Raw genomic sequence first — 56,991 nt, 5'->3', positions numbered from 1 at the left:
GGCGCGTCCGCTCTGGAAGGAAAAATCATTTCGCCGCAGCGTACTGCCGATGGCATGGTACACCCGCGCCGCCAGCAGAATGCCGGCCCGCGAGGCCGCCGGAAGATAGGCCAGGCCGGACTCACCGCTCTGATAGTAGCGGTCGGCAAGCTGCAGCAGATCGGACAGTGCCGACCGGACGGCGGCATCGGTGCCGGTGTCGGGCTGCAGCAAGGACGCGGGCGCGAGCTCGCCGACCAGCGTGGCGGGCAGATAGCGCCGGTCGAGCGCCGCATCGGCACCGACATCCCGGCAGATATTGGTCAACTGCATGGCAATGCCCAGATCGATGGCGTGCGCGTCGGCTGCGGCCTCTTTCGCATCCAGGATCCGGCACATCATCAGGCCGACGGTTCCGGCGACCTGGTAACAGTAATGGATGAGCGCGTCGGTGTCGGAAATGCGTACTGTGCCGAGATCGGATTCGACGCCGTCAATCAGTTCGATGAAGATGCCCGGTTCGATGCCGCACTCTGCAAACAGACGGATGCCGTCCGACACGATTGGATCCGAACTCCGGCCCGCGCGCATGTCCTGCTTCATCCGCGCCAAGGCCTGCCGCGCATCAGTGCCGGATACGGCCTCATCGGCGATGTCATCCACATAGCGGCAGAGCATGTACAGGCGCGTGGCGCGTTCGGCATGGCGCTCGCCCAGGAACCGGCGGGCCCAGTGGAAGCTCCGGCCCTTCGCGGACAACACCGCATCGGCCGCCCGGGAATGGCTGTCAGACATCGGCGGCCGGTGCAATCAGGGCGTCGACCGCTTTCGCGGAGCAGAGCACGCCAGGCACGCCGGCGCCGGGATGGGTACCGGCACCGACCAGATAGAGATTGCGTATTCCTTCGGCTCTGTTGTGGAATCGAAACCATGCCGACTGGCGGAAAATCGGCGCGATGGAAAAACCGGCGCCGTGTTCGCTCAGATAGTCTTCCTTGAAATCCTCCGGCGTCATCGCGAACTCGGCGGTGATCGACAGCTCGAGCCCGGGCAGCAGGGTTTCGCCCAGGGCTGCGACGATCCGGTTGCGCAGCTGCGGTCCGGCAGCGTCCCAGTCAGTCTTTCCGAGCAGATTCGGCACCGGACACAGCACATAGAAACTGTCGCAGCCGGGCGGCGCGAAACTCGGATCGGTGGCCGTGGGCCGATGCAGATAAAGGGAGAAATCCTCCGAAAGCGTTTTGTGATCGAAGATGTCCGCGAGCAGCTCGCGGTAGCGCTCCCCCATCCAGATGGTGTGATGCACCACCTCCGGATAGGTCCGGGTGGTGCCGAAATACAGGACATACAGACCCATGGAATATTCGGCCGCGGCCAGCTTGGCACGCACCGGCAGTGACCGCTTGCGGTGCGGAATCATCCGGTTGTAAAGAAACGCCGGATCGGCATTGGACACAATCAGATCCGCCGCCATCACCGTACCATCCGCGAGAATGACGGCGTCGGCCCGCTTTCCGGAAACCTGCACTGTAGATACGGTGGTGTCGAGCAGGATGCGGACGCCCTTGCGCCGCATCAGGTCTTCAAGCGCGCGGGTGATGGCCCCCGTTCCGCCCATGGCGAAATGCACGCCATAGGCGCGTTCCAGATAATGGATCAGACCGTAGATGCTGGTGGTGTCGAACGGATTGCCGCCGACCAGCAGGGGCTGTATTGAAAACGCACGGCGCAGCTTCGGACTGCACAGGAAGCGGGACACCATCTGCCATACCGTCTCGTGCGAGCGCAGGCGGAGCAGGCTTGGAATCTGACGGAGCATGGTCCATAGCCGGTGGAACGGCTGGGCGGACAGTTGGGTGAAGCCGACATCGAAGATGCGCTGGGAATGGCGCAGCAGGGCCAGGTAACCCCCGACATCCCGGGGCTCGATGCGGTGGATCTCAGCCAGCGTCTGTTCAAGCGTACCGCCGTAATCGAACCGGCTGCCGTCACGGAACGCGAAGCGGTACCAGGGCGTCAACGGCACCAGCCGGACATGATCGGAGAACTTCTCGTTGAACAGCGCGAACAGTTCTTCGAAAAGGAAGGGTGCGGTGATGACCGTCGGCCCGGCGTCATGGCGGAATCCCTCGCGTTCGAACACACGGGCGCGGCCGCCGATGTGATTGCAACGGTCGATCAGAGTGACTTCATAACCTTTGGCACGCAGGCGCAGCGCCGCGGCAATGCCACCGAACCCGGCACCGACGACGATGGCGTGCATCAGCAGGCTTCAAGGACGGATACGGCATCATCCAGTTTGGCGCGCATCCCGGCACAGTAGGCGAGCAGCATGCGCCCCGCGCCGCAGGGCAGATTCACCGCATCTGCTTCGCATTGATCCAGATGGCGGGCGGCCAAGGCAACCGCCATCGACAGGGCACGGGCCTGCAGACCGTGGTTCTGCATGATCAGGACAAGGTTGAGTCCGGGTGCGCTGGCGATTCCGCCAAATCCGGTTTGCGCGGGACGCGCCGCATCGATGGCTATATCCTGGATGTCATCCAGCGCCTGATAGCTGATTGCGAAATTTTCACAGGCTGCCGTCGCCAGCGGAATGCTTTGCGCATTGCCGGAAAGCAGCAGGGAGAGTTCGATCGGTAGCGCAAGCAGCGCGCCCGACTTGGACTTGGCGATGGCCAGGTACTGTTCGACGGCATCCTCGCCGTCAGGCCGCTCGGCAAGATCGGCGCATTGTCCATGCACGGCACGGGCAACACGCCGGTGTGTCAGGGCCAGGGCTTCAGGGAGTAAGGGATGATTGCCGATACCGCCAAGGGCGGCATAGGCAGCGGACAGGAATAGGTCGCCGCAGCACAGCGCCGTGTTCTTTCCGAATTGGTTCCAGATCGCCGGGACGCCGCGCCGGTAAAGGTCGCCGTCCTGCAGATCATCGTGGATGAGTGAAGCATTGTGCAGCAGTTCGGCACAGGCGGCGATGCCGATGGCCTCGCTTTCGGACAGACCCAGAGCCAATGCCGAGCAGAGGCCGAGCCGCGCCCTTACTTTCTGGCCGCCCGCCCGAAGATGGTATTCGGCAGACGTGGAAACGCCGGGGTCGGCATCGGTGACCCATTCCGCGTGCATCCCGGTCAGCAGCCGCATCCGGGCATCGACGCTCTCAAGCATCTGGGCGAGCTTTGCCGATGGGGCTTCCGGGAAATTCAATAGGGTTCCGGGCATGGCGCATTTCCGGCTAGAGTGGGTTACTGCCACGAACCGCCGCTTTCCCTGCCTCGAAAGACAGGGAAAGCGTGGTCGTGATTACCAGCTGTTAATGTTTTTCAGATTCACTGACTGCGACCGACCAGATGATCAGGCCGAAGGCAATCTTGTTCAGAACGTCAGCGAAGTTGTAGGTGATGTTGAGCGCATTGGCGGTATCTGCCGGGCTGCCACCATTGAGGTAACCCAGGAAATAGCCGAGCGGATAAACGGCCCAACCCACGGTCACGATCCAACGCATCAGTTTGAAACCGGCCTGTACGGAAGCCGGCGCGCTGCTGGCGTTGACCTTGCTGGCTTCACCCATGAAGATTTCATACAGGATAAAGGCCCAACCGGCCATACCGATGATGAAGGCGGGCATGGCCTCCATGTAGCCGGCTTCACCCACATAGCCACCGACCAACATCACCAAGGTGCCGATCATCAGGCGCCAGAAAATACCGGAAGACACCTTGGTGACCGCAGAGAGGATCAGATAGAACTCGACCATCAGCAAGGGCACGGTAATCAGCCAGTCGATGTAGCGGAACACGGTCGGGGTGGACCCCGTGGTGACCCAGACATCACGCATGTAGAAGTAATGGACGGCGGCGACCAGCGTGACCAGTCCCGATACTGTCAGGGATGTTTTCCATTTTGCCGAGACACGGTCGCGCTCCAGGAAGAAGAATACCGTGGAGGCGATGAGCGCCATCGAGATCAGCCAGAACGAAATTCCGACGAAATCATTACTATTCAGAACGGACGACTCTCCGGCCGAGGCCTGTGTTGCGCCGAAAACGAGAGCCAGTGAAAACGCCGATTTGGCGATTGATTTTATTAAATTGTTTTTATGTAACATTGCGTTTATCTCCTAAAGGTTTAAATCTGTGAACGACAGCACCCCGATTATAGTACTTGCCCCTTGGATGACTACTGCAAACCGACCAAAAACCTGCAATCTAGAAGCTGCATAGTTAGGTCACGGTACGAAATTAATGGACTAATGTAAATACTCTAAAAATAACTTTTTTTTAACTATTAATGATAATTTAACTATTCCGTCCCCCTCAGGTTCTTATAAACCGCGGGTACGGGCTTATTATCGATGGCATATGATTCTGCCATGCTGGTTTTGACCTGCCAGGTATTTCCAGCCCATGCGGGCCTCAATCGATAATGCTATGGCAGGCAAACAACTCACGCGGAGGCAACATGATTCGGTTTCCGGGCTCAAACTTCAGGACTCTGGCGGTACTGCTGGCGATGCTTTTACCGATGCATGCACAATCGGCCTGCACCTGGAACGAGCCCGGCCGGATCTGGGACTACACCGGCAGCATCGACGGCAAATACCCGATACGGATGTCGCTGGTATTCGGCGCCGGTGAACTCAACGGCGTGTATGTGTACGCCAGCCAGTTGCGCGATATCCGCATCCGCGGCCAGATCGGCAAAGACGGCAACGTACGGATTGACGAGTACGGCAGTGATGGCCGTATCAGCGCCCGCTTCACCGGCGCCTTCCCGGAACGCGATCCGCAGGGCCGTTACGGCGACAGCGTGCTGGCCTGCGAAGTGCTGGTCGGCATCTGGCAGATGCTGGACGGCAAACGTGCGCCGGTACCCTTTTACCTATCGGCCGAAGGGGCCATTTCCGGCAAGCTCAGCAACCGTTACGGCGCCATCGGCGCGACCAGCAATCAGGCCGTGCACGCCCCGGCGGAACACTTCTGGCGCGCACTCAAGGCCGGAGATCGCAATGCGGTGGCGGCGGAAATCCGTTACCCGATCAAGGTCACGCTGAACGGAAAGATCAAAACCCTGCGTAACGCCGCCGAGCTGTTGGCGGTTTACGATGCGGTGTTCACCCCGGACTACCGCAAGGCCATCGCCGCAGCGATTCCGCGCAATATGTTCGTGCGCGATGAAGGCGCCATGCTCGGCAACGGCCAGGTCTGGTTCGGTGCCAATGGCAAAGTCATCGCCCTCAATAATTTCTGAACCCTGGTGAGTACACTCTCCTTCCGCTGGGCCCGCCTGCACGAACTGACCGCGCTGGAGTGGCACGCCGTGCTGGCCGCACGCGAAGCGGTATTCATCGTCGAACAGAACTGCCCGTATCAGGATGCCGATGCGCTCGATGCGCATTCCTGGCACCTGATCGGCACCTGCGATGGCCAACTCGCCGCTTATCTGCGCGCGGTCGATCCGGGCCGCAAATCAGTGCATGCCGGCACGTTCTATGCCGAACCCTCAATCGGGCGCGTGCTGACCGCGACGGCCTTCCGCGGCAAGGGCTTCGGCCAACAACTGATGCATGAAGGCATCACGGGCTGTGAAAGGTATTTCCCCGGCCAAGGCATCCGCATCAGCGCGCAGTCCTATCTGCTGAACTTCTACCGGGTGCTCGGCTTTGTTGAAGTCGGCGATGAATACGATGAGGACGGTATTCCGCATTTCGAGATGCGGCGCGACTGAGTGCTAATCGGCCAGAAACCAGCCGGTAATCGCCAGCCGGTCGGCGCCGGCCCAGGGCGTCACCAGACTGACCGTGTGCGATTGCGGTACGCGGAACAGTGACAGCGTATTCCAGTACGGCACGAAGCTGTCCACCAACCGATCGGCCTCATCATGGAACTGCAGCAGGCCGCCCCAATCGCTGTCCCAGTTTTTACTGAGATTGATGACGAACGCGCACACCCGGTTCTCGCTGTCTTCGCGGTCCTGGTGTCGGGTGAGGAACTGGCCGGGGCGGTAACGCGTGCCTTGGGCGATGACGCGGTTCACGGTCGGCTCGCCGGTCAGTCGGCGCGCGAACAGCAGAAACTCGGGCGAGTTCAGGAATTCGAGCACCGTATGCAGCGGATTCGGTGCCCAGCCCTCTTTCATGGCGCGCACGATCATGTAGCTGTCGTAGGAAAACTGGAATTCGGTTTTCGCGCGTGTGTAGGCTTTCTGCAGCAGGGCCTGTCGGACGGCTTCATCCATGGCGGCATAGGTCGCGGCATCGATGGTATGCGAATTGCCGCCGGAGCGCTCGGCCAAAGCAAAGGGAATGTCATCACGCAGACAGCTGTGCAGGGCTTCGGCGGCATCGAGCTGCAGAAAATCCGGAATCTGCACGCGCGTATGCTGCACCAGCAGCTGGCGGTAACGGTTCAGATCGATGGCATTGTTGAGCATGGCCTCAGTACCCGGCGGCCTGGCCGTCTTTACGGCTTTCGGTGGCGCCGACGTAACCACCCTCCGGATTGACCTTGATGGCTTGATAGCCGCCGTATGGACCGTCGGCGTAACGCACGCTATGCCCCTTACGCATCAGGGCGCGGATGGTGGTGTAGGCAAATCCGGTTTCCAGATCGACCTCGCCACCATCGGCCATCGCCACGGCCTGACCGGCCGGATCGGTCGAACCCTCATGCTGGATGCGCGGCGCATCACCGGCTTCCTGCAGGTTCATGCCGAAATCAACCAGATTGATCACGATCTGGGCGTGGCCCTGTGGCTGCATGGCGCCACCCATCAGCCCGAAACTAATCCAGGGCTTTCCGTCCTTGGTGATGAAGGCCGGAATGATGGTGTGGAACGGACGCTTGTTGGGCGCGAAGCTGTTGGCATGGCCGGGTTTGAGCACGAACTGCTCGCCGCGGTCCTGGAAAATGAAACCCAGGCCAGGCGGCGCCATGCCGCTGCCCATGCCGCGGTAATTGGATTGGATGAGCGAGACCATCATGCCGTCGGCATCGGCGGTGGTCAGATAGATGGTGTCGCCTTCATTCAGTTCGGGAATGATGCCCGGCTCGGCCGCTTTCATGGCCTTGTCCATCGAAATCAATTTGCCGCGCTCGCGCGCATAGTCCTTGGAGATCAGGCGGGCCACCGGGGTCTTGTAGAAATCCGGATCGGCATAAGACGCGGCACGATCGGCAAACGCCAGTTTCTTGGCCTCGACAAACAGGTGGATGTGTTCGGTGCTGCCGAAGCCGTAAGCTTTCAGATCATACGGCTCGAGCAGATTCAGAATCTGCAACGCAGCGATGCCCTGTCCGTTCGGCGGCAGCTCCCAGACATCGTAACCGCGGTAGTTGGTGCTGACCGGCGCGACCCACTCACCCTGATGCGCAGCCAGGTCTTCATAGCGCAGGAAGCCGTCGTTAGCCTTGAAGTAGGTGTCAATGCTGCGGGCGATGGCCCCCTTGTAGAACGCATCGCGTCCTTCACGGCCGATGATTTCCAGGGTGCTGGCCAGATTCGGATTGCGCCAGCGTTCGCCGGTGCGTGGTGCGCGTTTGCCGTCCACGGTGAATTGTTCGGAGAAACCCGGCCACTTCGACAGGGTTGGCACACTGCGGGCCCAGTAGTAGGCGATGGTTTCATGCACGGGGTGGCCCTCGCGTGCATAGGCGATGGTCGGTGCCAGATTTTGCGCCATGCTACGCTTGCCGAAGCGGGCATGTAATGCGAACCAGGCGTCCACCGTGCCTGGCACGGTCACCGGAAGCGGGCCGTGTGAAGGGATGTCGGTCAGTCCGCGGCGCTGGAACTCGGCCAGGCTGAGCGCTTCCGGCGACCGGCCCGAGCCGTTATAACCGTGAAGCTTCCGGGTTTTCGGATCCCAGACGATGGCGAACAGGTCGCCGCCGATGCCATTGCCGGTCGGCTCCATCAGCCCAAGCGCGGCATTGGCGGCAATGGCGGCGTCCATCGCACTGCCCCCCTCGCGCATGGTCTGCAAGGCAATCTGGGTCGCCAGCGGGTGCGAGGTCGCGGCCATCGCCTTCGGCGCATACACTTCACTGCGCATGGCAAAGCTCGGCCCGGTGATGCGATCGGCGGCATGCAGACCGGAAGCGGCCAGAACACCCAGCAAGCCTAATTTTTGGCACAATGTCATAACGTCTCCGGTGGTGGCCATGGCCCAGATCAATCCGATTTTCAGCGTTCCATACGCCTTCGAGCAACTGCCTGATTGTGACAGTTTAAATCAGGCCCTGCGCGAATTGTTCCTGCGCCGTGAAGCCCAGGGCCCGCGATTCGCCAACCCGAATCCGTACACGCCACGGAACAAGGAGCTGTTCGAAAGCAATTTCGATCTGTTCAATTGGCCGGAGGCCTGCATTGCCGAGCTGCGTGAATTCTGCCTGTCGCGAATCGCGCAGACCGTCGCCGAACTCAACCGCTACGATGCGGCGCGCATGGCCCGCTTGCAAATCGTCACCGACGCTTGGTTTCACGTCACCCGGCGCGGCGGCTTTTTCGGCGTGCACAATCATCCGATGGCGTCCTGGTCGGCGGTGTACTGCGTCAGCGCCGGCGAAAGCGATGCCGATCAGCCCGAGTCGGGCCGGCTGAGCTTCATCAATCCGATGACCCAGATGTATCTAGATGCCGGCAACTCACATTTGGGTTTTCCCTACCAATTCGGCAATTACGCCTTCGACCTCAAGCCGGGCATGCTGGTGATTTTTCCGTCCTGGGTGCAACATCAGGTCATGCCGTTTTATGGTGAGGGTGAGCGCATCACCGTCGCCATGAACTGCACGATGCATTTCAAATGATCGACACCGCGCTGGTCAGCGGCGTCCTGCTGCCGGCTTCGCTGGGCATCATCATGCTCGGCCTGGGTATGACTCTGCATCCGTCCGATTTCGCGCGTATTCTGCGCCAGCCCAAGGCGGTGCTGATCGGTCTTGGCGTGCAGATGCTGCTGCTGACCGCGATCTGCTTCGGTCTGTGTCTGCTGCTGAAGCTGCCGCCGGAACTGGCGGTGGGCATGATGCTGTTGGCGGCGGCACCGGGCGGTGCCAGCGCCAACATCTATTCGCATCTGGCCGGCGGCGATGTGGCGCTGAATATCACCCTGACCGCGGTCAATTCACTGCTGTGTCTGCTCAGCCTGCCGCTGATCGTCGGATTCTCGCTGGCCTATTTCATGGCGGCCGATCAAGCGGTGCCACCGCCCTTCGGAAAAATCATCGAAGTCGGTCTGATCATTCTGGTGCCGGTCGCCATCGGCATGGGCATCCGGCGCACCTGGCCGCAGTTGTCCGACCGCGTCGAGAAACCCCTGCGTCTGTTTTCGGTGCTGCTGCTTGCGCTGTTGGTGGTGCTGACCATGGTGCAGCAATGGCGCTTGCTGGCCGAATATGCGGCGATCATCGGACTGGCCTGCGTGCTGTTCAATGTGCTTTCCCTGCTGATCGGATACGCGGTACCGCTCGCGCTGAAGCTTCCGCGCCGGCAGGCCATCGCGATTGCCATGGAAATCGGCATCCATAACGGGACCCTGGCGCTGTTCATCGCATTCACCGTTCTGGAAAACAGCGTGATGGCGGTTCCCGCGGCGTTTTATTCGATCAGTATGTTCATTACTGCCGGGCTATTTGCGGCCTGGCTCAATCGCCCTGCCCGGGCGGCATGAGCACGGTCTGGCATCTGTATCTGCTGGAATGCCGCACCGGCAAGGGCACCAGCCTGTATGCCGGCATCACCACCAATCTGGACCGGCGTTACGCCGAACACACCGCCGGCACCGGTGCCCGTTACACACGCGCGCATCCGCCGATCCGTCTGTTGGCCTCGCGCGTTTATCCGGACCGCTCCAGTGCCTCCAAAGCCGAAGCGGCGCTGAAGAAGCTGCCGCGGGCCGATAAACCGGTTTTTTTCAGTACGCCTTACAAATCCTGCGGCCGATGACCTGGCCCACCCCTTGGGACCCGATGCTATGACCCACAAAAAAAACCCGCCGCGGCGGGTTTTTTTTATCCGCGTTGTCCCACTCAGTGAATCAAGCCACTCTTGCGTAGGCCGTCGGCGTTGGCCTTCAGGATTTCGCGGATGGCCGCCTGGCTGCTTTGCGGATTGAAGGTCTGGCTCTTCGAAGACCACACCAGCTTGCCGGTGGCGACATCGAACACGCGGGTATCGGCCTGGGCAATCACTTTGTTGGTCTTGGTGATCGACTCGCCTTCGTAGGCCGCTTTCCAACCGTTATCCCAATAGCCATACAGACCGGTGTCGGATTGCTGGCGATAGACATCGGCGGCCTTGTAATCCAACTGCGGGGTCAGGCCGTCGAAGTGCAGTACCAGCACGTAATCGATGGCATTGCGCTTGAGCTGGAAGCGGGTGGCTTCGGAGTCGGTCAGCATTTCACGCTCGGGCAGCACATCCACACCCAAGACCGCGTCTTTCACCAAAGCCGCCATTTCGGTTTCCACTTCGCGGCGCTTGGCGGCGTCTTTATCGCGGAACACCACCAGCACTTTCTTGCCGGGCGTCAGGGTCACCGACGGGTCGGACCAGCTCGATTGCAACTGGGTGCCTTTGGTCGGGCCGGAGGAGGCGCAGGCGGCCAGGGTCAGGGCCGAAGCCAAGAGCAGAATGCCGGAGAGACGCATGGGAAGTTCCTGATTCATGGGGGATTCGGCCCATTATAGCGCCAAGCCCAGCGCAGGCGGCGGCGCTTGGGGCAGAAGCCCGGCGGGCCGTCCTGTTATAATTTAGAGTCTTTATTCACCGGCTCGGCCATGTCTTCGACCTCCCCGCTCTCTCCCGGCATCGACCGGGACTATACCCTCGACCACAAATACAGCCGCCAGCAGGGCCGCATTTACCTGTCCGGCGTGCAGGCGCTGGTGCGCCTGCCGCTGATGCAGCAGATGCGCGACCGCGCCGCCGGGGTCAATAGTGCCGGTTTCATTTCCGGCTACCGTGGCTCGCCGCTGGGCGGCTTCGATCTGGAATTGTGGAAAGCCAAGAAGCATCTGGCCGATTCCAACATCGTGTTCACGCCCGGCTTGAACGAAGACCTGGGCGCGACCATGGTCTGGGGCACGCAGCAAACCAATTTGTTCGAGGGCGCCAAATACGACGGCGTGTTTTCCATGTGGTACGGCAAGGGCCCGGGTGTGGACCGTTGCGGTGACGTGTTCAAGCACGGCAATGCCGCCGGCACCTCGCCGATGGGCGGCGTGCTGGCGCTGGCCGCCGACGACCACGCCTGTCGCAGCTCGACCCTGCCGCACGGTTCGGAACTGGAGTTCGTGTCGGCGATGATGCCGGTGCTGAACCCGGCCGGCGTGCAGGATATTCTCGACATGGGCCTGCTCGGCTGGGCCATGAGTCGCTTCACCGGGCGCTGGGTCGGTTTCAAGACCATCGCCGAAACCGTGGAGTCCTCGGCTTCGGTCAATGTCGACCCGCACCAGCTCGACATCATCATTCCCGAAGATTTTGCGCTGCCCGCCGGCGGTCTGAACATCCGCTGGCCGGATCCGCCGCTGGATCAGGAAATGCGCTTGCACCAATACGCCGTCGCCGCAGCGCAGGCCTTCGCACGCGCCAATAAAATCGACAAAACCGTGTTCGACTCGCCGAAATCGCGCTTGGGCATCGTCACCACCGGCAAATCCTATCTCGATGTGCTGCAGGCCTTGGAATACCTCGGCATCGGTGAGCAGGAAGCGGCCGAGATCGGCATTCGCGTTTACAAAGTGGGCATGACCTGGCCACTGGAGCCGGTCGGCATTCGTGCCTTTGCTGAAGGTCTGGAAGACATCATCGTGGTCGAGGAGAAGCGCAGCTTCATCGAATCGCAGATGAAGGAATACATGTTCAACTGGGACGTGCGCCCGCACGTGGTCGGCAAGTACGACGAAGCCGGCGAGTGGATTCTGCCCAGCACGCACGAACTGACCCCGGCGCGCATTGCCCGGGTCATCGCCAAGCGTCTGGCGCGCTTCTTTCAGTCGGAAACCATCGACAATCGCCTGGCCTTTCTCGCCGCCAAGGAAAAAGAGCTGGCCAAACCGCGCGCCGAATTCCCGCGAGCCGCGCATTACTGCTCGGGCTGCCCGCACAACACTTCGACCACCGTGATCGAAGGTTCGCGTGCACTCGGCGGCATCGGTTGCCATTACATGGTGACCTGGATGGACCGCAACACCGACACCTTCACCCAGATGGGCGGCGAAGGCGTGACCTGGTGTGGCCAGGCGCCGTTCACCGGTGAAAAGCATGTGTTCCAGAATCTGGGTGACGGCACCTATTTCCACTCCGGCTCGCTGGCCATCCGCCAGGCAATTGCCGCGAAGGTGAACATCACCTACAAGATTCTGTACAACGATGCGGTGGCGATGACCGGCGGCCAGCCGGTGGACGGTACCCTGACCGTGCCCGATATCGCGCATCAGGTACGCAGTGAAGGCGTGCAGACCATCGTGGTGCTCAGCGACGACATCGAGAAGTGGTCAAATCCTTCGATTTTCCCGAGCGGCGTGGAGTTCTTCGACCGCACGGAACTGGATACGGTGTCCAAGCGCCTGCGCGATACGCCCGGTACCACCGTGATCATTTACGATCAAACCTGCGCGGCCGAGAAACGTCGCCGGCGCAAGCGCGGCAAGATGCCGGATCCGGCCAAACGTACCGTCATCAACCCGGCGGTGTGCGAAGGCTGCGGCGACTGCGGTGAAAAATCCAACTGCGTGTCGATCCTGCCGCTGGAAACCGAATTCGGCCGCAAGCGAGAGATTGATCAATCGAACTGCAACAAAGATTTCAGTTGCGTCAAAGGTTTCTGTCCGAGCTTTGTCACCGTCACCGGCGGCGGCCTGAAAAAACGCAAGCCGAACGTGCAGATGGATTTCGAGGCGCTGCCCGCGCCGAACTTCCAATCAAATCTGGACCAGCCTTGGAACATCCTGATTACCGGCATCGGCGGTACCGGTGTGGTCACCATCGGCGCCTTGATCGGCATGGCCGCGCATTTGGAAAACAAAGGCGGCAGCGTGCTGGATCAAACCGGTCTGGCGCAGAAAGGTGGCGCAGTCACCACCCACGTGCGCATCGCCAAAACCCCGGACGACATCCACGCCGTGCGCATCGCCGCCGGCGAAGCCGACCTGGTACTGGGTTGCGACATGGTGGTGGTCAATGACTACTGGGCGCTGTCGAAAATCCGTGCCGAGCGCAGCACCGTGGTACTGAACGATTACCAGGCCATGCCCGGCACCTTCACCCGCAACACCGACATGCAGTTCCCGGCCAAAGACATCATCGCCGCGGTGACCACCGCGCTGGACGGCCGCGAACCGCTGCAGGTGGCCGGTACCGAACTGGCGCTGGCGCTGATGGGCGATGCCATCGCCACCAACCTGTTGATGCTCGGCTACGCCTGGCAGAAAGGCTTGGTGCCGCTGTCGTTTGAAGCCCTGATGCGTGCGGTGGAACTCAACGGCGCCGCCGTGGAGATGAATAAAAAAGCCTTCGCTTGGGGCCGCATGGCCGCGTTTAATATGGCCGGCGTGCAAGCCGCGGCCGGCATGGGCGCTTCAGCAAAAGCCGCCGATTTCCTCGGCAATAGCGTCAGCGCCACCGAACTGGCGTTCGTGGGTGAAGGCAAACTCAGCCAGTCGCTGGACGAAACCATGGCGGTGCGCAGCAAGTTCCTCACCGAATACCAGAGCGCCGCTTACGCCAAACAGTACGGCGACTTCGTGGCTTTCGTGCGCAGCGAGGAAGCCAAGCACACGCCGGAATACACCGGCCTGTCGGAAGCGGTGGCCAAATACCTGTTCAAGCTGATGGCCTACAAGGACGAATACGAAGTGGCGCGCCTGTACAGCAGCCCAGCGTTCCTGAAACAAATCGAAGACACCTTCGAGGGCAACATCAAGCTGCATCTGAATCTGGCACCGCCGCTGTTTGCCAAGAAAGATGCCGATGGTCACCTGATCAAGCAGGAATACGGCGCCTGGGCGTTGCCGGCGATCAAAACCCTGCGCCACCTGAAGTTCCTGCGCGGCACCGCGTTTGATGTGTTCGGCAAAACCGAAGAGCGCAAAATGGAACGCGCCCTGATTGAAGACTACCAACGCGACATCAAAACCATCGTGTCGAAACTGTCGGTCAGCAATCACGTGCAGGCGGTGCAGTTCGCGCGTCTGCCGGAGCACATCCGTGGCTTCGGGCATGTGAAAGAGAAGCACGCGGCCAAAGTGAAATCGCAGTGGGCGGAGCTGATGGCGAAGTTTGCCTAAGCAATGTTTAATGTTAGAAATAAAAACGCCTCCGGATGGAGGCGTTTCTTTTTAGAGATAGTGATGCAGGCTTACTTCATACCCACACACTGCAAAAACTCGGCACGGGTACGCGCATCGTCGCGGAAGCTGCCCAGCAGCTTGCTGGTGACCATGCTCACGCCGGTTTTGTGCACGCCGCGGGTGGTCATGCATTCGTGCTTGGCCACAATCACCACACCCACGCCCTTGGGTTTAAGTATGGTCAGGATGCAGTTGGCAATCTGCGCAGTCATCTTTTCCTGCACCTGCAGGCGCTTGGCGTAGGCTTCCACCACCCGCGCCAGCTTGCTGATGCCGACCACGCGGCCATTCGGGATGTAACCCACGTGCGCCACGCCGATGATCGGCGCCATGTGGTGCTCGCAGTGCGATTCAAATTCGATGTCGCGCAGGATGACCATTTCGTCGTAGCCTTCCACTTCCTCGAAGGTGCGCTTCAGGTAATCTTCCGGATGCATTTCATAGCCGCCGAACCATTCCTTGTAGGCCTTGGCCACGCGCTTGGGTGTATCGAGCAGGCCTTCGCGTTCGGGGTTGTCACCGGCCCAGCGCAACAGCAGCTTGATGGCATCTTCGGCCTGAGCCTGACTGACGGCCACCGGCTTGGCGGCGGGCTTGGCGGGGGTCTTCTTGGCGGCCATGATGCCTCCTCGTTTAGATAGGGACATTATGCCCTGAAGGCTGTGAAGGTTTCATCCATGCGGTTTTACGCCAGGCCAAGCCGATGGCGATGGCCAGAAACAGGCTTGCCAACAGGAAGGCCGCGCCCGGAATCTGCATCGGCGCATGATCGCTGATGAACAGGGCAAAGGTATGGGTGAACAGGAACGGCGCGAAGATGCCGGCCAAGCTGGTCATGGATGCCACCGCGCCCTGCAAGCCACCTTGTTCATCGGCATGTACTTGCTTGGTGATGATGGCCTGCAAGGACGGATTGGCCAGGCCCCAAAGCGCCAGAAACGGAATCGCCAGCAAGGACAGCATGCCGGTTTCGGCCAAGCCCTGCCAAGCAAAGCCCAACATGCCGAAGAACAGACCGAACAGCAGTGCTTTGCGTTCGCCGATTTTCGGCACCAGCCGGCGGATCAGGAAGGCCTGCACGAACACATTGCAGATGCCGACCAGACCGAGCACATAGCCGACCTGCTGCTCGCCCCAGCCATAGCGGTAATCGGAATACAGCACGAAGGTGCTGGGCAACACGAAATGCGCGAGTTGGCCGAGGAAGGCCACGGCAATCAAACCCAATACCGCCGGATAACGTTTCAGCACCAGCAATACGCCGATCGGATTGGCGCGCTTCCATTCAAATCGCGGGGTGCGCGATTCCACCGGCAGGGATTCCGGCAACACGAACAGACCGTAAAGAAAATTCAGTGCCGCCAAACCGGACGCGACATAAAACGGCAGGCGCAGGTCGATGCCGCCGAGCAAGCCACCCAAGGCCGGGCCGATGACAAATCCGATGCCGAAGGCCGAACCGAGCAAACCGAACGCCGCCGCACGTTTCTCCGGCGGCGTCACGTCCGCCAAGTAGGCATTGGCGGTGCTGAAGCTGGCCGAAGTCATGGCCGAAATCACCCGGCCGATGAAGAACATGGGAATGCTGGTGGCCAGTGCCATGAAGGTGAAATCCACGGCCAGACCGAAACAGGAAATCAAAATCACCCGACGGCGGCCATAGCAGTCGGACAAGGCGCCGAGCAGCGGCGCGAACACGAATTGAATGAGCGAGAACGCCACGCTGAACCAGCCCGTCATCATCGCGGCCTGGCCGAAATCGTAATCACCGATTGTCTTGATCAAATGCGGCAGCACCGGAATGATCAGGCCGAACGCAAGGATGTCGATCAGCACCGTGAAAAAGATGAAGATCAACGCGGCGCGGCGCGCCGGTTGGGTGACGGTCACGGGATTCCTCAGGGACGTTCGGCGTTGTGTTCGGTATCCGGCTCGTCGGTCAGTACGGTCATGTTCTGCACGCCATCGAGGTTGATCGGCTCATCGGTCAGCAGCAAGGAACTGCCCGGCTGCAAGCTGGAATACAACAGACGCGCAAAGTCGACCGGCACCGCGATGCGGCGGATGGCGGCCGGATCCAGACCGGCGGTGGGGGCAGTACCGCTGGCAGATGCGTTGACGCGCAGCCATTTCAGTTCCATCTCATCCGGCACGATCTGGCTCGGCTCGGTGCCGGCGCCGTCCATCACCACGTAAGCCTGGCTGCCGAACGGTTCGCCACCGACCACACCGATTTTGGAGCGTCCGATTTCGATGCCGTTACGCAATGCAATCACGGTCTGGTTGCGGGTGCTGATCAGCACGGTGACCGGACCGAAGGGCGATTTTTCCGGCTGCCAACGGTAGGCTTCATAAGCTGACAGCGGCTCGACCGGCACCACTTTGCCTTTCTCGTTCACCGACTGCGCGAACATGGTCGGATCGACCACATTCTGCGGACTGGTGACCTTGTCGTTACTGACGATGACGGTCATGCCCAGTTCGGTTTCGGAAAACAGACGCTGCGCAAAACCATCAGGCATGCGCACGCAACCGTGCGAGGCCGGGTAACCGGGCAGATTGCCGCTGTGCAGGGCAATGCCGTCCCAGGTCAGGCGCTGCATATAGGGCATGGCCGCCGGTTTGTTTTTGGAATCCTTGTAGAGATTGGATTTGTGGTCTTTGTTCTTCTGCAGGATGGTGAACACGCCGGTCGGGGTGTCGTGACCTTTCTTGCCGGTACTGACCGTGCTGACCGCCACGCGCACGCCGTTCCGGTACAGATAGGCTTTCTGCTGGGTGATGCTGACCAGCATCAGCATCGGGCCCTGCGGCACGGCTTCGGCATACCAGACCCACTGGCCGGGCTTGAGCGCTTCGCTCGGGGTATTGGCCGGCATCGCCTGCGGCGCAGCCTGCGCGTGCAGGGAAGACAGGGCAAAGGTCAGGGCGGTGGCGAGCAGGATTTTTTTCATGGCGGGCTTCCGGGCGGGATCAGAAAATACGGCAGAACACGGCTTTAAGGTAACGGCTTTCCTTCACGTGCGCCATGTACGGGTGGTCGGCCCCGGCGCCCGAGACTTTCAGGATCTGCGCCCGGCGGCCGGCGAAGAACGCAGCGCGGCGGATCATGTCGAGGAAGTCCTCTTCACTGACCAGACCGGTGCACGAGCAAGTCAATAAAATACCGCCGGGCTTGACCACGCTCATTGCCAGCTTGTTCATGTCATTGTATTTCTTCAGCGCCGAAATCACCTGTTCGCGGTCGCGGGTCAATTTCGCCGGATCCAGAATCACCACATCCCAGGCGTCGCCGCGGGCGGCGGCATCACGCAGATACGGGAACAGATCGGACTGCACGAACTTGACCTTGGCATCATTCAGATACGCGTTCTTGCCGGCAATCTCGAGAATTTCCTCGTCCAGATCGATACCGGTGACCTCACTGGCGCCGCCGCGGGCTTTGGCATAAATGGCGAAGCCGCCGGAGTTGCAGCAGATGTCCAGCACCGTTTTGTCTTTCACCAGCTGCGACAGATATTCGCGGTTATCGCGCTGGTCGGCGAAGAAGCCGGTTTTATGGCCGGAGCCGGGGCTGGCGCGGAATTTCAGGCCGTGTTCGGTAATCACGCTCGGTTCGGGCGCATCGGGCGCGCGGAAGTCGAAGCTTTCCTGCTTCTGCACGTGCTCTTCAGCAAAGCTATAGAAACGGCAACCGGGGAACTGGGTGCGCAAGGCCTCGTAAATCCATTCGCGGTGGCGGAATGCGCCGGCCGAGAAGAACTCGACCACCAGCAAATCGCCGTAGCGGTCGACCACCAGGCCGGACAGGCCATCGCCCTCGGAGTGCACCACCCGCCAGGCATCGGACACCGCATCCAGCTTCAGCACCTCGCGGCGCAGGGCCACGGCCTCGGCGATCTTGCGCTGGAAGAACGCGGCATCAACCGTTTCCTCGTAATCCTCGGTCAGCACCCGCAACGCAATGCGCGAATGGCCGTTATAGAAGCCACGGCCGACCCAATGATTGGTGGCATCGACGATATCGACAATCGTGCCGGGGCGTGGCTTGACCTCGGGCTTTTCCACCATTTTCTGGAAAATCCACGGGTGGGTCGATTTACGCTCGATTTTCAAGCGGACGATGGGTAACTCGGTGCTCTGGTTCATGTTTGTATTGTAAGCGTAAACGCGCAAGATGACTTTTCCGGGCAATCCGGCTATGATGGGCGCCGAAGGGGAGTAGCTCCCGCTATCGCGTCGTCAGCACGGGGCCACCGCCCCCGGTTCGATAGGCAGTTCATCTGCTAGCAAGACCTTCGCAGCACCTCGATACCCTCGGGGTTTTATTCTGTTGCGAATGGAGAGTTTTGCATGATCAGCATTGCCACCCCCACCATGTGGGCGGTTTTCACCCTGTTTGTCATTTTGGCGCTCATCGTCGACCTGTTGGTGCTTAAAGCCAATGGGCCGCATAAGGTCAGCACCAAGGAAGCCCTGATCTGGAGCATGGCCTGGATTGGCTTGGCCTTTATTTTCAACGCCGGCCTGTGGTGGTATCTGAAAGACAGCGGCAGTCCGGATGCCGACCGAATTGCCATGGAGTTTTTGACCGGTTATCTGGTTGAGAAAGCCTTGGCGGTCGATAACATTTTCGTGTTCCTAATGATTTTCACCTACTTCGCGGTGCCGGCACCCTCGCAGCAGCGTGTGCTGATATACGGCGTGTTGGGTGCCATCGTGTTGCGCGCCATCATGATTTTCATCGGCGCCGCCTTGATCCAGCAATTCCATTGGATCCTTTACTTCTTCGGTCTGTTCCTGCTGGCTACCGGCATTAAAATGCTTTGGGCCGCCGGACAAGAGCCGGACATGGAGAAAAACCCGATTCTGCGCTGGATTACCGGTCACCTGCCCTTGACCCGTCATTACCACGGTGAGTCCTTCATCGTGCGCGAAGACGGCATCAAGAAATACACTCCGCTGTTCGTGGTCATGGTCATGGTCGCTTTCACCGACGTGATCTTCGCAGTTGATTCGATTCCGGCCATTTTCGCCATTACCACCGATCCGTTCATCGTGCTGACCTCGAACGTGTTCGCGGTGCTCGGTCTGCGCGCCCTGTATTTCCTGTTGGCCGGCATGGCCGAGAAATTCCACCTGCTGGCCTATGGCTTGGCGATGGTGTTGATGTTCATCGGCGTCAAAATGCTGATTGTGGATTTCTACAAGATTCCGGTCGGCGTCTCGCTGGGCGTGGTGGCGGCACTGATCGCCGCAGCCATGGCCTTCAGTCTGGTGTTCAAACCGAAGGAAAAGAAAAGCGTAGTCGGCGAGGAATACCGGCTCAAGGACGAATAAGTCCGGGAAACGCCTTGAAACGGGGCTTGTGCTTTCGGGCACAGGCCCCATTTCCTATCAATGGACGCCGAAACCCTTTACCAAACCCGCAGCGCCGCCTATCTCGGGCGCGTGAAACAGCAGTTCAACCGCGCACTGACCATCAGTCTGTGCTGGGTTGCGGTGCTACTGGCGGTGTTCCTCATGCAGGACCGGCTGTTCGCCACCCGTCCTCTGGCCATTCAGCCGCAGAAAATCGAAGGGCTGATCGGCGTGCTGACCGCGCCCTTGATGCATGGTTCGTTTGAGCATCTGGCCTCGAACGCCTTCGCCATCCTGATTCTGGGCACGATTGCCGGCAGCCTGTTTCCGCGGGCCAGCCGGGCGGCACTGCCGGTGGTCTGGATCGGTTCCGGTCTGGGCACCTGGTTCATCAGTCTCGGCGGCAACCACATCGGCGCCAGCGGCGTCACCGTTGGTTTGATGTTTTTCCTGATCGCCCAAGGCCTGCGCCGGCGCGACCGGATGTCTTTGACCGGCTTGATGCTGGCGCTGTTCTTCTTCGGCGGCATGGTGCTCTCGGTCTTGCCGCAGGAGGCCGGGGTGTCCTGGGAATACCATCTGTCCGGCGCGATGGTCGGCTTCGTGTGCGGGCTGGCCTTCGCCGGCCGGGACGAGCGGGCCCCGGAGCGTCTGTACAGTTGGGATCTGGAGCCCGAGACGGACGATGCCGACACCGAGCTGCAGCTGGAGAAACCGCAGGACGTGCCGGTGCTCTGGCACCGACCGGACGCCCGCGGCGGGGATAATGTAGTGCCGTTCCGGCGCCCGGATTCTTGATCGGAATCATTCTTTCACACGGCAAGCGGAGTAAAATGCCGGCAAGCACCGGGGAATCCGCCATGACCACACCGCAGCGCATTGAACATCAACAGACCGATAAGGGTTCCGTACCGGTATACACCACGGGCGTGGTTGAACAACCCTGGGACAGCTACAGCGAAACCGATCATGAAGTATGGCGGACATTATTCCGTCGCCAGCAGGCGCAGCTCGGCCAGCAGGCCTGCCGCGAATTTCTGGACGCCACTGCCGCCATGGGCATGAGCGAGGCCGGCATTCCCAAATTCACGGAATTGAATGCGATTCTGCAAGCCACCACCGGCTGGCAGATCATCGGCGTCGAAGGCCTGTTGCCGGAGCTGGATTTCTTCGAGCATCTGGCCAACCGCCGCTTTCCGGTAACCTGGTGGATCCGCCGGCCGGATCAGCTCGATTACCTCTCGGAACCCGATCTGTTCCACGATCTTTACGGCCATGTGCCGCTGTTGATGAATCCGGTGTTCGCCGATTACATGCGTGCCTACGGCCAAGGCGGCCTGCGTGCGCATGGTTTCGGCGCCGAGGCACTCGCGCAACTCACCCGACTGTACTGGTACACGGTCGAATTCGGCCTGATCGACACCGCCGACGGCCTGCGCATTTACGGCGCCGGCATTCTGAGCTCAAAGGGCGAGTGCGACTACAGTCTGAATTCACCGGCGCCGAACCGCATCGGCTTCGACCTGCAGCGCGTGATGCGCACGCGTTACCGCATCGACACCTACCAGAAAACCTATTTCGTGATCGACAGCTTTCAACAGCTATTCGAGGCCACCTTCGCCGATTTCGAACCGGTCTACGGACAACTGCAGGGCCTTGAGGCGATTCCCGCCGGAACCGTGCTTGATAGCGACCGCGCGTTCCACCGCGGCAGCGGCGAAGGCTGGCTGACCGACGGCGATATCTGAGATTCAGCCCCGGAGTAATGTCACCGCGGCCACCACACAGAGCGTCGTCAGCATCGCGGCACCGAAGCGCCAGGCGAAATCCCGGCCGCCGGCATACCAAGCGATTCCGGTTTTGACGCTGCCGCTGACCAGCAACAGACCGAACAGACCCCACTCGGGATGCGGCAGTGCCCCGGATTTGCTGAGCTCGGCCACGCCGACCAAGGCCGCATGCAGTTCGGCGGCGGAGGCAAACAAAGCCAAAGCAACCGCCCATTGCGGACCGAGCACCTCGTTGAGATAAGCCGTCAAAAACAGGATGGCGGCGATGATGGCCACCAGCGCCAGTGCATGCTGTATGCGGAACATGCGTTTCTGCGCCACCGAGGATTCGGTGATGGCTTCATGGCTGTAACGCAGACCGAACACGCTGAGCAACAGCAGCACGGCCATGGCAGCGCCCAGCTCGTAACGGATGGCGTGCAGATAGTCCGGCGCCATGGCCAGCAGGATCGGAATGAACAGGCTCAGCGACGCGACGTTGGCCAGCAGTGCCGCCGCCAAGGCCGGAGACTTCAGTTCTGGCTCGGCGCGCGCGGTGCCGGCGGAACTGAGCGTGGCCGCCGTGGAAGAAACATATCCGGAAAAGAAACCGGCCAAGGGCAGGCCCCAGCGGTTGCCGACCAGACGCAGTGCCACATGGGCAATGGCGCCGACCAGCATTACCAGCACCACCAAACGCCACAACTTGGCCGGATTGAGGACGCCGTAATGATCAATGGCACGGTCGGGCAGCAGCGGCAGAATGATTAAGGCGCTGGCCAGCAGGATGATGCCGTCGTGCACTTCGCGCTCGCTCAGCACTTCCTTGGCGAACCGGTGCAAGGGTGTTTTGGCGTACAGCAGCACCGCTGCCAGCGCGCCCAGCCCGGCCGCCAGTGCGGTCTGGGACACCGCCAGCGAACCCAGCAGGGCCGTCACCATCAATGCGATTTCACCGGTCAGGCCGGCATCCTGCGCGGCCGATCGCCAGTACGCCAGCGACACCAGCACTAACACCAAGCCGAGCAGAACAAGTAACGGGCCGGTGCCCAGACTGGTTGCCAGGACCGCGGCCAGGGCGGTCAGTGCATGCGTGCGCACGCCGGCAAAGGTTTCCAGATGGGTGCGCTCGCGCACCATGCCGATCATCAGGCCGATGCCCAGGGCCGTCATCAGCGCCGGCAGCAGCGGTGTACTGGAAAAAATATCCATGCGACTCCGTTCTGTTTCCCGCCACGCATTACAATACGACAAACCGCATCAGGACTTCGCCCATGAAACCGACCGCCCTGTCGCGCTATCTGATCGAAGCGCAGCACCAAGGCCATATTAACGCGGATCTGCGTCTGTTGTTGGAGGTGGTGGCACGGGCCTGCAAGACCATTTCGACCGCGGTCGGCAAAGGCGCCCTGGGCGACGTGCTCGGCGATGCCGGCTCCGGCAACGTTCAGGGCGAAGCCCAGAAGAAGCTCGATGTGCTCAGCAATGAAATCCTGCTGGAAGCTAATGAATGGGGCGGCCATCTGGCCGGCCTGGCCTCGGAGGAAATGGAACATGCGCATGCCATTCCGAGCAGCTATCCCCGAGGCAACTATCTGCTGCTGTTCGATCCGCTCGACGGCAGTTCCAACATCGACGTCAATGTCTCGGTCGGCACCATCTTCTCGGTACTGCGCTGTCCGGACGGCGTGACCGAACCGCGTGACGAACACTTCCTGCAACCCGGCAGCGCACAGGTCTGCGCCGGCTATACCGTCTACGGCCCAAGCACGATCCTGGTGCTGACCTTCGGCCGCGGCACCCACATGTTCACGCTCGACCGGGAACAGGGCAGCTTCATCCTGACCCGTAGCGATGTGCAGGTACCGGAAGACACCCGCGAATTCGCCATCAATATGTCGAATCAGCGCTTCTGGCAAGCGCCGATGCAGGACTACATCCGCGATCTTCTGGCCGGAAAAGCCGGGCCGCGCGGCAAGGATTTCAACATGCGCTGGATCGCCAGCATGGTTTCGGAAGTGCACCGTATCCTGACCCGCGGCGGTATCTTCATCTATCCCGCGGACAACAAGGATCCGACCAAGCCCGGGCGCCTGCGTTTGATGTATGAAGCCAACCCGATGGGCTTCATCCTCGAACAGGCCGGTGGCGCCTGCAGCACCGGGCGTAGCCGCATGCTCGATGTCCAGCCCGAAGGCCTGCATCAGCGCGTGCCGGTGTTTCTGGGTTCGCGCAACGAAGTGGCTGAAGCGGAACGCTATCACCACGAACACGACCGCGGCCGACCATGACCGAAACCGACTTCATCGGCGTCTACACGGGCCTCATGAGCCCCCAGCGCTGCGCCGAAATCATCCGGCAATTCGACGATAGTCGGCTGGCCGTTCCGGGCCGCGTCGGCGGCGGGGTGATGCCGGAGCTGAAACACAGCCAGGACATTCAACTCAACCAGCACCAGGACTGGCAAGGCGTTGAGCGGGAACTCAACACCGCCATGTTCCGCGCCCTGCTCGCCTATGTGCGCAGCTATCCGTATGTATTGATCGCACCGCTTTTGCTGCAGCGGCAAAGCGCGGACGGCCAACGCGTGCGTTACCAGCACGATGACATCCGCGCCCTCGACGACAAAGCCCTCGGTGATCTGCTGCGGGCGGTGTTCCGGCCAGGACCGGTCAACCTGCAACGCTACGAAGCCGATGAAGGCGGCTATCCGTACTGGCACTGCGAACACTACCCCAAGGATGCCGGTGCCGAAAGCCTGCACCGCGTGTTGCTGTGGACGACTTATCTGAACGCGGATTTCAGCGCCGGTGAAACCGAGTTCTTCCACCAGCAGCGGAAAATCACCCCGGAAACCGGCGCCTTCCTGATCGCACCGGCCGGCTTCAGCCATACCCACCGCGGCAACCGGCCGCAGGGCGGCGCCAAATACATCGCCACCAGCTGGGTCCTGTTCCAGCGCGCCGAAACCATTTACGGAAAGCAGACATGATCGAGGCCGTACTGGGCGGCTGGGCGCACCTGCAGGCGGCATGGCCGAATATTTCACTGGTACTCGGTCTGCTCTGGCTGCTGTATGTGCTGCTGCTCAGCGCCTGGATTCTGCTGCAGAAACACGAACCGATTGCCACGCTGAGCTGGCTGCTGTCGTTGATCCTGCTGCCGTACATCGGCTTCCTGATCTACCACTTCCTCGGTCCGACCCGGATCAAACGGCAGAACCTGAAACGCAGCAAGGCGCGCGCCGGTCTGATGCCCTTGACCGAAGCCAATCTGGCCGACAATGCCGATGCGCTGATGCGCCTGAATGTGGCCGCTTCCGGATTCGCTCCGAGCAGCGCACAGCACGTGGACCTGCTGGAAAACGGTGCCGCCACCTACGCCGCACTCGAACAGGCTTTCGACGCCGCCAATCATCACATCCATCTCGAGTATTACATTTTCGAACCCGATGTCACCGGCACGCGCATCCGCGATGCCCTGATCCGGCAGGCCGTTCGCGGCATCGAAGTGCGTCTGTTGCTCGACCGGATGGGTTCCAAGAATATCAGCGAGCGATTCCTCAAGCCGCTGCGCGATGCCGGTGTGGAAATCGCTTTTTTCCATCCGTTCTATCTGCGCAAACTGTGGCGGCCGCAGATCAACCTCCGCTCGCACCGCAAGATCGTGGTCATCGACGGCATCATCGGCTTTACCGGCGGCATCAACATCACCGACGAGGAAAACGAAAGCCTGCGGACGGATGCCTATGTCGATCTGCATTTCCGCGCCGATGGCGAAATCGCACGCTGGCTGCAGCTGGCATTCGTAGCCGACTGGCTGTATGCCGGTGGCCGCTTCAAAGCCGATGCCCGCTATTTCCTGCCGCCGCCGGCGCAGGCCGGACCGGTCACCGCACAGGTACTGGCGGCCGGTCCGGATACGCCCTGGGAGCCGATTCACCGCGCGCATGTCGAAGCCATCACCGGCGCACGCAAGCGGGTACTGCTGGTCACGCCGTATTTCGTGCCCAGCGAAGCGGCGATGATGGCACTGACTTCGGCCGCACTCAGCGGCGTCGATACCGCGCTGGTGGTACCGCACCAAAGCGACAGCCGCATGGTGACCCTGGCCGCACGCTCCTATTTCGATGTGCTGGCCGAAGCCGGTGTACGTATTTACGAATTCCCGCGCATGCTGCATACCAAAGCCTTGCTGGTCGATGACGGCACGATCATTCTGGGCAGTTCCAATTTTGACCGGCGCAGCTTCCGGCTCAATTTCGAACTGTCGGTGCTTTTCGAAGACGCCGGTCTCGGCGACCGGCTGGCGCGGATTCTTTATGGCTATCTCGGCGAGTCGCGACGCTTCGATCCGAAGGTCCGTCTGTCGCTGGGTGAACGCCTGGCCCAGGCCGGGGCCCGTCTGTTCTCGCCGTTGCTATAATCACAGGCATTACGGAGACCGCCTATGTACATCCTCTATTACCTGCTCAGTGTCGGTGCCATAGCCATGGCCATGTTCGCCGATCTCAGTACCCGCGGCGTCGGCTTTCTGGTGGTGATGGCGCTGGTGTTCCTGTTTCTGGGTTCCTGGAACCTGCTCAGCAGCCGCGTGGAAAGCCAGCGCCGACCCGAGCGCCACATCATCAGCCCGGATGAACTGCGGCGTATGCGTGAACTGGCCGAGCAGGCCAAGGCCCGCAAAGCCGGTGATAACGCCAACAGCGGCCACGAGGCGTGACCACACTCAGCGTCAACGTCAACAAGATCGCGGTGCTGCGCAACTCGCGCGGCGGTGCGGAGCCTTCGGTGCTGAAGGCCGCCGAAACCGCCATCATGGCAGGCGCCCATGGCATCACTGTGCATCCGCGCCCGGACCAGCGCCACATCACGCCAGCCGATGTCGATGCACTGGCGGATTTATGCCGGAGGCATGGCGTGGAATACAACATCGAAGGCAATCCGTTTGCGCCGGCGCGCGGTGATTATCCCGGTCTGATGGCACTGATTGAACGCACCCGTCCGACCCAAGCCACACTGGTTCCCGATGGCGACGGGCAGATCACGTCCGATCACGGATTCGATTTGCGTGCCGACAGCACACGGCTGCAACCGTATGTGCAACAACTGCAGGACTGGGGTGTGCGGGTGTCGATTTTCATGGATGCCGGGACGCCCGATCTGGCGCTGGCCAAAGCGCTCAGCATCGACCGCATCGAACTCTACACCGGTCCCTTTGCCGAAGCCTTTGCAAACGCCGATCCGGCTGCTGCCGCGGCCTGTGCACGGACCGCTGCGGAGGCACAGGCGCTGGGCATCGGCGTCAATGCCGGACACGATTTGAACCAAGCCAATCTGGGCGCGTTTCTCAGCAAGGTTCCGGCGGTGCTCGAAGTATCGATCGGGCATGCCCTGATCGGCGAAGCGCTGTATGACGGACTGGAAACCACGGTCCGCAATTATCTGGCGATCTGCCGCACTTAAAGTACCCGCAATTTCTGCCAGCCCTGCCAGTGGCCATCGGCCAGCACGGTGACCGGCTGCGTGGCGGCGGCCGCTTCCACGCACAGCATACGCTGCCAATCGGCAGCCGGCATATCGCTGTAGCTTGCCGCCAGCTCCGGCCCCGGACACCAGACCACGGTGTCGGCAAATCCGCCTTGGCGGATTTCAAGCGATTCGCCGTTGCCGTAATTGAGGCGAAGCCGCTTCGGTGCTTCGGCGAAGACCCGGTCGACTTCGCCGTTGATGAACAGATTACTCTGCTGGTTCTTATAGCGGCCGTCATCGGCGGCGTCTTGGTATACGTAGCCGTTCAAGCCGTGCAGGGTGCAGGCGGTAACATCCGGCACGCGCAAATAGCTGTGCAGAGCGGCGGTGAATACCAGAGCCTGATCCGATCGGTTATGGAAATCGAGACTGATGCTCAGGCCATCGGCATCCAGCACCAGGGTCTGTACCAGCGAAAACGCATACGGCCATAGCGCTCGCGTATGTTCATCGTCTTCGATGGCGAGGATTAGAGCCGACTCAGTCTGTCCCTGCAGTCGCCAGGGCCGGGTGCGTACCAGGCCGTGTTTGGGCAGGTCGCCACGCCTGGAAAACTGTGGAAAGCAGACCGGCACGCCGCCACGCAAAGCACGCCCCGGAACAATATGCAGCTGCTCTGGCGTGTACAGGCGTTCGATGCCCGCAGGGCATTGCCAGTGCAGTAACTGTCCACCGTATTCGGCAACGTGCAGTTGTCCGAAGCGGTTTTTCAATTGGAAAGTGTGGAGTGTCATAGCGTAATTGGCGCGCCCGGAGGGATTCGAACCCCCGACCAATGGCTTCGGAAGCCACTACTCTATCCGGCTGAGCTACGGGCGCGGATGGCCTATTTTAACAGATATCCACAGCTTACTGCCGCCGCAGCACATGCATGCACTCTGCCCGAATTTCAGGAAAAGACCATCGGTTTCGGATTGATCGAATCGCCATGAAAAAGCCGCCTATCGGGCGGCTTTTTTACACAATTGAAGCATCCGTCAAAACTCCGGCACGAACAAACCGCGGCAGCCGTCCACGATGATGATCCGGCCGGCGGCCTGGTCGGCACTCATTTTTCCAGTGCAGGTGGTCTTGGACTCCTGCTTGAACAGGCGCGGCATGCCGCAGGCCTCGAAATTCCAGGCGCAGGCGGTCGGCTGACGTTCGCGACTGGCGCATTTCAGGGGATTGGCGACGTTGTAAGGACAGCTGAGCTTGGGCGCGACGGTGGCAGCCATCTGCGCGCTTTGTTCGGCCTGGCGGCGCTGCTCCACCAATAATTCCCGTTCGGCCTGCAGGGCTTCCTTGCGGGCCCGTGCGACCTCGGCTTCGGCCAGCAGGCGTGCGCGTTCTGCCTCGGCGGCAAACTGCGCATCGGCTGCGGCAATGCCGGCATCCTCGGCGGCGGCCATCGCAGCTTCATCCATGCCCCCGCCATCGACGACGGCATCACCCAATGCATCGGCTGCCGGCGCTTCGGCGGTGGCATCCATGGCATCGTCGATGAACTCGAATGGACACTGGGCCTCGATGATCTGGCGCACCGTGCTTTCATCCAGACGGCTGGCGTCGAAAAGATAGGTGAAACGGTCGCTGGGTTTGAAGTCCTTCACCAGGGCATTCACCTCCCGGGTTTTGGCAATCAGTGCAGGCGATTTCCGCGCCTTCTCGGAAAGAATTTCCAAGGCTCCTGCAACTGCGGCATCGCGCTCGGCCGCAGCCAGTGCCGCTGACATCGGCGGCAGCGTTTCCTTGATGCGGCAGACCTCGGACTTGACTTCAGCGTTCAGACGATCGGCTTCCTTGGTTTTGTCGGCGCAACCCGCGGCCAGAACTACGGCCAGAACGGCGAAGGATTTTAAAGTACTCATTGTGGCTTTCCTGTTGGCGATTTCGGGCGCAGATGTTCTTCGATGCGGTAAATCGCCGGAATCACCATCAGGATGAAGATCAGCAGGATGGTGCCGATGATGACCGCAATCGAACCGCCCAGCAGATACATGCGCTGCATCGCACCGGCGGCTTCTTCAGCATCATGGCGCGATATCACCTCAAGGATATTCTCGCCGCAGAAGAATTCGCGGTTGAGATCCGGGTTCTTGATGGCGGCCTCGGCGAAGTCATAGAAGTATTTCTCGACGAAGCCGAAGTATTTGGAACGGGAAGAGGCCGAAAGCCCGTTGCCGACCAGCACATTGTAGGTGCCTGTCGGATCCGGACACTGGGCAGCCTTGATCGCCGCCTGCAGGTCCTTGCCGAACTCGGTCTCCACCGAAAGTCGTTCGTTGGTGCCCTTGAAGGTATCGCTTGCGTCCTCGCCGGCACTGCCGCTATCCATGTTGGCGGCCTTGGCAAAGGACTCCTCGAAGCTTTCGTAGTCCGTCCCGCCGGAGAACAACGTGGATGAGAACATGACGATGCCGCCGACCAAGGCAACCAGCAGGACGAATGCCATAAGGACCGAGACTACCTTGCTGACACTGAAGCTGATGTTCAATATCTTGTTGATTGACATAATTTTGTCCTGATAGCTGCCGGAGGTGCGGGGGGTATTCTTCCATCAATAAGAGAAGAGTAAGCCAAAATCCGCAGATTCCGCAACGGATGCCGGTACTGGGCTGCGGACAAAATGGCAGATTTCACAATTCTGACACTATTCGCCCTCTTCCAACCATGCCGTGGCGGCTTTAGAGATTATTCCTATTCCGTAGCACGTCCTCACTCCCTACACTATCGGCTAGCAGTCAGGGAAGCAGCGACAATGAGCAGTGCGAACACCCATGTCCTGCGAATCAAAAGCCATCCGGATACCGCCCGCAGGCCAACGCTGGTATTGAGCGCCCTGAAGATTTTCTTTCCGATGGATGCCGCAACGCAGTATTTCCTTCTGCTTGAAAAAGGAAATACCGCCGACGTGCAGTTCGGTAGAACCCGGAGTGATCTGGCGATTCTTCGCCGCGGTCTGCAGGCTCAGGGCTTCCTGATTGAAGTCATCGAGCAGCAACAGACTGAGGAAAACTGATTTCCACGGGAAGCCAAGGGCGCTCCGGTGTGCGATTGCCGAGCAGCTTGGCCTTGTTGCTGCCCCAGCAATAGACCTGTTCTGACCCGGTCAATGCGCACATCCCCCACTCGTTTTGGGCCAGCTCGACCACGGGCGCTTCCAGTGCAACGGGCATCGGGACCGGCACATTCGGGTAACGGGCGGGATCCTGGCCGGCCGAGCCGTGTTCGTTGTAACCCCAGCAGAAAACCCGGCCCGAGGCATTCAGCGCGCAGGTATGCGACGCGCTACTGAGCTGGACGATGTTTTCAAGGCCAAGCACGCGTCCGGGACTCAGGCGCTTGGCGTCCTCGGCGGGATTGCGCAGACCATCCCCGAGCTGGTTTTCATAGTTTGCACCCCAGCAGTACACGCGCTGACTGACGGCAATCGCACAGGTCTGCAGATAACCCGGCGTGATCGTGGCCAGTTTTTCGGGAAGATTCAAGACGCGCAACGGACGCATGCGGTCGATCACGGTGCCGTCACCGAGCGCACCCATGCCATTGAAACCCCAGCAGTAGGCCGCGCCCGAAGCGCCGACGGCGCAGGTATGGTGCGTTCCGAAGCCGACATGGATTGCCGGCTCGGGAAGCGACATCGGTTCCGGACGGCTATTCGTTCTGAACACCCGGGCGCGCTGCCGGCTGTTGCTTCGGCCGATGGCGCCCCAACAGAACACCTTGCCATCGGCATCCAAGGCGCACACACCGTCAAAGCCGGATGCGATGTGGACGATCGCTGACAATCCGGGGACCGTCATCGGACGGATGTCGGATTGCGCCCTGACGCCGGCGTCGCCCATGACACCCATGGCTGGGTCGCCCCAGCACAACACCTGTCCGGCCATGGTCAGGGCACAGCTGAAATCGGCACCGCCCTCCATCATGCTGAATGGCCGGTTGAAACGTAGGGTCTGCGGTTCAGACTGCAGTGCGAAGCGAGGATTGCCGAGCTGTCCTTTCAGATTCTTGCCCCAACAGGAGAGCATGCCGGTTTTGTCGAGCCGGCACATGTGGTTTTCACCTTGATTGAGGCGTTGGAACGTCATGCTCAGGACTTTGTCTGAAGCGGGCATCAGCACTCGAGCCTTATCTTCATCCCGTCTGGAATCCTTCAGCAGTGCGATGAACGCCAAGAAACATAGGGCATAGAGCAGCAGATGGCGCTTCATCGCCGCGGCACCTGCAGCAGAAACCCGATTTTCTTGAATGCCGGCTTCCGTCCGTGCCGGAGGATGCCACCGACCTGACGGGTTTTCTGGACCAAGCCATCAAGCCCGGTCGAGCCGGTTTTATTGAAGTTGAAATTCCGTTGAATGTCATTGTCACGGATGCTGCCGGCAAAGAGGATCTGGTCGGCTCTTATGCGCATTCGCAGGTCAATCCGGCATTGATCGGCACGGCTGTGCCGAAGGATATTGGTCACCGATTCCTGGTAAAAGCGGTGGATGTAGGCATAGATTTCCGGCGGCACTTCGCTCCACGCGGGCGACTCCGGCGTGATGGTGAAATGGTAGCCGACTCCGGAGCCGCGCAGGAGCTGGGGGATACGGCCGGAAGCAAGCTCTTGGCTGAGATAGGCGTAATTCATCGGTTGCCGGTCGAGGCTGTTGAGCATGTTGCGGATACTGACGGAGGTCGACTCCAGCATTGCCGAACCTTTCTCGAAGGCACGCTTTGCGTTGGCGCTTTCCAGTGAATTCTGGAGCGACCGGATATAGATACTGGCGGCAACCAGTCCCTGTCCGACCTCGTCATGCAGATCGCGCATGATTTGATCCATCCGTTCGGTATTGACCGCATTCTGGGAATGCAGGATATCCTGCATGCTGCGGATCAGACGTTCCTCGCGCTTTTTGGATTGCGCCAGACGTTCCTGTGTCTGATTCAGGCGGTTGATGAAAAATGCGATATAAAGATTGAAGATGCTCAGGAAAATCAGATAGCTGATGGCGCCGTTCCAGGTGCTGAGCGTCCAGCCGTTATGCTTGCTGGAGAGGATGAATACCACCGAAAGACAGCCGACCTAGGTAGTGAGTACCCCGAGCCGGTACCGCCCGCGCCCTGACCGGTGCCATGAAAAAAGCCGGCATATACATGCCGGCTTTTTTTCAGAACCGCTGCAATCAATCAAGCCGCGAACAGCGTCTTCATTTTCTTCAGGGCATTGGCTTCCAACTGGCGGATGCGTTCGGCGGATACCCCGTATTCATCGGCCAGTTCATGCAGCGTGGCCTTGTTCTCGGCCAGGAATCGCTTCTGCAGGATTTCGCGCGAACGCACATCCAGACCGCTCAGACCTTCACGCAGCAGTTCAAGCTGGTTGTCGTCATGGCTGTTACGCTCGTAAGCGGCAGCCGGGTCGGCATTGGCGGCGACCAAATAGGCCGACGGTGACGGCGGCGCATGGTCATTGTCATCATCGTCCGGAGCATCGAACGCGATATCACGGCCGGAAAGGCGCGACTCCATTTCCAGCACTTCGCGTTCGGACACTTTCAGATCCTTGGCGACCGCGGAAACTTCGGCGGCATTCAGCCAGCCCAAACGTTTTTTCGATTTACGCAGATTGAAGAACAGTTTGCGCTGGGCCTTGGTGGTGGCGACCTTCACGATACGCCAGTTGCGCAGGATGAATTCGTGCATCTCGGCGCGCACCCAGTGCACGGCAAAGCTGACCAGACGAACGCCTTGGTCGGGATCGAAGCGCTTGACCGCTTTCATCAGGCCGATATTGCCCTCTTGAATCAGATCGCCCATGCCAAGGCCATAGCCCTGGTAACCGCGCGCCACATGCACCACGAAACGCAGATGCGCCATCACCAAATGACGGGCGGCTTCCAGATCGTCGTTATCGCGGTAGGCACGCGCCAAGGCCTGCTCGTCCTCAACGGACAGCACCGGCACGCGGTTGACCGCGTTGATGTAGGCATCCAAAGAACCCAAGGCGCTGGGAATCGGGAGGCTATGGCTGATCAGGGCTTTGCTGGTCATGGTTTTTTTGCTCATAAGAAAAGTTTAGCACTCTGGGGCGTAGAGTGCTAATACCCGGCTGAAGTTCCCGTGAATTCCGGTCACGAGCCCTAAGGGGATTTTTATCAAATCATTTAAATACAATGACATACCTTAAATCCGCCAGTCCATGGGCGGTTGGCCACGGCCCTGCAGGTAGCGGTTGGCGGCAGAAAAGTGCCCGCAGCCGAGGAAGCCGCGGTGCGCCGACAGCGGCGAGGGGTGCGGTGCCCGCAGCACGCAATGACGGCTCCGGTCAATGATGCCGCCTTTGGCTTGGGCATAGGCACCCCAGAGCATGAACACCAAGCCCTCGCGCTGTCCGGAAAGCGCAGCGATGGCGGTATCGGTGAATGCCTCCCAGCCCTTGCCCTGATGTGAGCCGGCCTTGCCGGTTTCCACAGTCAGTACGGCATTGAGCAGTAGCACACCGCGATCACTCCAGGGCGTCAGATTGCCACTGGTCGGCCTCGGCAGACCGAGATCGCGTTCGATTTCCTTGAAAATATTCTGAAGCGAGGGCGGCGGCGGCACGCCATCGGGCACGGAAAAGCTCAGGCCATGCGCCTGGCCGGGCCCATGATAGGGATCCTGGCCGAGAATGACCACACGGACCGCCTCGAACGGCGTGCGGTTGAAGGCATTGAAAATCTGCGGACCGGGCGGATGGATGACACGGCCTTTGGCTTTTTCGGCGCGCAGGAAGGTACCCAGATCACGCATCGGTGCCGATGCCAGAGCCTCGCCCAGATGGCGCTGCCAGGACGCGGACAACTTGCCCTCGGTACTCATCGCGCGTGCTGGCGGTTCCGACGACCCATGCGCAGTTGGAACAGCAGCTTGGTCACCAGCAGACGCTCTTCCACCGGCTTTTGTACCAGATCGTTGGCGCCGAGCTGGATCAGCTGACTTTGATTGCGCGGATCGGCATCACCGGTCATCACCACCACCGGCAGGCGCTGCTTGCCGATGTGGCGGTCTTGCCGGATCAAACGCAGCAGATCCATGCCGGTCAGATCACCTTTCAGATAGACATCGCTGAGCACGATGTCGGGCAAACTCTCCGGATCGGCATCGATCAGGCTCATGGCCTCCTCGACCGACATCACATGCTGTACGCCCAGCCCGTGTTTTTTCATCATCCGGCTGGTGGCGGCGGCCACCACCTTGCTGTCCTCGATGTAGAGCACTTCGCCACTGACTTCTTCATCAGGCGCAAGATAGCCCGTGATGAAAGAGGCCAGGGATTCCATACCCCAGGTCTTATCGAAATAATCGGTGACATGCGCACTCAAGCTGCGATCTTCCAGGCGCTGCTGCACATCACCGGAGACCACGATGATCGGAAAATAGCACTGGGTGCTGTGTTCGCGGGCGAAGCAGGCCAGCGCATCGCCATCCATGTCCGACAGCACCAGCGCGGTCACCAACAGATGCACCGGCTGGCTGAGCAGCACGGCTTTGGCCTGTTCGCCGGTTTCGCATTCGGTAATCACCGCATCCGGCAGGGTTTTCGCCATCATGCCCAGCAGCACGCGGCGGACCATCTTCGAACCATCCACGATCACCAGATGCGGATGCTGCAGATCAAGCGGCAGGAACGCGAGTGCGGTCACCGGTCCACCGGACGGGTTAGCCGAAGGTAATGACCGGCGGCCAGACGGGCGCCGAGAATACCGAGCGCGGTCGCTGCCGCCAACACCGCCGGCGGCAACCACAGCGGTACCGGTGTAAACGCGAATCCGCTGCCATAACTGCCAATCAGGGCGAGAATTTCCGGCGTGATGGCGAATGCCGCCGCGGCCAGAATACCGAGCGCCAAAGCGCCGGCCAAAAAGCCAAGCAAGCCACCGGCATACAGGAACGGCCGGCGGATGTAGGCATCACCGGCACCGAGCTGCTGCATCACCGCGATTTCCTGTTCGCGCGTGGCGATGTCCAGACGGATATTATTAGCGACCGCCAGTACGGCACCGCTAACGAACAGCAATGCCAGCAGCAATAACAAGCGCTGGCCGAAGGCCAGCCATGCATCCAGACGTTTCTGCCAGATGCCGTCGTATTGCACATACTCGGCCTGCGGCAAGGCCTGCAGACGGGTCAATAGCGCCGCTTCATCGGCGCGCGGCGTCACAATCATCACCGATGGCAGCGGATTTTCGCCGAGAGCGGCTACCGCTTTGGCCAGCGCGCTGCTGTCTTTGAAGTCTGCCAGTCCCTGCTCCGGTGTTTTCACTGTCACCGTCGCGACATCGGCGGCAGTGCGGAAATCCTGGGCGATGGCATTGGCCTGCGCCACACTGACCGTCGGCTGGAAGAAAACCTGGATGGCGCGGGAACTCTGTACCTGTGCGGCCAATTGGTTCATCTGCAGCATCGACCAGGCCAGTGCCAAGGGCAAGGCCAAGGCGATGGCCATGACGCCAAGCGACAACAGGCTGGAGAACGCCCGACGCAGCAACCGTGCAAAACTGCCACGGAACGCAGCGGCATGCTGGGCGCGCCAGGCGGCGAAGGCACCGTAGGACTTACTCATCGGCCAACTCCTCCGGCGAAATGTCGTCCATCAAACGGCCTTTGTCGATGACCAGCACGCGCTTTTTCATGCGCTTGACCAAGGCCAGATCATGGCTGGCGATGACCACTGCCGTGCCCTGTGCGCACAAACCGACCAACTGCTGCATGATGTCGGCAGCCAGGCCCGGATCGAGATTGCCGGTCGGCTCGTCGGCCAAAAGCAATGCCGGCTGGGTGACCATGGCCCGCGCAATGCCGACACGCTGCTGCTCGCCGGTGGAGATGTCCGTGGAGCGGTAGCCGGCACGCTCGGCAAGACCGAGACTCTGCAAGGTCTGGTGCACGCGTTGACGGATGGCTGCCGGCGAAAGTCCGGCGATCTGCAGCGGGAGCGCTACATTATCGAACACGGTACGATCCAGCAGCAGACAGTGATCCTGATGGACGACGCCGAGACGGCGCCGGTGCAAGGCGGCTTTGGCGCCACGCAGGTTGTCGAGGTTGCGTCCGTCGAACCAGACCGTGCCAGCGCTCGGACGTTCGGACAGATGGGCCAACTTCAGCAAGGTGCTCTTGCCGGCACCGGAATGGCCGGTGATGAACAGCATCTCTCCGGCTTGGACGGAAAAGCTCAAATCATCCAGGGCCAGATGGCCGCCCGGATATTTTTTACTGACGCCATCGAAGCGCAGAAGTGTCATCACACGCCTTCTTTGTGGATACCCCGCTTAGTGTGCCGTATTACGGCTTCGGCGAGGAGGGGGTAAACCAAGATTTTATGCGCGACAGCACCGACGGCTTGGCCGACGGCTTTGCAGCAACCGGAGCATGCGTCTGCGGACGCGCTCCAGTATCCGTAGGCTTCCGGTGGCGGCGCGGTTTGCGGGCGGCCTCGCCTGCCGGTGCGGATTCGGCCAGGCCTGCAGGCTTCTGCGGACGTTCGGTCTGAGGGCGATCGCTGCGCGGCTTGTCGGAACGGGGACGATCCGAACGCGGACGGTCACTGCGCGGCTTATCGCCGCGCGGGCCGCTGGAGGAACGACTGGATTTTGGACCGCCGCGCTTGTCGGCCGGGGCATTGGCGCGCACCTCGTTGAAGATGTCGGCGATGCTTTCGCCGCCTTCGGCTTTCGGCAAGGGCTGGCGCGGAATGGCGACCAGAAGCTCCGAAGTCACCGGTGCGGTCGGGATTTTCTGTTCGATGTAGCTTTCGATTTCCGGCAGACCCTGGGCATACAGTTCGCAGGCGAAGCTGATGGCGTCACCCTCGGCGCCGAGGCGGGCGGTGCGGCCGATGCGGTGCACATAATCGGGGGCATCGAAGGGCAGATCGAAGTTATAAACATGGCTGACGCCGTCGATGTGCAGGCCGCGGGCGGCGACATCGGTGGCGACCAGGATTTCCAGCTCGCCGCGCTGGAATTTCGCCAACAACGACTGGCGCTTCTTCTGCGGCACATCGCCGGACAGCACGCCGACGCGGTAATGTGCTTTTTCAAGCGCTCGCGCAACGCGTTCGACCCAGACCTTGGTGTTGACGAACACCATGCTGCGGCCGCCTTCGACGCGCGACAGCAGGCTGATCAGCAGCGGCAGTTTTTCTTCCATCGCCGGAAAATACAGAAGCTGGCGCACACGCGCGGCGGTGACCGTTTCGGTTTCCACCGACAGCTTCTCCGGATCATTCATGTGTTCGTAAGCGAGCTCGAGCACGCGGTGACTGAGCGTGGCCGAGAACAACAGGGTCTGGCGTTCCTCGCGGATCGGCAACTTGCGCAGTAGATAACGCAGATCCTTGATAAAGCCCAGATCGAACATGCGGTCGGCTTCGTCGAGGATGCAGACTTCGCAGGCATGCAGTGACACCACGCCCTGTTTGACGTAATCGATCAGGCGACCGGGCGTGGCGATGATGATGTCGGTGCCCTGTTCGAGCATGGACTTCTGCTTGTCGTAATCGACACCGCCATAAACCAAGGCGAACTTAAGGCCAAGCGCGGAACCGAACTGTTCGGCGTCCTTGGCGATCTGGATGGCCAATTCACGGGTGGGCGCCAGAATCATCGCGCGCGGATCGGCGGCGCGGCGATTGGCCAGGGCCGGCTTGGTCAGCAGACGGTTCATGCAGGCGACCAGAAAGGCCAGGGTTTTGCCCGTGCCGGTCTGGGCTTGGCCGGCCACGTCGCGGCCACTGAGGGCGAACGGCAGGGTCATGGCCTGAATCGGCGTGCAACGGGAGAAGCCAGCCTGTTCCAGGCCATCGAGCAATGCAGGGGTGATGTCGAAATTGGAAAAGGCTATATCGGTCAGTGCTTTATCAGTCATTTTTGGGTTTCCGCAGCGGCCTTGCCGCTTGCATTGCGCCCCCGGACGGCGCAAACTGCGCTATTGAGAATTCGGGCGATTGGGATTGTATTTGCGATGTGCGCCCCTATTCTACCCTAAAGCCCGTGCCGACACGGCCAACCCCCTGCCAGGAGCTTTTCTGTGAGCGATAAAGTCCACCATGTTACCGACGCCAGTTTCGATGCCGACGTCCTGAAATCATCCACCCCGGTTCTGGTGGATTTCTGGGCCGAATGGTGTGCGCCCTGCAAAATGATAGGGCCTTTGATTGATGAATTGGCCATATCTCATGCGGGTAAGATTAAAGTTGTTAAGGTTGATGTTGCAGCTAATCCTAAGAGTCCGGCCTCATATTCTGTGCGGAATATACCGGCTTTGATGCTGTTCAAGGACGGCAAGGTTCAAGCCACCCAGGTCGGCGCCGTCGGCAAAGCCCAGCTGGCCGCATTCGTGGACAGCAACATCTGATTTCCGCTTCCGGCCGGTGGCGCACGCCCCGGCCGCTTGCCCTTCGCGGGCAACAATGCTAATTTAATGGCGAACGCGCCACGCGCGGCCTGAATTTCCTCTCTCCCCCTTCTCCCCTGCTCGCACTCGCGAGGACCCCCCTGTGTCAGAAAACGAAAACACCTCCGGCGACGACGTTGCCAAAAAAACCCGTAAACCCCGCATCACCAAAACCGCCAAGCCCAAGAGCGAAGCTCCAGCCGAGGTCGTGGTGCATGTCGATCCCGTACCGCCGCAAGCGCCGCCGGCTCCGGTAGCCAGCGCCGCCGCTGAAGCGCCGTCGCACGAGCGCCAGAACGGCGATGGCGACAACGGCGGCGAGGGCCAGGATTTCCGGCAGAACCGGCATAACAATCCCAACAATAATTCAAACAACAACCGTCGCGACCGCTTCCAGAACCGCAAAGACCGGTTCCAGAACCGCGACCGTCAGCCGCGCGCCGAAGGCGAAGGCAACAACGGCAATTACGAAGAGCGCCCGGCCTACCAGCCGCCGCAGCTTCCGCCGGATTTCCCGAGCTATACGCTGACCGAACTCAAGCGCATGCCGATGCCGAAACTGCTGGAAATGGCCGAGCAACTGAATCTTCATGAAGGCGTGGCGCGTATGCGCCGCCAGGACGTCACCTTCGCGCTGTTGAAAGTACTGACCCGCCATCCGAACGGCGTCGCCGGCGAAGGCGTGCTGGAAATCCTGCCGGACGGTTACGGCTTTCTGCGCTCGGCCGATGCCAGCTATCTGGCCGGCCCGGACGACGTGTACATCTCGCCCAGCCAGATCCGCCGTTTCAACCTGCGCACCGGCGACGCCATCACCGGCCGCATCCGCAACCCGAAAGACGGCGAACGCTACGTGGCGCTGAACGTGCTGGATACCATCAACGGCGAGCCGCTGGAGCAATCCAAGAACAAGGTGCTGTTCGAAAACCTGACGCCACTGTTTCCGCGCCGGCGTTTCGTGCTCGAACGCGGCAACGGCTCGACCGAAGACATCACCGGCCGCATCATGGATCTGATGGCGCCGCAGGGCAAAGGCCAGCGCGCGCTGATCGTGTCGCCGCCGAAGGCCGGCAAGACCATGATGATGCAGAACATCGCGCAGGCCATCATCAACAACCATCCGGAAGTGCACCTGATTGTGCTGCTGATCGACGAGCGTCCGGAAGAAGTCACCGAAATGCAGCGCACCGTGCGCGGCGAAGTGATCAGCTCGACCTTCGACGAGCCGGCCGCCCGCCACGTGCAGGTCGCCGAAATGGTGATCGAACGAGCCAAGCGTCTGGTCGAACATAAAAAAGACGTGGTGATCATGCTCGATTCCATCACCCGACTGGCCCGCGCCTACAACATGGTGGTGCCAAGCTCCGGCAAGGTGCTGTCCGGCGGCGTCGACGCCAATGCCCTGCACCGTCCGAAGCGCTTCTTCGGTGCCGCGCGTAATGTGGAAGAAGGCGGTTCGCTGACCATCATCGCCACCGCCCTGGTCGACACCGGCTCGAAGATGGACGAAGTGATTTACGAGGAATTCAAAGGCACCGGCAACTCGGAAGTGCATCTGGACCGCCGCATCGCCGAGAAACGCGTGTTCCCGGCCATCAACATCAACCGTTCCGGCACCCGCCGCGAAGACCTGCTGATCGATCCGGACATGCTGCAGAAGATCTGGATCCTGCGCAAACTGCTGCATCCGATGGACGAAATGGCGGCGATGGAATTCATGCTCGACCGGATGAAGACCACCAAATCCAACGACGAGTTCTTCAGCGCGATGAAGCGCGGTTAATCCGATTACCCTAGAGCGACCATGAACGATTCCAGTGCCCCGCAATTGAACCCGCTGCAAAAACTTATTTTCAGTTCACGTTGGCTGCAGCTGCCGCTGTATCTCGGCCTGATTGTGGCTCAGGGCGTTTATGTCGTCCTGTTCATGAAGGAGCTGTGGCACCTGATTTCACACGCCACCTCGCTGAGCGAGCAGTTGATCATGCTGGCCGTTCTGGGCTTGATCGACGTGGTGATGATTTCCAACCTGCTGGTAATGGTCATCGTCGGTGGCTATGAAACCTTCGTGTCGCGTTTGAATCTGCAACGGCATCCCGATCAGCCGGAATGGCTCAGCCACGTCAATGCCAGCGTTTTGAAAGTGAAGCTGGCGATGGCCATCATCGGCATCAGTTCAATCCACCTTCTGAAGACTTTCATTGATATCGGCACGCTCGGCAGCGAAGGTTCGCGCTACACCGAAACCGGCGTGATGTGGCAGACCATCATCCACACCATCTTCATTCTTTCCGCCATCGGCATCGCCTACACCGACAAACTGATGGGCAGCACGATAGCCAAAAAATAAGAAGCGCTGATTGCATTGAAAACCCCGCCTCGGCGGGGTTTTTCTTGGCCGAATCTAAACGGGGCATAACCGGCATCGCATCGCCGGTTTGCGTTCAGGCAAGCGCTCTGCTAACTGTAAGGCACACCCGAAGCGAGACCGCCCATGAAATCGAGCCCACTGCTGCTTGTCGTCATCCTATTCATCGCCGGAACCGCAACCGCTGCCGAAAGCCCGGCCCACCTGCAGCCGTTCGCCAGCGAGAAGGCATTCCAGAACCATCTGGCCAAGATCAAAGCGCGGGAAGCCGAGGCCCGACGCAAAGCGGAGATTAAATACTCGTCAAAAGCCTATGACAGCCCAATGCCGACCGCCATTCCGGCACCACCGTCGGCGCCCGCCATGCCGGCAAGCGAGGCCAAATCGCTCGACATGGTGCAGGTGACCGGGTCGCGGATTGCTCAAGCAGATGCGCAAAGCGATGCCATCACCAACGTGCAGACCCAGGGCGTCGATGAAGGCGGCATCGTCAAGAAACTCGGCGACTACCTGATCGTGCTCCGCCGTGGCCGGATTTTCAGCATCGAAGCCGGCAAGAACGCACTGCGTCCGGTCTCCAGCATCAACGCCTACGGTCCGGGCATATCACCGCAGGGCGCCTGGTACGATGAAATGCTGATCAGTGGCCGTACCATCGTGGTCATCGGCTACAGCTACGCGCGCGGCGGTACCGAAGTCGGTCTGTTCCAGATCGATGCGGCCGGCAAGCTCAGCTACCGCAATACCTATCATCTGCGCAGCAACGACTATTATTCCTCACGCAACTACGCCAGCCGGCTGATCGGCAAGCAGCTGATTTTCTATTCCCCGATGTCGGTCAGGCTTTACGGCGATGCCGCCGACAGCCTGCCGGCGGTGCGGCCCTGGCAGCAAAAAACGGGCGCGTTCAAGCGCATCCTGCCGGCCACCGAAATCTACCAGACCGGTATTACCACCAACGCCTACGATCTGACCCTGCACAGCGTCACCACCTGCGACATCACCGAGCAGGCCACGCTGGAGTGCCGCGCCAAAGCCGTACTCGGCCCGAGCAGCCGCGTTTTCTATGTGGCCGCAGATGCGGTCTATGTCTGGATCGGCGGCAGCGGACTGTACGGCCGCGCCCGCAAACCGAACGAATCCATGCTGCTGCGCATGCCGCTGAGCAATGGCATGCCACAGGCACTGCGTGTCTCGGGCAACCCGATTGATCAAATGTCATTTCTTGAACGCGACGGGTTCATCAACGTTCTGGTCGGATCGCAGGCGAACGGCGATGGCATGTGGCGCGCCGAAGGCAGAGCCGGCTCACTGGCGCTGCTGCGTGCTCCGCTGCGGGCATTCGGCGGCGCCGGCGCGCGTTCACAGGAAAAGCATTACCGCCCGCTTCCCGCAGAATACCAATGGGGCATCCAGAACCGTTATGTCGGCGACTGGTTGATTTACGGAAGCCAGTACGCCCCTGGCGGCGATACACCGACGTATGCGGTGCCTTATGCCAACGGCGGCCAAGCCGTGCCGCTGGCACTCAAGCACAGCACTGAGCGTATCGAAGCGATGGGTAATGATGCGTTGATTATCGGCAGTGCCGGCAATGATCTGGTGTTCTCCAGCGTGCGTCTGGATGCGAAGGCGACGCCGATTTCCGGCTACATCCAACGTAATGCCGTGCAGAGCGAAAGCCGCACGCACGGCTTCTTCTACCAGCCACAGGGCGAAGCGGCCGGCCTGCTCGGCCTGCCGATCCTGGGCGGAAGCGGGGAACGGCCGACGGCCGCAGTGAAATACCTGCGCAACCGGAAACTGCAGCTGAGCGATTTCGGTCTGCTGGTGGCGGCACCGGGCAAACCGCAGGACGATGCCTGCCAGGCCAGCTGCGTGGATTGGTACGGCAACGCCCGTCCGATTTTTGTCGGCGACCGCATGTACGCGCTGATGGGCTACGAGCTGATCGAAGGACGTGTCTACGACGAGTCGCTGGTGGAGCTGCGGCGGATCAATTACGCGCCGCGGACCCAAGCACGGTGAAACAAAAACCCCCGCAAACGCGGGGGTTTTTTCAACGGCGCTTCAGGAGACTTACTGCAGCTCCAAACCACCTTGGCTGACGTAAACGGTTCGGGCACGCACGGCTTCGGTGAACCAATCGATGGCGGGGACTTCGGCTTTTTCCTGGCGGCGCCAGGCCGAGCGGTTATTGGATTGCACGAACTCGACCCGAGTCACGAAATGTTCCTTGTCCTGCAGGAATGCCGCAGCGTTTTTCTGGCCCCAAGCCAGTGCCGCCGCACTGAACTCCTTCTTGGCCAAGTTTGCGATTTTGTTGAGCAGCTTGGTATTCTGGCTGCCGTAAAGGGATAGGCTTTCAAGTGCCACCTGCGGACCGTTTTCGGTTTTCCGAATGGCGATATAGGCTTCAGCGCTGACCGCCATGGTTGCCAGTTCCGCATTGGCCGGAAGCTCCACCGGACAGATGACGTCACGGCGTGGCGCGGCATCGGCTTGTTTGCAATACGCCATCTCTTCGGCGGTGCTGGCGCCACGGACGGTGATTCGTGCATTCTCGGGGAAAAACTCGACGCGCTTTACGATGTAATTGCGGTCCTCGGTGCTGGCGCGCAGCAAAGTAATCTGGAATTCGGCGCGCACCGGCTTCGGGGCAATCCCGGTCTGCGGCTTGAACGACCACGACTCTACCAGATTGCCCAGACCCTGATCGATGGCCGGCACGCCGGCCGACTGCAGGGTATAGGTCTGCACCTGTCCAGCCGCCGAAACATCCACGGTACCGGTCAGGCGCTTGGAATACTCGGTGGTCTGCCCCAGTGCAAGTACCGGCAGTGCTGAAAGCAGAAATCCACAAAGTTGAAGCGAACGAAACATTTCACATCCCCTGAAATCGGTTTAAGCATGCCGGTGCTGTGCCGCTCCGTGCAATTCGAGTCTAGCAGAATTCATGGCAGAGTTTATACTCTACCCAGACCGCCGCGTCGTGGCGGAGAATGGATTCCCATGCATGGTTCCGGCTTGATTGATATGCTCTGGTTCCTGCTGGCCTCGGTGCTGGCGGTTCCGCTTTTCCGGCGCTTCGGCTTGAGCGCAGTGCTCGGTTACCTGTTCGTTGGTCTGCTGCTCGGACCTTACGGGTTCGCGGTCATCAGCGATCCGGACAGTACTCTGGCTATTTCCGAGCTGGGCGTGGTGATGATGCTGTTCGTCATCGGTCTGGAACTGTCGCCGCCCCGTCTATGGCAGATGCGGCATCGCATCTTCGTGGCCGGCAGCGTGCAGGTATTGCTCAGTGCGGCCCTCCTGTATGCCGCACTGCTGGCCTTCGGGCTGCGCTGGCAGAGTGCCGCCATCGTAGCATTGGCCCTGGCGCTGTCCTCGACTGCGGTGGTGTTGCAGCTGTTGGCCGAACGCAAGCAACTGAACTCGGCGCATGGTAAAGCCGCATTCGGCATCCTGCTGTTCCAGGACATCGCGGCAATCCCGCTGCTGGCCGCCATCCCCCTGCTTGGTCATGCCCAGTCCGAGAGTGAGCACTTCACCGGCGGCATGGCCCTTTACGCCATCCTCGTCTTGTTATTGATGATCTTGCTGGGTCGGCATGTCATGCGCTATCTGTTCCGTGCCGTAGCCTGGACGCAGATGCGCGAAATATTCACCGCCATGGCGCTGCTGTTGGTGATCGGTACCGGATGGATCATGCATTCGGTCGGTCTATCGATGGGCTTGGGAGCATTCGTGGCCGGCGTGCTGATGGCCGATTCGGAATTCCGCCATGAAATCGAAGCGCAGGTGGAGCCGTTCAAAGGCCTTCTGCTCGGACTGTTCTTCATTTCGGTCGGCATGACCGTGAATCTGACGACCGTTGCATCCAGCCCGCTTCTTATCGCCGCAGGCGTTCTATTTTTGATGGCCATCAAAGCCGTTGTGCTGCTGATGATCGGCAAATGGCAGAGCCGAATCGGCTTGCGTGAGTCCGCGCTGCTGGCAGCGACCATGGCGATGGGCGGTGAGTTTGCTTTCGTCGTTTTCGCGGATTCCGTGCGCTTCGGTCTGATCGATGCGCTGCTGCGCGACCGTCTTGTCGCGATTGTCGGCGTCAGCATGGCGCTGACGCCGCTGTTGCTGATGGCGATGCAGGCCTATTTCAAGCGGCATCCCGCCGAAACCGCCGCCCCGGTTTACGACAGCATCGAGGACGGCCATCCGCGGGTGGTCATTGCCGGATTCGGGCGCATGGGCCAGATCGTCGGGCGCATGCTCGGCGCCCGCAAGATTCCCTTCATCGCGCTTGAAAACAGCGTCGATCAGGTGGCGCTGTCGCGCAAATTCGGCAACATGATCTATTTCGGCGATCCCGCCCGGCTCGAAGTCCTGCAGTCGGCGCACATCGCCACTGCCGAAATGCTGATCATCACCGCCGACGATCCGGAAACCAATCTGAAGATCGCGCGGCTGGCGAAACGGCATTATCCCAATCTGCGCATCATCGCGCGCGCGCGCAACCGGCAGCATGCCTTCCGCCTGATGGACATGGGGGTCGCGGCCATCCGTGAAACCCTGCATTCCAGCGTGGAAATCGGCAAGATGGCGTTTATCGGCCTGGGCATTCGACACGAACGCGCCGAGGAATACGCTCGGCTTTTCCTCGAGCATGATGAACACATTCTGGCCGAACAGTATCTGGTGCATGACAACGAGGCGGCGCTGATTGCCAGTGCCGAAGAAGCCTACCGCGAGCTGGAGGCCCTGTTCGATGCCGACCGTCTTGATCGGCCGGACACCGATCAGCCCTGATCTTTCTTGATCAGCAGACTGGCGATATCGACCCGCTCGGGGCGGTCCTGCAGGAGATTGGCGGTTTCCGAAAAGCCGCCCATGACCGCGAAGTCATAGGCGCTGCGCCCGAGGTTGTCGCGCAACTGACGATCAGCGCCGGCACGCAACAATCGCGAAGCAAGCTGGCTGTAGCCGCGGGCTGCGGCATGGTGCAGGGGCGTGAATCCGCGCGCATCAAGCGCATCAATCGCCGGCGCTTCCTGCAGCAGGCGATCAAGCGCCGATAGCACCAGGCCCTCCTTGAGCGTCTGCGATTTCTGCAAGCTGGCGCCACAAAGCAGATGCAATGCAGTCTGGCCGTGTTTATCTGCAGCATCCGTGGGAATGTCCGCGCGTAACAGGCTGTCGATCAGCAGCACGGAATCCAACTTTGCCTTCTCCGACGTGAGAAAACCCGCGGCGGCGTGCAGGGCGGTCTGTGCCTGGGCATCCCGCGCCTGTATGTCTGCGCCGTATTCCAGAAGCATCGCCGCATGTTCCGTGCTGCCGAGAGCGCTGGCCAGATGCAGTGGCGGAAAACCGGCAACGGTTTGGTTGACATCCGCGCCGCCGAGCAGCAACTCCTGCAAGACCTCCGTATGAGCCTGGCTGAGTGCGGCCCAGAGTGCACTGACACTGCTGACGGCGGCAATGCCTGCATCCGCGCCGTGCGTCATCAGCAGACGCACCAGCGCAGTCTGGCCCTGGCCACAGGCATGGACCAGCGCTGTTGAACCTTTGCTGTCAAAGGCATTCACCGGCAATCCAAGTTCGAGCAGGCGCTTGACCGCTTCGACATCGCCGGCCAGCACCGCCGCCGGGACATCCTGGCCGCACAGGCGCCGGCCCGGAAGATGCCAGTTCGGCCATGACAGCCAAGCAAGCGACGCGGTATTGCCATTGAGCAGTGCCACGCCAAGCGCGCTTTGCCCATCACGGGCACGCCGTTCGGGATCACCGCCGGCGAGGATCAGGGGTTTCAGCATGCCGTCACGGCCCAGCAGGGCGGCGTGATGGAGTGCCGTCAACCCGGCTGCATCCGGCGCATTGACATCGCAACCACAGGCCAAAAGAGCATCCACGACGCGCTGCCAGCCCAGCCGAACGGCCAAAACCAGTGGCGAAGCGCCGGTTAAGGAACCGAACGGGTCAGCGCCCTGTTGCAGCAACTGCAGGGCGGTCTGTTCATCGGCACGACGATGGAAATCATTACGCAGACAGCATTCCAGATAGGTGGACAATGTGCCCGTCCCGCTGATCGGTACCGGCAAGGCCATCAGGTAGCCGAGCAGTCCGGCAAGATTCTGGGTGCCCGCCATCAGCCGCCCGTAAACGCTGCGGCCCTGGGCATCGTTGCTGAACACAGTGGCGCCATGGCCGAGCAACCACGACACGACATCGCGCCGATCCTGCTGACAGAAGGACAACAACAGTTCCGCCAATTCGGTACTTACCGGCTGTAAGCCCGCACCGAGAAGATCTTCGGCGGCCGCGGTATCGCCCGAACCAAGCACGGCAAACAATTGCTGGCCGCCACTGCTGCGACGCTCAGGCAGAGGTGCTTCACTGAAATGTTCCGGCAAAGCATACGCCGGATCGATGCTGGCCACGGCCGACCAACGCCCGTTAGCCAGCGCGTGGTCGAGCGCGCTGCGGCCCTGCGCATCCACGGCGGTACGCGACAGTTTCGGCTGGGCCTGCAGGCGCTTGAGTACTTCGACCTCGCCAGCCTGTGCCGCCAGCATGTAAGCGGTGATGCCGGCATCGTCCTGGGCATTGACCTGGGCGCCGAGCTCCAGAAGCGCTGAAACCACTTCCGTCAGTCCGGCCTGTGCGGCCACCATCAAGGGCGTCATCTGCACGGCATTGCGTACATCCACCTTGGCTTTGTGTTTGTGAAGGAGGCGAATACCGATTTCATCATCCTCGGCACCGGCGGCGGCAATCAGCACCGGAACCGCGCCGGCCGGCTCGACTTTGGCCTTGCGTTCCAGCATATAACGGGCAACACGCCAATTGGCCGCCTGGCAGGCCAAGGCCAAGGGCGTGTACCCGTCACGGTTGACGGCTTCGATATCGGCACCGGCGTCCAGCAACAATGCGGCGACGGCGGCATCGGTACTGCGCATGGCGTGATGCAGCGGGGTATTGCCGTCCGAATCGGTGACATCGGTACGGGCGCCGTTGGTCAACAGCATGGTCACCGCTTCCGAGCGGCCATGCCAGCTGTCGCGGGTGGCGCTGAGCAAGGGGTTCAATCCGGCATGGAACGCATTCACATCCACGCCTTTGCCAATCAACATGCGCATCAGGCGCAGATCGCTGAGGGTACCGGCAATCATCATCAGGCTGCGTTGGTCCTTGGCGCCGGCGGTCGGTAACTGATGTGGATTGGCGCCGGCTTCAAGCGCCTGCAATGCCGCATCCACCTGTCCGTTATGCACGGCCTGCAACAAAGCGATGTCCGGATCGAGCGATGGCGCCTGGGATTTTGCGATGACGGGAACGGCCGCCATCGCCGATTCGCCGGCCGGCGCCGCTTTCGGCAAGGAGATATTGACCGCCACAACATGCCAAAGCAGCGCGAGCACGCCGTAAGCAAGCAGCCACAGACTGGAGGCCTGCGGCCAGAACGCCCAACCGACTGCGGTCAACAGTGCCGGTATGGCCAAGAGCAACAGCACGAAGCCCGCCAATGCCGAACGCCAGAATGCGAACAGTGGATGCGTGGCATCAAGCGTTGGCCAGCCTTGCCGGTAGTCCTGCTGCCATTGCGCCCAGTTCGGCCAAATGCGCTGAAGTCCCAGCACAACAACGCCGGCCGCAACCGACAAGGCCAGCGCCGACAGCAGACTCTGGGTCTGCTGCACGGCCTGAATCGGCCAGATCAAGAGCAGGGCCAAACCGCACTGCAAGAGCAGCCACGCGCCGGCAACATACGCGATCGATTTCAGCATCGGCAGAAAACGCCATTGCTTCGGGTGTGCACCGGCCTTCAGCAGCTCCATCATGACGGCATGAAACACGGCAAGTTTCAGCGCCAGCTCACCGAACTCAACCATCGCCGACGCCTCCGGCGACCAAGGGATCCAATACGCTTGGCGGGAACTGCAGATGAAAGCCCTGCGCATCGAGGTTGGCCCGCAGCACGGCGGCATCGACCCGCGGAAGGCGCCTTCCGGGCATAAGTTCGAACTCGAGCACGAACTGCCAGGGCTGCAGTGGCGCAGCTACGGCCTCCGGCAGCGCCGCGAAGGCGTCGGCTTTCGGCAAATACAGGTAGGTATCCGGTTTGCGCAGGGATTTGTAAACGAAAACGGGCATACGCGGTCCAAGGCCTTTGCGTCATTGTCCCCTACAACGCGCTTTCAGGAAAGCCCTTTATTATTTGGTACGCTATGGGAGTTTTCATCGAGGAATACCGCATGTCCGCCCGCCGTCTTTTGTCCCTTTCCGCCTTTGTTTTCAGTACCGCCGTTTGTGCGCAGACACCGATCTCGCTCGACCAGGCCATGACCCATCCGGATTGGATCGGCACGCCGGTCGAACAGGCGTGGTGGTCGGCCGATTCAGGCAGCGTGTTCTACCGCCAGAAACTGACCGGCAGTCCGGTGCGTGCGACTTACCGCGTCGGTGCGGATGGCAACATCCAGCGTGTTGAAAGCGCGGGCTGGGCGCAACTCGACGAAGCCCAGCAGAGCTTCGATCGCAGCCGTCAGCGCGCACTGTTCGTGCGCCAGGGTGATGTGTTCCTGCGTCAGCTCGGCAGCAACAGCCTGATGCAGATCACCAAGAGCGCGGAGCGCGGAGCCAACCCGCAATTCGGCAGTGACGGCAGCGTCCTGTTCCAGCGTGGCAACGATTGGTTCGCCTCACGGAACGGATTGATTGAACCGGTACTGCAGCTGAAAGCGGAAAACGATCCGAAGAAAACGCCGCCGCCGAGTGCCGCAAGCGCGCATGAACTCCGTCTGATCGCCACGCTGGCCCGGCAGAAAGCCGAACGTGAGGCCTTGAGCAAGGACCGCGATGACCGGCGTGCCGGAGACGGCAGCGGCGCGATGCCGGCGACTTACCTCGGCAGCAAGCTCGATATTTCCGGCAGTACGCTGTCGCCGGATGGCCGCTACGCCTTGGTGATGACCACCGAGAAAGGCGCCGACGAGGGCCAGGCCGGCAAAATGCCGAAGTACGTGACTGAAAGCGGCTTCGAGGAATTCGAGAACGTGCGCACGCGTGTCGGACGCAATATGCCCTTGGCGCAGAAACTGTGGCTGGTTGACGTACGCGCGCAGCGTGTGCGCGAGCTCGATTTTTCGACACTGCCCGGCATCGCCACCGATCCGCTGGCCGCTCTGCGCAAGGCGCAGAAGCTTGATGCGCTGAAAGGCAACCGCGCGGTACGCATGGAGGCGCCTGCGGTGTGGAGTGCGGACGGAACGCAGGTCGCGCTGATGGTGCGCGCGATCGACAACAAGGATCGTTGGTTGGTTGGCGTCGATTTCGCCGGCGGCAAACTCAATGTCCGCCACCGCCTGACCGATCCGGCCTGGATCAACTGGAGCTTCAACGAATTCGGCTTTCTACCCGATAACCGCTTCTGGTATCTGTCTGAACAAAGCGGCTACAGCCATCTGTATGTGGGTGAAGGAAAAGCCGCGAAAATGCTGTCCTCCGGAAAATACGAAGCCAGTAGCGTTCAGTGGAATGCCGATGGCAGCCAGGCCTACTTCCTGTGCAACCGCCGCTGGCCGGGCGATTACGAAGTCTGCCGCGTCAACCGTGACGGTAGCGATCTGCGCGAAGTGACGGCCCTTGATGGCGTTGAGGACTTCAGCCTGTCGCCGGACGGCAAACGTCTGGCCGTGCGCTACTCGGGCAGCTATCTGCCGGTACAGCTGGCACTGGTGGATGCCGGAAACGGCGACACCCGGAAACTGACCGACACCCGTACTGCCGAATTCAAGGCGCGCGAATGGATCGAGCCGGAGTATGTACAGGTACCATCCAAACACGGCGCCGGCGTCGTCTGGGCAAAACTGTACCGGCCGAAAAACGCCGTGGCCGGGAAAAAATATCCGATTGCGATGTTCGTGCACGGCGCCGGCTATCTGCAAAATGTCAGTGCCCGTTATCCGGTGTATTTCCGCGAGCAGATGTTCCACAACCTGCTGGTGCAGCAGGGTTATGTGGTGCTCGATATGGACTACCGCGCCTCGGAAGGCTACGGCCGCGACTGGCGCACCGCCATCTACCGGCAGATGGGCCATCCGGAACTCGAGGATTACCTCGACGGCATCGATTACATGGTCGCCAACCATCAGGGAGACCGATCCAATGTCGGCATCTACGGCGGCAGCTACGGCGGCTTCATGAGCTTCATGGCGCTGTTCCGCGCTCCGCAAGCGTTCAAGGCAGGTGCTGCGCTGCGCCCGGTCACCGACTGGACCACCTACAATCACGAATATACTTCCAACATTTTGAACACGCCGGAGCTCGACCCTGAAGCCTACAAGAAGTCCTCGCCGATTGAGTATGTTGAAAACCTGAAAGGCGCATTGCTGATCAGCCACGGCATGATGGATGACAACGTGTTCTACCAGGACTCGGTGCGGCTGTCGCAACGCCTGATCGAAATGAAAAAACACAACTGGACGATGGCGTCCTACCCACTGGAACGCCACGGCTATGTGCAGCCGGAAAGCTGGTACGACCAGTACCGGCGGATCTATGAGCTGTTTGAGGAAAACCTTAAATAGAGACTGAATAAATGTGATGCCTGTCACATTTTATCTTTTAAGTTCGTTAATTAAGGAGCCAATGTTACAAAAGCGACACATTCATGATTGTCGAATAATAATAATAATTAAATGATAAGGAATGAAAACAGGGCTTTTAAAAAGTCTGATATCGCAGATATTCTCGTTTGGGCGAAAAATCTGCTATCGGATCTCAACGATGCGAATCAAAACCGTAGTCAGGCTCCGACTCGACTGATTGGAGTCACGCTCTGCCTGACAGGAGCCCTTCTGAGCATGACCGGGCTCCTCATCTGGCTCGATGTTTTGAACTTGAACCAAGGAATCAAAAATCCTGCTTTAGGTTTTTTCCCTGGCGTGTTGATTGTTTGCTTCGGTTTTTGGCTGTTGTATAAAAAAGACAGCTTATTGAACATCAAAATTAAGTATCTCCTGGGATTTGTAATCATCGGGTATTACTGTACGGTCGCACTCATGAATGGGATGGTGACAGTTATATTTCTTCCGGTTGCAATCTATCTCATTCACTTGATAATGTCGCCGAATGTGTCGCTCGTTCTGACACTGTCACTGCTATGTTTTAGCTTCGGCATAGCCATGTGGGATCAATCCATGGCACTCTACATTTCGGCACGCATCATAGTCTGCTCTTCGATTATAGGTCTTCTGATGCAGAGGATTTCACGGCAAATCATTTCCTCAAACAAAAAAACAATAGAGGTTGCGAATAAAATCTCGAAAGTCATCATCACACTGAATAGAGACCTGGAAGACCGTATTCAAGACATTGAATACGCGCGGACTCATGATTTGGCTACGCAGCTGTCTAATGAGTCTGGATTCATTGAACATTTACACAATATTTTATCAAGCGATGCAAGGCCCTGCCTTTATCAAATAACATGTCTTGATGTTAAGGGCATTGAGGATTCTAAGGTTTTGCTTTCGCAGAGCGAGCATGCTTCTTTCATAGCCAGAATTGCTGAAAAAATTCATAATTATTTTGGTAATCACACATTCATTTCACGAAGCTCGGACACCTCATTTTTGATTTTTACTTTGCTTGATGATGACGAAGTCAATCATTTATCTGATCAATTACTCATTGATGAAATGCGCAAGCCAATGTGGCTTCATGGCCAATTTTTACCTACCAATGTCTTCATAGGAATTGATACAGCTTCAAACAATTGTTCTGATTTATCATTGGTTATCAATAATGCGCGCAATGCGGCATTGTGGGCAGAGCTAAATGGCAATAGCCGGCTAGCCCGTTTCCAAGAGAAAATGCAAACTGAACTTGAAAACCGCATAGCCCTTACTTCAAGCTTTCTGGACGGTCTTGATGCTGGGCAATTTGAACTGGAATACCAGCCGATTATCAGCCTGGGACATATCAAAAAAGAGAAAGTTGAAGCGCTCATCCGCTGGAATCACCCTACAAGAGGCCGTGTTACACCTGATCAATTTATTGATTTGCTTGATGCTGACCAGACGATAAGGATGACGGAGTGGGTATTGAGTAAATCAGCAGAACAATTGAAACAATGGCATCTAAATCATGGCATTTGGATTGAGGTTAGTGTCAATATTCCTTCGGCATATCTTATCGATATTCTCAAAGATATAAATGGCTTGCATAACCGGCTAGATTCATTTGTGAATAAGTACGGCTCTTTTGTTTTTGAAATCACTGAAAAAAGTCTATTAGTTGTGGGTGATGATGTATTAAGCCTGCTTGAAATGCTTCGAAAACAGGGGATTGGCATTTCACTTGATGATTTTGGAACCGGTTATTCAAGCATCAAGCAGCTGGGTGCTCTGCCACTTGATTACTTGAAGATTGATAAATCTTTGATTGATTTCATTGATGCTTCTTCGAGCAGTGCAACAATCGTTGGGTATATCGTCCGGCTGAGCCATGAACTTAATTTAAAGGTTATTGCGGAAGGTGTCGAAAATGAAAGCCAAAACGATGCCCTGGCTTGGGCGGGATGTGATTTCGCACAGGGCTATTTGTTTTCAAAACCAATTGCGGCCAATCAAATTCCTGTTTTTTATGGAAACGCGTAATTATTTTTTATAGTAACTAAAGATCAGTTTCGGCACCGTGCATGTCTAGAAAATGGTCTAGAAAACGCCTTCCAGCTCGACCGCGAGCTCGCGGCGGCAGACCTCGCCGTGCAGATACACGATGTTTTCCGGCGGCAGGCCGCTGGCCTCGAACACCGTGCGCACCGCATGCAGGTTAAGCGGGTCACGGATGTAGACACGCAAGGCCCGGCACTGGCCGAAGGTAAACGGCACGCCTCCATGCTTTTCACCTTCGTCGAGCAGGGCGCGTAGATTGCGCAGGCTTTCACGGCACTGTTCGGCCACATCACCGACATGCATCGAAGCATGGCCGACGATGCTGGCGGTACCGGATGCGAGCAGCAGCGGATGTTCGCTGCCGGCTTCGAGCAGAGCGCCGCGCGAGAAGCCCGGCGAGACCTTGCCGTACTGACGCGGGTACTGCCAGGCCGGAGTCTGCCGCGGATTTTCCAGAGCCATGGCGGGGCGGTTGGCGCACAGTGCGATGACATGCAGGCCGTCTTGGCGGGACGCGCCGATGGCGGTGGCTGCCGGCGGCGGATTGTTGAATTCGGCATCGACCGCCTGCGCCCGTCCGACACAGAACTGGCGGTAGCGCTCTGCGTCTTCATCGCCGAGATTGATGTCGCCGAAATAATTCCAGATGCGGATCAGAAACGGATGCGCCGAACTGCGGACTTGACTCAGCAATTCGGCATAGGCCGCGCGGGTGTCCGACACCAGGTCATCGCCTTCCTGTACATGCAGGGCAGTGAAGGCGTAATCCGGGCCCATGTGCCAGCATTCGGCCGCGGTGTTGCCGGCCAGAAAGGTGCAGGGCAAAGCGCCATCGCCGCGGAAGCGGAACGGCATCGCCTGGGCGCAGTCGTCACTGAAATGGATATCGGGCAGAATAATCGGCAAGCTCATCCTGTTCATTATAAGCCCTCGGGCGCGGTATCATGGCCGCAGACAATCACCGGTCCGAGCAATGAACCCTTTCGACACCGTCAGCGCCTATTTACAATCCCTGCAGGACCGCATCTGCGCCGCTCTGGAAACCAGCGACGGAAGCGGCCACTTCGCCGAAGACCGCTGGCAGCGGCCGGAAGGTGGTGGCGGCCGCTCGCGGGTGCTGAAAGCCGGCGCGGTATTCGAACAGGCCGGCGTCGGTTATTCGGAAGTGTCCGGCAATACCCTACCCGCATCGGCCACCGCACATCGGCCGGAATTGGCTGGCGCGCCGTGGAAAGCGGTCGGCGTCTCGTTGGTCATCCATCCGGAAAATCCGTATGTGCCGACCTCGCACGCCAATGTGCGTTTCTTCCAGGCCACACCCGAAGGCCGTGACCCAATCTGGTGGTTCGGCGGCGGTTTCGATCTTACTCCGTTCTATCCATTCGATGACGATGTTCGCCACTGGCACACGGTGGCGCATGATTTGTGTGTGCCGTTCGGCCCGAGTCGTTATGCCGAACACAAAGCCTGGTGCGATAAATATTTCTTTCTGAAACACCGCAATGAAACCCGCGGTGTCGGCGGCCTGTTCTTCGACGACTTCAATGCCGACGGCTTCGAAAAAAGTTTCGATTATCTGCGCGCGGTCGGTGACGGTTTCATCGATGCCTATATTCCGATCGTGGAGCGCCGCAAAAACACGCCCTACGGCGAACGCGAACGCGAATTCCAGCTGTACCGGCGCGGGCGCTATGTGGAATTCAACCTGGTGTGGGATCGCGGCACACTGTTCGGCCTGCAAAGCGGTGGCCGTACCGAAAGTATTTTGATGAGCCTGCCACCGCGCGTGCGTTTCGAATATCAATACACGCCGAAAGCGGGAAGTGCCGAGGCGAAACTCAATGACTATTTGGTGCCGAGGGAGTGGTTTGATTAATCCCCCTGCGCTTCGCGCCTTCCCCCTTTTTTAAAAGGGGGATCGAGGGGGATTTACAGCGCATCCCCATCCAGCTCACCGGTACGGATGCGCACCACGCGCTCGAGTTCGTACACGAAGATCTTGCCGTCACCGATTTTTCCGCTGTTGGCGGAAGACTGGATGGCTTCCACCACGCGTTCGAGCTGGTCGGAGGCGACTGCCACTTCGAGTTTGATCTTGGGCAGGAAATCGACCACGTATTCGGCGCCGCGGTAAAGCTCGGTGTGGCCTTTCTGGCGCCCGAACCCCTTCACTTCCGTCACCGTCACGCCGGTCACGCCGACCTCGCTGAGTGCTTCGCGCACATCATCGAGTTTGAACGGCTTGATGATAGCCATCACCATTTTCATAGGAATCTCCTGATTTATCTTCAGCATAGCGAAAATCCCGCGAAACCGGTGGGCTTTCCCACCGAATTATAGGAAAATAACTTGGCGTTTCGGCAGAACGGATGACAGACCCGCCCGGGTCCGGCCGGCACACTGAGCGAAACCCACACGGAGCACCACCCATGATTGATCTCGCTGCCATTGATGATTTGGCCCGCCGCCTCAGCAACCTGGTGCCGCCCGGCATGCAGCAGGCCCGGGAAGACCTCGAACAGAACATCAAAGCCACGCTGCAGATGAGTCTGTCCAAGCTCGATCTGGTCACCCGCGAGGAATTCGACGTGCAGCGTGCGGTGCTCTTGCGCACCCGCGAAAAGATGGACGCGCTCGAACGCACCATCGAACAATTGGAAGCCCGCCTGCGTTCGCAGGACGGCGCCGAATAATCCATCCCCACGGGGGTTGTCATGTCTCTTGCGCTGGTTCACAGCCGGGCTAAATCCGGCGTGCAGGCACCGGCTGTGCGCGTGGAAGTCTATCTCGCCGCCGGCTTGCCCGTTCTCAATATGGTCGGTCTGCCGGAAGCGGCGGTGCGCGAAAGCCGCGACCGCGTCCGTGCCGCCATCTCCTGTGCGCAGTTGGAGTTTCCCAACCGGCGCATCACCGTCAATCTGGCACCGGCCGATCTGCCCAAAGACGGCGGCCGTTTCGATCTGCCGCTCGCACTCGGTATTCTGGCAGCCAACGGCGCGATCGATCCTCAGGCGCTGAACGAGTATGAATTCATCGGCGAACTGGCGCTGACCGGCGAACTGCGTGCCATCGATGGCGTATTGCCGGCCGCACTCGCTGCCAAACAGGCCGGACGCCGGATGATCGTGCCGCTCGGCAATGCCGCCGAAGCCGGCTTGGCGCGTGCCGAGCACCTGTACACGGCGCGTACGCTGATGGAGGTGGTGCATCATCTGCGCGGTGAACGGCCGTTGCCGAAAGCCGCAGGCGCTTTCGATTTCATCGACGCACCGATGCCGGACATGGCCGACGTCCGCGGCCAGCACAGTGCCCGCAGGGCCATGGAAATCGCGGCGGCCGGCGGCCACCATATGTTGCTGATCGGCTCACCCGGCTGCGGCAAAACACTCTTGGCCTCGCGTCTGCCGGGCATTCTGCCGCCGGCATCGGACGAAGAAGCGATTGAGAGCGCGGCCATCGCCTCGGTGTCCGGCAAAGGTCTCGATCTGACCCGCTTCCGGCAACGCCCGTTCCGCAGCCCGCACCATACATCGAGTGCGGTAGCGC

The 56,991-nt window shown here is 60.0% G+C and carries 53 protein-coding genes and 1 tRNA gene (2 of these 54 cut by a window edge); 25 read left to right on the top strand and 29 right to left on the bottom strand.

The window, feature by feature from the left end; genetic code table 11:
- From ACIQ1A_RS03980 to ACIQ1A_RS03965, 4 genes are all read right to left on the bottom strand, one after another.
- Positions 1-774: the 5' portion of a phytoene/squalene synthase family protein gene (locus ACIQ1A_RS03980; protein ID WP_395769772.1), read on the bottom strand. Its footprint begins 168 nt before the window's first position; the window shows 774 of its 942 coding nt (coding positions 1-774); it begins with the start codon at positions 772-774; the stop codon falls past the left edge of the window.
- A complete protein-coding gene (crtI, locus tag ACIQ1A_RS03975) occupies positions 767-2,242 on the bottom strand; it encodes a phytoene desaturase family protein (RefSeq protein WP_395769771.1) in 1,476 nt (491 codons plus the stop codon). Before crtI ends, ACIQ1A_RS03980 begins: the two co-directional genes overlap by 8 nt.
- Entirely contained in the window at positions 2,242-3,201 is a 960-nt protein-coding gene (locus ACIQ1A_RS03970; RefSeq protein ID WP_395769770.1) for a polyprenyl synthetase family protein, read from the bottom strand. Before ACIQ1A_RS03970 ends, crtI begins: the two co-directional genes overlap by 1 nt.
- Before the next feature lie 91 nt (positions 3,202-3,292).
- Positions 3,293-4,087, bottom strand: a complete 795-nt coding sequence (locus ACIQ1A_RS03965) for a bacteriorhodopsin-like (RefSeq protein WP_395769769.1) — start codon at positions 4,085-4,087, stop codon at positions 3,293-3,295.
- A gap of 353 nt (positions 4,088-4,440) precedes the next feature.
- Between ACIQ1A_RS03965 and ACIQ1A_RS03960 the strand changes: the two genes are divergently transcribed.
- Together ACIQ1A_RS03960 and ACIQ1A_RS03955 are read left to right on the top strand one after the other, a co-directional pair.
- Positions 4,441-5,229, top strand: a complete 789-nt coding sequence (locus ACIQ1A_RS03960; RefSeq protein ID WP_395769768.1) for a hypothetical protein — start codon at positions 4,441-4,443, stop codon at positions 5,227-5,229.
- 6 nt (positions 5,230-5,235) lie between these two features.
- Positions 5,236-5,706 (top strand): GNAT family N-acetyltransferase, encoded by a 471-nt coding sequence (locus ACIQ1A_RS03955; protein ID WP_395769767.1) that lies wholly within the window; start codon positions 5,236-5,238, stop codon positions 5,704-5,706.
- Positions 5,707-5,709: 3 nt separating this feature from the next.
- Here the strand turns inward: ACIQ1A_RS03955 and ACIQ1A_RS03950 are convergent, their stop codons facing one another.
- Positions 5,710-6,411, bottom strand: coding sequence for a 2OG-Fe(II) oxygenase (locus ACIQ1A_RS03950; RefSeq protein ID WP_395769766.1), 702 nt, complete (start codon positions 6,409-6,411; stop codon positions 5,710-5,712).
- A 4-nt stretch (positions 6,412-6,415) separates the two neighbouring features.
- The gene (gene ggt, locus ACIQ1A_RS03945) at positions 6,416-8,122 is read right to left on the bottom strand and encodes a gamma-glutamyltransferase (protein ID WP_395769765.1); all 1,707 of its coding nucleotides are present in this window, start codon (positions 8,120-8,122) and stop codon (positions 6,416-6,418) included.
- Between the two features lie 19 nt (positions 8,123-8,141).
- Here ggt and ACIQ1A_RS03940 point away from each other — a divergent pair, with 19 nt between their 5' ends.
- Genes ACIQ1A_RS03940 through ACIQ1A_RS03930 form a run of 3 tightly spaced genes read left to right on the top strand, consistent with a single transcriptional unit; the run spans position 8,142 to position 9,924 of the window.
- Entirely contained in the window at positions 8,142-8,786 is a 645-nt protein-coding gene (locus ACIQ1A_RS03940; RefSeq protein ID WP_395769764.1) for a putative 2OG-Fe(II) oxygenase, read from the top strand.
- Positions 8,783-9,649 carry a bile acid:sodium symporter family protein gene (locus ACIQ1A_RS03935; RefSeq protein WP_395769763.1) on the top strand — a complete coding sequence of 289 codons (867 nt, stop codon included), beginning with the start codon at positions 8,783-8,785 and terminating at the stop codon, positions 9,647-9,649. The genes ACIQ1A_RS03940 and ACIQ1A_RS03935 overlap by 4 nt, the downstream gene beginning before the upstream one ends.
- Positions 9,646-9,924, top strand: a complete 279-nt coding sequence (locus ACIQ1A_RS03930) for a GIY-YIG nuclease family protein (protein WP_395769762.1) — start codon at positions 9,646-9,648, stop codon at positions 9,922-9,924. The genes ACIQ1A_RS03935 and ACIQ1A_RS03930 overlap by 4 nt, the downstream gene beginning before the upstream one ends.
- 83 nt (positions 9,925-10,007) lie before the next feature.
- On the opposite strand, the gene ACIQ1A_RS03925 is transcribed toward ACIQ1A_RS03930, so the two are convergent.
- Entirely contained in the window at positions 10,008-10,646 is a 639-nt protein-coding gene (locus tag ACIQ1A_RS03925) for a hypothetical protein (RefSeq protein ID WP_395769761.1), read from the bottom strand.
- 111 nt (positions 10,647-10,757) lie between these two features.
- Here ACIQ1A_RS03925 and ACIQ1A_RS03920 point away from each other — a divergent pair, with 111 nt between their 5' ends.
- Positions 10,758-14,270, top strand: a complete 3,513-nt coding sequence (locus ACIQ1A_RS03920; protein WP_395769760.1) for an indolepyruvate ferredoxin oxidoreductase family protein — start codon at positions 10,758-10,760, stop codon at positions 14,268-14,270.
- A 71-nt stretch (positions 14,271-14,341) separates the two neighbouring features.
- Here ACIQ1A_RS03920 and folE read toward each other — a convergent pair whose 3' ends face one another.
- From folE to ACIQ1A_RS03900, 4 genes are read right to left on the bottom strand one after another with little or no spacing between them, the layout of a single operon-like run.
- Positions 14,342-14,953: a GTP cyclohydrolase I FolE gene (folE, locus tag ACIQ1A_RS03915; protein ID WP_395769759.1), complete on the bottom strand. Its 612-nt coding sequence runs from the start codon at positions 14,951-14,953 to the stop codon at positions 14,342-14,344.
- 13 nt (positions 14,954-14,966) lie between these two features.
- On the bottom strand, positions 14,967-16,223 hold the full coding sequence (locus ACIQ1A_RS03910) for a TCR/Tet family MFS transporter (RefSeq protein WP_395769758.1): 1,257 nt from the start codon (positions 16,221-16,223) through the stop codon (positions 14,967-14,969).
- 8 nt (positions 16,224-16,231) lie between these two features.
- Positions 16,232-17,287, bottom strand: coding sequence for a L,D-transpeptidase (locus ACIQ1A_RS03905; protein ID WP_395769757.1), 1,056 nt, complete (start codon positions 17,285-17,287; stop codon positions 16,232-16,234).
- A 19-nt stretch (positions 17,288-17,306) separates the two neighbouring features.
- Entirely contained in the window at positions 17,307-18,482 is a 1,176-nt protein-coding gene (locus ACIQ1A_RS03900) for a class I SAM-dependent rRNA methyltransferase (RefSeq protein ID WP_395769756.1), read from the bottom strand.
- A gap of 204 nt (positions 18,483-18,686) precedes the next feature.
- On the opposite strand from ACIQ1A_RS03900, the gene ACIQ1A_RS03895 reads away from it, so the two are divergent.
- From ACIQ1A_RS03895 to phhA, 3 genes are all read left to right on the top strand, one after another.
- A complete protein-coding gene (locus tag ACIQ1A_RS03895; protein WP_395769755.1) occupies positions 18,687-19,673 on the top strand; it encodes a TerC family protein in 987 nt (328 codons plus the stop codon).
- A gap of 60 nt (positions 19,674-19,733) precedes the next feature.
- Positions 19,734-20,492: a rhomboid family intramembrane serine protease gene (locus ACIQ1A_RS03890; protein ID WP_395769754.1), complete on the top strand. Its 759-nt coding sequence runs from the start codon at positions 19,734-19,736 to the stop codon at positions 20,490-20,492.
- A gap of 62 nt (positions 20,493-20,554) precedes the next feature.
- The gene (gene phhA, locus ACIQ1A_RS03885) at positions 20,555-21,442 is read left to right on the top strand and encodes a phenylalanine 4-monooxygenase (RefSeq protein ID WP_395769753.1); all 888 of its coding nucleotides are present in this window, start codon (positions 20,555-20,557) and stop codon (positions 21,440-21,442) included.
- A 3-nt stretch (positions 21,443-21,445) separates the two neighbouring features.
- Here the strand turns inward: phhA and ACIQ1A_RS03880 are convergent, their stop codons facing one another.
- Positions 21,446-22,675 (bottom strand): MgtC/SapB family protein, encoded by a 1,230-nt coding sequence (locus ACIQ1A_RS03880; protein WP_395769752.1) that lies wholly within the window; start codon positions 22,673-22,675, stop codon positions 21,446-21,448.
- 62 nt (positions 22,676-22,737) lie between these two features.
- Here ACIQ1A_RS03880 and ACIQ1A_RS03875 point away from each other — a divergent pair, with 62 nt between their 5' ends.
- From ACIQ1A_RS03875 to ACIQ1A_RS03855, 5 genes are read left to right on the top strand one after another with little or no spacing between them, the layout of a single operon-like run.
- Entirely contained in the window at positions 22,738-23,754 is a 1,017-nt protein-coding gene (locus ACIQ1A_RS03875; RefSeq protein ID WP_395769751.1) for a class 1 fructose-bisphosphatase, read from the top strand.
- Positions 23,751-24,455, top strand: a complete 705-nt coding sequence (locus tag ACIQ1A_RS03870) for a 2OG-Fe(II) oxygenase (protein ID WP_395769750.1) — start codon at positions 23,751-23,753, stop codon at positions 24,453-24,455. The genes ACIQ1A_RS03875 and ACIQ1A_RS03870 overlap by 4 nt, the downstream gene beginning before the upstream one ends.
- Complete coding sequence (gene cls / locus ACIQ1A_RS03865; protein ID WP_395769749.1) at positions 24,452-25,888, top strand: cardiolipin synthase; 1,437 nt, start codon at positions 24,452-24,454, stop codon at positions 25,886-25,888. Before ACIQ1A_RS03870 ends, cls begins: the two co-directional genes overlap by 4 nt.
- Before the next feature lie 24 nt (positions 25,889-25,912).
- Positions 25,913-26,185: a hypothetical protein gene (locus ACIQ1A_RS03860; RefSeq protein WP_395769748.1), complete on the top strand. Its 273-nt coding sequence runs from the start codon at positions 25,913-25,915 to the stop codon at positions 26,183-26,185.
- Entirely contained in the window at positions 26,182-26,928 is a 747-nt protein-coding gene (locus ACIQ1A_RS03855; RefSeq protein ID WP_395769747.1) for a pyridoxine 5'-phosphate synthase, read from the top strand. The genes ACIQ1A_RS03860 and ACIQ1A_RS03855 overlap by 4 nt, the downstream gene beginning before the upstream one ends.
- Here the strand turns inward: ACIQ1A_RS03855 and ACIQ1A_RS03850 are convergent.
- From ACIQ1A_RS03850 to ACIQ1A_RS03835, 4 genes are all read right to left on the bottom strand, one after another.
- Entirely contained in the window at positions 26,925-27,728 is an 804-nt protein-coding gene (locus ACIQ1A_RS03850; protein ID WP_395769746.1) for a D-hexose-6-phosphate mutarotase, read from the bottom strand. The two genes, ACIQ1A_RS03855 and ACIQ1A_RS03850, sit on opposite strands and share 4 nt — an antisense overlap.
- Before the next feature lie 8 nt (positions 27,729-27,736).
- Positions 27,737-27,813: transfer RNA gene (locus tag ACIQ1A_RS03845), tRNA-Arg, on the bottom strand.
- Positions 27,814-27,971: 158 nt separating this feature from the next.
- Positions 27,972-28,844 carry a DUF3011 domain-containing protein gene (locus ACIQ1A_RS03840; RefSeq protein ID WP_395769745.1) on the bottom strand — a complete coding sequence of 291 codons (873 nt, stop codon included), beginning with the start codon at positions 28,842-28,844 and terminating at the stop codon, positions 27,972-27,974.
- Complete coding sequence (locus tag ACIQ1A_RS03835; protein ID WP_395769744.1) at positions 28,841-29,488, bottom strand: hypothetical protein; 648 nt, start codon at positions 29,486-29,488, stop codon at positions 28,841-28,843. Before ACIQ1A_RS03835 ends, ACIQ1A_RS03840 begins: the two co-directional genes overlap by 4 nt.
- A gap of 246 nt (positions 29,489-29,734) precedes the next feature.
- On the opposite strand from ACIQ1A_RS03835, the gene ACIQ1A_RS03830 reads away from it, so the two are divergent.
- Positions 29,735-29,995 (top strand): hypothetical protein, encoded by a 261-nt coding sequence (locus tag ACIQ1A_RS03830; RefSeq protein WP_395769743.1) that lies wholly within the window; start codon positions 29,735-29,737, stop codon positions 29,993-29,995.
- Here ACIQ1A_RS03830 and ACIQ1A_RS03825 read toward each other — a convergent pair.
- The 8 genes from ACIQ1A_RS03825 to rhlB form a co-directional block, all read right to left on the bottom strand.
- Entirely contained in the window at positions 29,964-31,190 is a 1,227-nt protein-coding gene (locus ACIQ1A_RS03825; RefSeq protein WP_395769742.1) for an RCC1 domain-containing protein, read from the bottom strand. The two genes, ACIQ1A_RS03830 and ACIQ1A_RS03825, sit on opposite strands and share 32 nt — an antisense overlap.
- Entirely contained in the window at positions 31,187-32,029 is an 843-nt protein-coding gene (locus ACIQ1A_RS03820; protein WP_395769741.1) for a sensor histidine kinase, read from the bottom strand. The genes ACIQ1A_RS03825 and ACIQ1A_RS03820 overlap by 4 nt, the downstream gene beginning before the upstream one ends.
- A 119-nt stretch (positions 32,030-32,148) precedes the next feature.
- Positions 32,149-33,012 (bottom strand): RNA polymerase sigma factor RpoH, encoded by an 864-nt coding sequence (rpoH, locus tag ACIQ1A_RS03815; protein ID WP_395769740.1) that lies wholly within the window; start codon positions 33,010-33,012, stop codon positions 32,149-32,151.
- Positions 33,013-33,144: 132 nt separating this feature from the next.
- Complete coding sequence (ung, locus tag ACIQ1A_RS03810; RefSeq protein ID WP_395769739.1) at positions 33,145-33,822, bottom strand: uracil-DNA glycosylase; 678 nt, start codon at positions 33,820-33,822, stop codon at positions 33,145-33,147.
- A complete protein-coding gene (locus ACIQ1A_RS03805; RefSeq protein WP_395769738.1) occupies positions 33,819-34,646 on the bottom strand; it encodes a response regulator in 828 nt (275 codons plus the stop codon). Before ACIQ1A_RS03805 ends, ung begins: the two co-directional genes overlap by 4 nt.
- Positions 34,643-35,566, bottom strand: coding sequence for a cell division protein FtsX (locus tag ACIQ1A_RS03800; RefSeq protein WP_395769737.1), 924 nt, complete (start codon positions 35,564-35,566; stop codon positions 34,643-34,645). The genes ACIQ1A_RS03805 and ACIQ1A_RS03800 overlap by 4 nt, the downstream gene beginning before the upstream one ends.
- Complete coding sequence (locus ACIQ1A_RS03795) at positions 35,559-36,248, bottom strand: cell division ATP-binding protein FtsE (RefSeq protein WP_395769736.1); 690 nt, start codon at positions 36,246-36,248, stop codon at positions 35,559-35,561. Before ACIQ1A_RS03795 ends, ACIQ1A_RS03800 begins: the two co-directional genes overlap by 8 nt.
- Positions 36,249-36,288: 40 nt before the next feature.
- Positions 36,289-37,872, bottom strand: coding sequence for an ATP-dependent RNA helicase RhlB (gene rhlB, locus ACIQ1A_RS03790; protein ID WP_395769735.1), 1,584 nt, complete (start codon positions 37,870-37,872; stop codon positions 36,289-36,291).
- A gap of 162 nt (positions 37,873-38,034) precedes the next feature.
- On the opposite strand from rhlB, the gene trxA reads away from it, so the two are divergent.
- From trxA to ACIQ1A_RS03770, 4 genes are all read left to right on the top strand, one after another.
- A complete protein-coding gene (gene trxA / locus ACIQ1A_RS03785) occupies positions 38,035-38,361 on the top strand; it encodes a thioredoxin (protein WP_395769734.1) in 327 nt (108 codons plus the stop codon).
- 142 nt (positions 38,362-38,503) lie between these two features.
- Positions 38,504-40,183, top strand: a complete 1,680-nt coding sequence (rho, locus tag ACIQ1A_RS03780) for a transcription termination factor Rho (RefSeq protein WP_395769733.1) — start codon at positions 38,504-38,506, stop codon at positions 40,181-40,183.
- A 21-nt stretch (positions 40,184-40,204) separates the two neighbouring features.
- On the top strand, positions 40,205-40,750 hold the full coding sequence (locus ACIQ1A_RS03775; protein WP_395769732.1) for a TIGR00645 family protein: 546 nt from the start codon (positions 40,205-40,207) through the stop codon (positions 40,748-40,750).
- Between the two features lie 144 nt (positions 40,751-40,894).
- Positions 40,895-42,796, top strand: a complete 1,902-nt coding sequence (locus tag ACIQ1A_RS03770; protein ID WP_395769731.1) for a beta-propeller domain-containing protein — start codon at positions 40,895-40,897, stop codon at positions 42,794-42,796.
- 51 nt (positions 42,797-42,847) lie between these two features.
- Here the strand turns inward: ACIQ1A_RS03770 and ACIQ1A_RS03765 are convergent, their stop codons facing one another.
- The gene (locus tag ACIQ1A_RS03765) at positions 42,848-43,651 is read right to left on the bottom strand and encodes a hypothetical protein (protein WP_395769730.1); all 804 of its coding nucleotides are present in this window, start codon (positions 43,649-43,651) and stop codon (positions 42,848-42,850) included.
- A 129-nt stretch (positions 43,652-43,780) separates the two neighbouring features.
- Between ACIQ1A_RS03765 and ACIQ1A_RS03760 the strand changes: the two genes are divergently transcribed.
- Positions 43,781-45,574 carry a monovalent cation:proton antiporter-2 (CPA2) family protein gene (locus ACIQ1A_RS03760; protein WP_395769729.1) on the top strand — a complete coding sequence of 598 codons (1,794 nt, stop codon included), beginning with the start codon at positions 43,781-43,783 and terminating at the stop codon, positions 45,572-45,574.
- Here ACIQ1A_RS03760 and ACIQ1A_RS03755 read toward each other — a convergent pair.
- Both ACIQ1A_RS03755 and ACIQ1A_RS03750 read right to left on the bottom strand, forming a co-directional pair.
- Positions 45,565-48,657, bottom strand: coding sequence for an ankyrin repeat domain-containing protein (locus ACIQ1A_RS03755; protein WP_395769728.1), 3,093 nt, complete (start codon positions 48,655-48,657; stop codon positions 45,565-45,567). The two genes, ACIQ1A_RS03760 and ACIQ1A_RS03755, sit on opposite strands and share 10 nt — an antisense overlap.
- Entirely contained in the window at positions 48,650-48,919 is a 270-nt protein-coding gene (locus ACIQ1A_RS03750) for a YcgL domain-containing protein (RefSeq protein ID WP_395769727.1), read from the bottom strand. The genes ACIQ1A_RS03755 and ACIQ1A_RS03750 overlap by 8 nt, the downstream gene beginning before the upstream one ends.
- Positions 48,920-49,020: 101 nt before the next feature.
- On the opposite strand from ACIQ1A_RS03750, the gene ACIQ1A_RS03745 reads away from it, so the two are divergent.
- On the top strand, positions 49,021-51,354 hold the full coding sequence (locus ACIQ1A_RS03745; RefSeq protein ID WP_395769726.1) for a prolyl oligopeptidase family serine peptidase: 2,334 nt from the start codon (positions 49,021-49,023) through the stop codon (positions 51,352-51,354).
- A 276-nt stretch (positions 51,355-51,630) separates the two neighbouring features.
- Positions 51,631-53,427 (top strand): EAL domain-containing protein, encoded by a 1,797-nt coding sequence (locus tag ACIQ1A_RS03740; protein WP_395769725.1) that lies wholly within the window; start codon positions 51,631-51,633, stop codon positions 53,425-53,427.
- 57 nt (positions 53,428-53,484) lie between these two features.
- Here the strand turns inward: ACIQ1A_RS03740 and ACIQ1A_RS03735 are convergent, their stop codons facing one another.
- Complete coding sequence (locus ACIQ1A_RS03735; RefSeq protein WP_395769724.1) at positions 53,485-54,357, bottom strand: pteridine-dependent deoxygenase; 873 nt, start codon at positions 54,355-54,357, stop codon at positions 53,485-53,487.
- Positions 54,358-54,418: 61 nt separating this feature from the next.
- On the opposite strand from ACIQ1A_RS03735, the gene hemF reads away from it, so the two are divergent.
- Positions 54,419-55,321: an oxygen-dependent coproporphyrinogen oxidase gene (gene hemF / locus ACIQ1A_RS03730; RefSeq protein ID WP_395769723.1), complete on the top strand. Its 903-nt coding sequence runs from the start codon at positions 54,419-54,421 to the stop codon at positions 55,319-55,321.
- A gap of 53 nt (positions 55,322-55,374) precedes the next feature.
- Here hemF and glnK read toward each other — a convergent pair whose 3' ends face one another.
- A complete protein-coding gene (gene glnK, locus ACIQ1A_RS03725; protein ID WP_395769722.1) occupies positions 55,375-55,713 on the bottom strand; it encodes a P-II family nitrogen regulator in 339 nt (112 codons plus the stop codon).
- A gap of 161 nt (positions 55,714-55,874) precedes the next feature.
- Between glnK and ACIQ1A_RS03720 the strand changes: the two genes are divergently transcribed.
- Together ACIQ1A_RS03720 and ACIQ1A_RS03715 are read left to right on the top strand one after the other, a co-directional pair.
- Positions 55,875-56,138: an accessory factor UbiK family protein gene (locus ACIQ1A_RS03720; RefSeq protein WP_395769721.1), complete on the top strand. Its 264-nt coding sequence runs from the start codon at positions 55,875-55,877 to the stop codon at positions 56,136-56,138.
- Between the two features lie 21 nt (positions 56,139-56,159).
- A protein-coding gene (locus ACIQ1A_RS03715) for a YifB family Mg chelatase-like AAA ATPase (RefSeq protein ID WP_395769720.1) crosses the window boundary here: on the top strand, positions 56,160-56,991 show its 5' portion. 692 nt of this gene lie beyond the right edge of the window; 832 of the gene's 1,524 nt are visible here — the first part of the coding sequence; the start codon lies at positions 56,160-56,162; the stop codon falls past the right edge of the window.

Origin of the sequence: Arenimonas sp. (assembly GCF_044353605.1) — a bacterium.
In the GTDB taxonomy this organism is placed as follows: Bacteria; Pseudomonadota; Gammaproteobacteria; order Xanthomonadales; family Xanthomonadaceae; genus Arenimonas.
Note: the sequence above shows the minus strand (reverse complement) of the source record. Positions and strands in the feature narration are given on the sequence as shown.

Coding starts and splice junctions, on each gene's coding strand:
- ACIQ1A_RS03890 (WP_395769754.1), top strand. CDS start 19,734: ATGGACGCCGAAACCCTTTACCAAACCCGCAGCGCCGCCTATCTCGGG.
- ACIQ1A_RS03950 (WP_395769766.1), bottom strand. CDS start 6,411: ATGCTCAACAATGCCATCGATCTGAACCGTTACCGCCAGCTGCTGGTG.
- ACIQ1A_RS03800 (WP_395769737.1), bottom strand. CDS start 35,566: ATGAGTAAGTCCTACGGTGCCTTCGCCGCCTGGCGCGCCCAGCATGCC.
- ACIQ1A_RS03760 (WP_395769729.1), top strand. CDS start 43,781: ATGCATGGTTCCGGCTTGATTGATATGCTCTGGTTCCTGCTGGCCTCG.
- ACIQ1A_RS03925 (WP_395769761.1), bottom strand. CDS start 10,646: ATGAATCAGGAACTTCCCATGCGTCTCTCCGGCATTCTGCTCTTGGCT.
- ACIQ1A_RS03770 (WP_395769731.1), top strand. CDS start 40,895: ATGAAATCGAGCCCACTGCTGCTTGTCGTCATCCTATTCATCGCCGGA.
- ACIQ1A_RS03840 (WP_395769745.1), bottom strand. CDS start 28,844: ATGAGTACTTTAAAATCCTTCGCCGTTCTGGCCGTAGTTCTGGCCGCG.
- ACIQ1A_RS03900 (WP_395769756.1), bottom strand. CDS start 18,482: ATGAACCAGAGCACCGAGTTACCCATCGTCCGCTTGAAAATCGAGCGT.
- ACIQ1A_RS03920 (WP_395769760.1), top strand. CDS start 10,758: ATGTCTTCGACCTCCCCGCTCTCTCCCGGCATCGACCGGGACTATACC.
- rpoH (WP_395769740.1), bottom strand. CDS start 33,012: ATGACCAGCAAAGCCCTGATCAGCCATAGCCTCCCGATTCCCAGCGCC.
- folE (WP_395769759.1), bottom strand. CDS start 14,953: ATGGCCGCCAAGAAGACCCCCGCCAAGCCCGCCGCCAAGCCGGTGGCC.
- ACIQ1A_RS03970 (WP_395769770.1), bottom strand. CDS start 3,201: ATGCCCGGAACCCTATTGAATTTCCCGGAAGCCCCATCGGCAAAGCTC.
- cls (WP_395769749.1), top strand. CDS start 24,452: ATGATCGAGGCCGTACTGGGCGGCTGGGCGCACCTGCAGGCGGCATGG.
- ACIQ1A_RS03745 (WP_395769726.1), top strand. CDS start 49,021: ATGTCCGCCCGCCGTCTTTTGTCCCTTTCCGCCTTTGTTTTCAGTACC.
- ACIQ1A_RS03870 (WP_395769750.1), top strand. CDS start 23,751: ATGACCGAAACCGACTTCATCGGCGTCTACACGGGCCTCATGAGCCCC.
- crtI (WP_395769771.1), bottom strand. CDS start 2,242: ATGCACGCCATCGTCGTCGGTGCCGGGTTCGGTGGCATTGCCGCGGCG.
- ACIQ1A_RS03830 (WP_395769743.1), top strand. CDS start 29,735: ATGAGCAGTGCGAACACCCATGTCCTGCGAATCAAAAGCCATCCGGAT.
- ACIQ1A_RS03940 (WP_395769764.1), top strand. CDS start 8,142: ATGGCCCAGATCAATCCGATTTTCAGCGTTCCATACGCCTTCGAGCAA.
- ACIQ1A_RS03965 (WP_395769769.1), bottom strand. CDS start 4,087: ATGTTACATAAAAACAATTTAATAAAATCAATCGCCAAATCGGCGTTT.
- ACIQ1A_RS03720 (WP_395769721.1), top strand. CDS start 55,875: ATGATTGATCTCGCTGCCATTGATGATTTGGCCCGCCGCCTCAGCAAC.
- ACIQ1A_RS03750 (WP_395769727.1), bottom strand. CDS start 48,919: ATGCCCGTTTTCGTTTACAAATCCCTGCGCAAACCGGATACCTACCTG.
- ACIQ1A_RS03860 (WP_395769748.1), top strand. CDS start 25,913: ATGTACATCCTCTATTACCTGCTCAGTGTCGGTGCCATAGCCATGGCC.
- ACIQ1A_RS03775 (WP_395769732.1), top strand. CDS start 40,205: ATGAACGATTCCAGTGCCCCGCAATTGAACCCGCTGCAAAAACTTATT.
- ACIQ1A_RS03825 (WP_395769742.1), bottom strand. CDS start 31,190: ATGAAGCGCCATCTGCTGCTCTATGCCCTATGTTTCTTGGCGTTCATC.
- ACIQ1A_RS03875 (WP_395769751.1), top strand. CDS start 22,738: ATGAAACCGACCGCCCTGTCGCGCTATCTGATCGAAGCGCAGCACCAA.
- ACIQ1A_RS03850 (WP_395769746.1), bottom strand. CDS start 27,728: ATGACACTCCACACTTTCCAATTGAAAAACCGCTTCGGACAACTGCAC.
- hemF (WP_395769723.1), top strand. CDS start 54,419: ATGAACCCTTTCGACACCGTCAGCGCCTATTTACAATCCCTGCAGGAC.
- ACIQ1A_RS03930 (WP_395769762.1), top strand. CDS start 9,646: ATGAGCACGGTCTGGCATCTGTATCTGCTGGAATGCCGCACCGGCAAG.
- phhA (WP_395769753.1), top strand. CDS start 20,555: ATGACCACACCGCAGCGCATTGAACATCAACAGACCGATAAGGGTTCC.
- ACIQ1A_RS03740 (WP_395769725.1), top strand. CDS start 51,631: ATGACCGGGCTCCTCATCTGGCTCGATGTTTTGAACTTGAACCAAGGA.
- ACIQ1A_RS03735 (WP_395769724.1), bottom strand. CDS start 54,357: ATGAGCTTGCCGATTATTCTGCCCGATATCCATTTCAGTGACGACTGC.
- ACIQ1A_RS03755 (WP_395769728.1), bottom strand. CDS start 48,657: ATGGTTGAGTTCGGTGAGCTGGCGCTGAAACTTGCCGTGTTTCATGCC.
- ggt (WP_395769765.1), bottom strand. CDS start 8,122: ATGACATTGTGCCAAAAATTAGGCTTGCTGGGTGTTCTGGCCGCTTCC.
- ACIQ1A_RS03960 (WP_395769768.1), top strand. CDS start 4,441: ATGATTCGGTTTCCGGGCTCAAACTTCAGGACTCTGGCGGTACTGCTG.
- ACIQ1A_RS03795 (WP_395769736.1), bottom strand. CDS start 36,248: ATGACACTTCTGCGCTTCGATGGCGTCAGTAAAAAATATCCGGGCGGC.
- rhlB (WP_395769735.1), bottom strand. CDS start 37,872: ATGACTGATAAAGCACTGACCGATATAGCCTTTTCCAATTTCGACATC.
- ACIQ1A_RS03905 (WP_395769757.1), bottom strand. CDS start 17,287: ATGAAAAAAATCCTGCTCGCCACCGCCCTGACCTTTGCCCTGTCTTCC.
- glnK (WP_395769722.1), bottom strand. CDS start 55,713: ATGAAAATGGTGATGGCTATCATCAAGCCGTTCAAACTCGATGATGTG.
- ACIQ1A_RS03835 (WP_395769744.1), bottom strand. CDS start 29,488: ATGTCAATCAACAAGATATTGAACATCAGCTTCAGTGTCAGCAAGGTA.
- ACIQ1A_RS03935 (WP_395769763.1), top strand. CDS start 8,783: ATGATCGACACCGCGCTGGTCAGCGGCGTCCTGCTGCCGGCTTCGCTG.
- ACIQ1A_RS03880 (WP_395769752.1), bottom strand. CDS start 22,675: ATGGATATTTTTTCCAGTACACCGCTGCTGCCGGCGCTGATGACGGCC.
- ACIQ1A_RS03765 (WP_395769730.1), bottom strand. CDS start 43,651: ATGTTTCGTTCGCTTCAACTTTGTGGATTTCTGCTTTCAGCACTGCCG.
- ACIQ1A_RS03895 (WP_395769755.1), top strand. CDS start 18,687: ATGATCAGCATTGCCACCCCCACCATGTGGGCGGTTTTCACCCTGTTT.
- ung (WP_395769739.1), bottom strand. CDS start 33,822: ATGAGTACCGAGGGCAAGTTGTCCGCGTCCTGGCAGCGCCATCTGGGC.